The 57,671-nt window shown below is 71.2% G+C and carries 42 protein-coding genes (1 of these 42 running past the window's edge); 25 read left to right on the top strand and 17 right to left on the bottom strand.

What is annotated here, in order from left to right:
- Window positions 1–1,026, bottom strand: partial view of an AMP-dependent synthetase/ligase gene (locus OJ997_RS07655; protein ID WP_270024479.1) — the 5' portion only. The gene continues 777 nt to the left of window position 1, outside the view; only the first 1,026 of its 1,803 coding nucleotides appear in the window; it begins with the start codon at window positions 1,024–1,026; the stop codon falls past the left edge of the window.
- Between the two features lie 136 nt (window positions 1,027–1,162).
- On the opposite strand from OJ997_RS07655, the gene OJ997_RS07650 reads away from it, so the two are divergent.
- Window positions 1,163–4,081 carry a M14 family zinc carboxypeptidase gene (locus OJ997_RS07650; protein ID WP_270024478.1) on the top strand — a complete coding sequence of 973 codons (2,919 nt, stop codon included), beginning with the start codon at window positions 1,163–1,165 and terminating at the stop codon, window positions 4,079–4,081.
- Here the strand turns inward: OJ997_RS07650 and OJ997_RS07645 are convergent.
- Together OJ997_RS07645 and OJ997_RS07640 are read right to left on the bottom strand one after the other, a co-directional pair.
- Window positions 4,050–4,529 carry a GNAT family N-acetyltransferase gene (locus OJ997_RS07645; protein ID WP_270024477.1) on the bottom strand — a complete coding sequence of 160 codons (480 nt, stop codon included), beginning with the start codon at window positions 4,527–4,529 and terminating at the stop codon, window positions 4,050–4,052. The genes OJ997_RS07650 and OJ997_RS07645 overlap by 32 nt on opposite strands.
- The gene (locus OJ997_RS07640; RefSeq protein ID WP_270024476.1) at window positions 4,526–5,083 is read right to left on the bottom strand and encodes a TetR/AcrR family transcriptional regulator; all 558 of its coding nucleotides are present in this window, start codon (window positions 5,081–5,083) and stop codon (window positions 4,526–4,528) included. Before OJ997_RS07640 ends, OJ997_RS07645 begins: the two co-directional genes overlap by 4 nt.
- Before the next feature lie 30 nt (window positions 5,084–5,113).
- Between OJ997_RS07640 and OJ997_RS07635 the strand changes: the two genes are divergently transcribed.
- The 5 genes from OJ997_RS07635 to OJ997_RS37425 all read left to right on the top strand — a co-directional run bounded on the left by OJ997_RS07635 (window position 5,114) and on the right by OJ997_RS37425 (window position 12,227).
- Entirely contained in the window at window positions 5,114–6,247 is a 1,134-nt protein-coding gene (locus tag OJ997_RS07635; RefSeq protein ID WP_270024475.1) for an acyl-CoA dehydrogenase family protein, read from the top strand.
- Window positions 6,248–6,258: 11 nt separating this feature from the next.
- Window positions 6,259–8,010 carry an acetyl/propionyl/methylcrotonyl-CoA carboxylase subunit alpha gene (locus OJ997_RS07630; RefSeq protein ID WP_270024474.1) on the top strand — a complete coding sequence of 584 codons (1,752 nt, stop codon included), beginning with the start codon at window positions 6,259–6,261 and terminating at the stop codon, window positions 8,008–8,010.
- A 76-nt stretch (window positions 8,011–8,086) separates the two neighbouring features.
- Entirely contained in the window at window positions 8,087–9,598 is a 1,512-nt protein-coding gene (locus OJ997_RS07625; RefSeq protein WP_372517877.1) for a carboxyl transferase domain-containing protein, read from the top strand.
- A 5-nt stretch (window positions 9,599–9,603) separates the two neighbouring features.
- On the top strand, window positions 9,604–9,792 hold the full coding sequence (locus tag OJ997_RS07620) for a hypothetical protein (protein ID WP_270024472.1): 189 nt from the start codon (window positions 9,604–9,606) through the stop codon (window positions 9,790–9,792).
- A 53-nt stretch (window positions 9,793–9,845) separates the two neighbouring features.
- A complete protein-coding gene (locus OJ997_RS37425) occupies window positions 9,846–12,227 on the top strand; it encodes an ATP-binding cassette domain-containing protein (protein ID WP_270024471.1) in 2,382 nt (793 codons plus the stop codon).
- On the opposite strand, the gene OJ997_RS07610 is transcribed toward OJ997_RS37425, so the two are convergent.
- Entirely contained in the window at window positions 12,228–12,767 is a 540-nt protein-coding gene (locus tag OJ997_RS07610; protein ID WP_270024470.1) for a cysteine hydrolase family protein, read from the bottom strand. It abuts the gene before it with no gap.
- A gap of 27 nt (window positions 12,768–12,794) precedes the next feature.
- Between OJ997_RS07610 and OJ997_RS07605 the strand changes: the two genes are divergently transcribed.
- Complete coding sequence (locus tag OJ997_RS07605) at window positions 12,795–13,247, top strand: hypothetical protein (protein WP_270024469.1); 453 nt, start codon at window positions 12,795–12,797, stop codon at window positions 13,245–13,247.
- Here the strand turns inward: OJ997_RS07605 and OJ997_RS07600 are convergent.
- Genes OJ997_RS07600 through OJ997_RS07560 form a run of 9 tightly spaced genes read right to left on the bottom strand, consistent with a single transcriptional unit; the run spans window position 13,235 to window position 21,924 of the window.
- Window positions 13,235–14,107 (bottom strand): zinc-binding dehydrogenase, encoded by an 873-nt coding sequence (locus OJ997_RS07600; RefSeq protein ID WP_372517876.1) that lies wholly within the window; start codon window positions 14,105–14,107, stop codon window positions 13,235–13,237. The two genes, OJ997_RS07605 and OJ997_RS07600, sit on opposite strands and share 13 nt — an antisense overlap.
- On the bottom strand, window positions 14,104–14,427 hold the full coding sequence (locus OJ997_RS07595; protein ID WP_270024467.1) for a luciferase domain-containing protein: 324 nt from the start codon (window positions 14,425–14,427) through the stop codon (window positions 14,104–14,106). The genes OJ997_RS07600 and OJ997_RS07595 overlap by 4 nt, the downstream gene beginning before the upstream one ends.
- 49 nt (window positions 14,428–14,476) lie before the next feature.
- The gene (locus OJ997_RS07590; protein ID WP_270024466.1) at window positions 14,477–15,658 is read right to left on the bottom strand and encodes a Gfo/Idh/MocA family protein; all 1,182 of its coding nucleotides are present in this window, start codon (window positions 15,656–15,658) and stop codon (window positions 14,477–14,479) included.
- Window positions 15,659–16,660 carry a sugar phosphate isomerase/epimerase family protein gene (locus tag OJ997_RS07585; RefSeq protein ID WP_270024465.1) on the bottom strand — a complete coding sequence of 334 codons (1,002 nt, stop codon included), beginning with the start codon at window positions 16,658–16,660 and terminating at the stop codon, window positions 15,659–15,661.
- Window positions 16,661–16,683: 23 nt separating this feature from the next.
- Window positions 16,684–17,478, bottom strand: a complete 795-nt coding sequence (locus OJ997_RS07580) for a DeoR/GlpR family DNA-binding transcription regulator (protein WP_270024464.1) — start codon at window positions 17,476–17,478, stop codon at window positions 16,684–16,686.
- On the bottom strand, window positions 17,475–18,305 hold the full coding sequence (locus OJ997_RS07575) for a creatininase family protein (RefSeq protein WP_270024463.1): 831 nt from the start codon (window positions 18,303–18,305) through the stop codon (window positions 17,475–17,477). The genes OJ997_RS07580 and OJ997_RS07575 overlap by 4 nt, the downstream gene beginning before the upstream one ends.
- A gap of 25 nt (window positions 18,306–18,330) precedes the next feature.
- The gene (locus OJ997_RS07570; protein ID WP_270024462.1) at window positions 18,331–19,554 is read right to left on the bottom strand and encodes a Tm-1-like ATP-binding domain-containing protein; all 1,224 of its coding nucleotides are present in this window, start codon (window positions 19,552–19,554) and stop codon (window positions 18,331–18,333) included.
- A gap of 2 nt (window positions 19,555–19,556) precedes the next feature.
- Complete coding sequence (locus tag OJ997_RS07565; RefSeq protein WP_372517879.1) at window positions 19,557–20,459, bottom strand: sugar phosphate isomerase/epimerase family protein; 903 nt, start codon at window positions 20,457–20,459, stop codon at window positions 19,557–19,559.
- A 40-nt stretch (window positions 20,460–20,499) separates the two neighbouring features.
- Entirely contained in the window at window positions 20,500–21,924 is a 1,425-nt protein-coding gene (locus tag OJ997_RS07560; protein WP_270024460.1) for an FAD-binding oxidoreductase, read from the bottom strand.
- Between the two features lie 47 nt (window positions 21,925–21,971).
- Here OJ997_RS07560 and xylB point away from each other — a divergent pair, with 47 nt between their 5' ends.
- From xylB to OJ997_RS07525, 7 genes are all read left to right on the top strand, one after another.
- Window positions 21,972–23,405, top strand: a complete 1,434-nt coding sequence (xylB, locus tag OJ997_RS07555) for a xylulokinase (protein WP_270024459.1) — start codon at window positions 21,972–21,974, stop codon at window positions 23,403–23,405.
- Window positions 23,406–23,476: 71 nt separating this feature from the next.
- Window positions 23,477–26,980, top strand: coding sequence for a ThuA domain-containing protein (locus tag OJ997_RS07550; protein WP_270024458.1), 3,504 nt, complete (start codon window positions 23,477–23,479; stop codon window positions 26,978–26,980).
- A 100-nt stretch (window positions 26,981–27,080) separates the two neighbouring features.
- Window positions 27,081–28,322 carry an ROK family transcriptional regulator gene (locus tag OJ997_RS07545; RefSeq protein ID WP_270024457.1) on the top strand — a complete coding sequence of 414 codons (1,242 nt, stop codon included), beginning with the start codon at window positions 27,081–27,083 and terminating at the stop codon, window positions 28,320–28,322.
- A 212-nt stretch (window positions 28,323–28,534) separates the two neighbouring features.
- Window positions 28,535–30,334 carry a DUF1800 family protein gene (locus tag OJ997_RS07540; protein WP_270024456.1) on the top strand — a complete coding sequence of 600 codons (1,800 nt, stop codon included), beginning with the start codon at window positions 28,535–28,537 and terminating at the stop codon, window positions 30,332–30,334.
- Window position 30,335: 1 nt separating this feature from the next.
- Window positions 30,336–31,922, top strand: a complete 1,587-nt coding sequence (locus tag OJ997_RS07535; RefSeq protein WP_270024455.1) for a DUF1501 domain-containing protein — start codon at window positions 30,336–30,338, stop codon at window positions 31,920–31,922.
- Complete coding sequence (locus tag OJ997_RS07530; protein WP_270024454.1) at window positions 31,919–32,539, top strand: cupredoxin domain-containing protein; 621 nt, start codon at window positions 31,919–31,921, stop codon at window positions 32,537–32,539. The genes OJ997_RS07535 and OJ997_RS07530 overlap by 4 nt, the downstream gene beginning before the upstream one ends.
- Before the next feature lie 68 nt (window positions 32,540–32,607).
- Entirely contained in the window at window positions 32,608–33,828 is a 1,221-nt protein-coding gene (locus OJ997_RS07525; RefSeq protein ID WP_270024453.1) for an MFS transporter, read from the top strand.
- Here the strand turns inward: OJ997_RS07525 and OJ997_RS07520 are convergent.
- The 3 genes from OJ997_RS07520 to hrpA all read right to left on the bottom strand — a co-directional run bounded on the left by OJ997_RS07520 (window position 33,806) and on the right by hrpA (window position 43,277).
- Complete coding sequence (locus tag OJ997_RS07520) at window positions 33,806–36,508, bottom strand: AfsR/SARP family transcriptional regulator (protein WP_270024452.1); 2,703 nt, start codon at window positions 36,506–36,508, stop codon at window positions 33,806–33,808. The two genes, OJ997_RS07525 and OJ997_RS07520, sit on opposite strands and share 23 nt — an antisense overlap.
- A gap of 79 nt (window positions 36,509–36,587) precedes the next feature.
- Window positions 36,588–39,278, bottom strand: coding sequence for an ATP-binding protein (locus tag OJ997_RS07515; protein WP_270024451.1), 2,691 nt, complete (start codon window positions 39,276–39,278; stop codon window positions 36,588–36,590).
- Between the two features lie 180 nt (window positions 39,279–39,458).
- Complete coding sequence (gene hrpA, locus OJ997_RS07510) at window positions 39,459–43,277, bottom strand: ATP-dependent RNA helicase HrpA (protein WP_270024450.1); 3,819 nt, start codon at window positions 43,275–43,277, stop codon at window positions 39,459–39,461.
- A gap of 160 nt (window positions 43,278–43,437) precedes the next feature.
- Between hrpA and OJ997_RS07505 the strand changes: the two genes are divergently transcribed.
- From OJ997_RS07505 to OJ997_RS07490, 4 genes are all read left to right on the top strand, one after another.
- Window positions 43,438–45,681 (top strand): M28 family peptidase, encoded by a 2,244-nt coding sequence (locus OJ997_RS07505; RefSeq protein WP_270024449.1) that lies wholly within the window; start codon window positions 43,438–43,440, stop codon window positions 45,679–45,681.
- Window positions 45,682–45,755: 74 nt separating this feature from the next.
- Window positions 45,756–46,031, top strand: a complete 276-nt coding sequence (locus OJ997_RS07500; protein WP_270024448.1) for a YciI family protein — start codon at window positions 45,756–45,758, stop codon at window positions 46,029–46,031.
- Window positions 46,010–47,032 carry a hypothetical protein gene (locus OJ997_RS07495; RefSeq protein WP_270024447.1) on the top strand — a complete coding sequence of 341 codons (1,023 nt, stop codon included), beginning with the start codon at window positions 46,010–46,012 and terminating at the stop codon, window positions 47,030–47,032. The genes OJ997_RS07500 and OJ997_RS07495 overlap by 22 nt, the downstream gene beginning before the upstream one ends.
- Window positions 47,033–47,142: 110 nt before the next feature.
- Entirely contained in the window at window positions 47,143–47,937 is a 795-nt protein-coding gene (locus OJ997_RS07490; protein ID WP_270024446.1) for a hypothetical protein, read from the top strand.
- 63 nt (window positions 47,938–48,000) lie between these two features.
- Here the strand turns inward: OJ997_RS07490 and OJ997_RS07485 are convergent, their stop codons facing one another.
- A complete protein-coding gene (locus tag OJ997_RS07485) occupies window positions 48,001–49,590 on the bottom strand; it encodes an EAL domain-containing protein (protein ID WP_270024445.1) in 1,590 nt (529 codons plus the stop codon).
- A gap of 201 nt (window positions 49,591–49,791) precedes the next feature.
- Here OJ997_RS07485 and OJ997_RS07480 point away from each other — a divergent pair, with 201 nt between their 5' ends.
- The 7 genes from OJ997_RS07480 (at window position 49,792) to OJ997_RS07450 (ending at window position 57,542) form a co-directional block, all read left to right on the top strand.
- Window positions 49,792–50,940, top strand: coding sequence for an aromatic ring-hydroxylating oxygenase subunit alpha (locus OJ997_RS07480; protein ID WP_308213568.1), 1,149 nt, complete (start codon window positions 49,792–49,794; stop codon window positions 50,938–50,940).
- Window positions 50,937–52,535, top strand: coding sequence for a phytoene desaturase family protein (locus tag OJ997_RS07475; protein ID WP_270024444.1), 1,599 nt, complete (start codon window positions 50,937–50,939; stop codon window positions 52,533–52,535). The genes OJ997_RS07480 and OJ997_RS07475 overlap by 4 nt, the downstream gene beginning before the upstream one ends.
- A 67-nt stretch (window positions 52,536–52,602) precedes the next feature.
- A complete protein-coding gene (locus OJ997_RS07470; RefSeq protein WP_270024443.1) occupies window positions 52,603–53,847 on the top strand; it encodes a polyamine ABC transporter substrate-binding protein in 1,245 nt (414 codons plus the stop codon).
- Entirely contained in the window at window positions 53,847–54,746 is a 900-nt protein-coding gene (locus tag OJ997_RS07465; RefSeq protein ID WP_270024442.1) for an ABC transporter permease, read from the top strand. The genes OJ997_RS07470 and OJ997_RS07465 overlap by 1 nt, the downstream gene beginning before the upstream one ends.
- Entirely contained in the window at window positions 54,743–55,561 is an 819-nt protein-coding gene (locus OJ997_RS07460) for an ABC transporter permease (protein ID WP_270024441.1), read from the top strand. The genes OJ997_RS07465 and OJ997_RS07460 overlap by 4 nt, the downstream gene beginning before the upstream one ends.
- Complete coding sequence (locus tag OJ997_RS07455) at window positions 55,558–56,601, top strand: ABC transporter ATP-binding protein (RefSeq protein WP_270024440.1); 1,044 nt, start codon at window positions 55,558–55,560, stop codon at window positions 56,599–56,601. Before OJ997_RS07460 ends, OJ997_RS07455 begins: the two co-directional genes overlap by 4 nt.
- Window positions 56,598–57,542 (top strand): TetR family transcriptional regulator C-terminal domain-containing protein, encoded by a 945-nt coding sequence (locus OJ997_RS07450; RefSeq protein ID WP_270024439.1) that lies wholly within the window; start codon window positions 56,598–56,600, stop codon window positions 57,540–57,542. Before OJ997_RS07455 ends, OJ997_RS07450 begins: the two co-directional genes overlap by 4 nt.
- The last annotated feature ends 129 nt before the right edge of the window (window positions 57,543–57,671 follow it).

Below are 57,671 nucleotides of genomic sequence, written 5' to 3'. Positions count from 1 at the left end.
CCCCAGCGCGTTCTTGACCTTCGACAGGGCCAGCTTGTGGCCGAGCGCCGCCTGGACCTTGACCAGGGGGTTGACCGAACCGCCGTCGCGCTTGGCCTTGGCCACGGTCTCACCCGTGGACAGGGCGCGCTTGAAGATCGCTGCCTTGGCGCCGCCGGCGGACTCCGCGGTGCTGATCACGCGGGTCATGATCTTCTCGAGCAAGCGCGGGACGGTCGGGATGTGCGTCGGCTTGGCCTCGGCGATGTCGGCCGCGAGGTTCTTCGTGTCGCCGCCCCAGAACGCGAGCGTGCCGCCGACGTCCAGCGTGACGAACGAGACCATGCGCGCGAGCACGTGCGCGAGCGGCAGGTACTGGAAGATCACCGGCGGCTTGTCGCGCAGCTCGAGCCGGTCGATGTATGCGCCCGCCGTGTACAGGAGGTTCGCGTGGGAGAGCACGCAGCCCTTCGGCGGGCCGGTCGTGCCGCTCGTGTAGACGATCGTCGCCGTGTCCTCGGGGGCGACGGCCGCGGTGCGCTCGCGCGCGACCTGGTCGCCGGTCTCGGCGCCGCGCGACCGCAGGTCGGCGAGCGTGATCGCGTCCTCGGCGTCCCCGGTGAGCACGACGACGTGCTCCAGCTCGGGCAGCTGCTCGCGGACCGACGCGATCTTCGCGGCCTGGCTCGCGTCCTCCAGCAGCACGACCTTCGCGCCGCTGTGCTGGAGCACGTACTCGCATTCCTCGGGCGAGTTGGTGTGGTAGACGGGCACGACGACGGCGCCCGCGCAGAACGCGCCGAAGTCGGCGAGCGTCCACTCGGGGATCGTCCCGCACAGGATCGCGACGGGGTCGCCGGACTCGACGCCCAGGGAGGCGAGGCCGCCGGCGATCTCGCGGATCCCGAGGCCGAAGTCGGCGTAGCTGAGCGCGGGCCGGCCCGGAGCGCGCATCGCGTCCCCCGAATGACGGTCGGCGGCGGCGAGCGCGAGGCCGCCGAGCGAGCGCAGGTCGGCGGAGGATGAGCGTTGGGCAGTGTCGGCCATGTTGAGCCAACCCTACTTCGAACGCGTGAAAAGCGCACAGGGTCGATGCACCGCTTGACGGCGTGTTAGTCGGGTGACAGGGCGGGGTACTCGCCGGAGGCCATCGACTCGGGAGCCCGCTGTGTCTCGTCGCTTCATGATCGCCTTGACGGCGGTCGCGCTCGCCGTTCCGCAGACGGCTGACGCTTCGACCGTCCTCGACACACGGGTCACCGCCACCGGCAGCGCCGCGACGCCGTGCCAGCAGGCGCTGCGCCGCGGCGCGCCAGGCGTGGTCACGCGGCCGGTGCTCGTGCCGGGCGCGGGCCAGGTGACGGTGCGGCTCGACGGCGATCGCGGTGACTGGGACGTCGCGCTGTTCGGCGCCGACGGGCTCGTCGCCGCCGGTGCCTCGGCCGACGCGCGGGAGGTCACGACGGGCTGGGCGCTGGAGCGCGCGACCCTGACCGTCCAGGCGTGCCGGCGCAGCGGCGCGTCCGACGCGGCGCTGGACGTGGACTTCACGCCGCTCACCGGCGACGCCGCGACCGCACGGGCGAACGCGCCCTCACTGGTCTCCGTGCGCACGCCCACGCGCGCGGACAAGGCGCGGCTCCTCGCCCTCGGCCTGGACATGACCGAGCACGGCGGCCGCGAGTCGCTCGGCGTCGTCCTGCACGGCGCGGCCGACGAGGCCGCGCTGCGCAGCGCGGGCTTCGAGTGGCGCGTGCTGGTCGGCGACCTCGTGGCCAAGTCCGCGCGCGACGCCGCCGCGCCCGCCGTCGCCACGACGCTGCCCAGCGGCCGGACGAGCTACCGCACGCTCGCCGACTACGAGAGCGAGCTCAAGACGCTGGCGGCGCAGAACCCGAATCTCGTGCGGCTCTTCGCGCTGCCGAACAAGACGTGGGGCGGCAAGGAGGTGCTCGGGATCGATATCGCCGAGCACGTGGCGGTCAACGACGGGCGGCCTTCCTTCCTGAACATGGGCGTGCACCACGCGCGCGAGTGGCCGGCGGGCGAGCTGACCATGGAGTGGGCGTACGAGCTGATCAACGGCTACAAGGCGGGGGACGCGCGAGCGACGCGGATCGTCCAGCAGAGCCGCAACCTGGTCGTGCCGATCGTCAACCCGGACGGCTTCGAGGGCTCGCGGAGCGTCGGCATGGCCGACGGCCGCGACGAGGCCGTCGAGGACACGATCTACATCGTCAGCTCGCCCGGGGAGTACCGGCGCAAGAACTGCCGCGTGGGGGACACGCAGACCGCGTTCTGCCCGATCTCGCTCGGGCTGGCCGAGAACGGCGTGGACCCGAACCGCAACTACGCGCAGTTCTGGGGCGGCCCGGGCTCGGACAGCAACCCCCTGACCCAGACCTACCGCGGCCCGGCGCCGTTCTCAGAGCCCGAGTCGCGCAACATCCAGTGGCTCGTCACCCGCAACCAGGTGACGACGCTGATCACCAACCACACCACGGCGGGGCTCGTGCTGCGCGCGCCGGGCCTGGCGGCGGCCGGCGATCCGATCGACGAGCACCGCGGCTACAAGGCCCTCGGCGACGACATGGCGCGCGAGAACGGCTACTTCTCGCAGAAGTCCTACGAGCTCTACGACACGACGGGCACGACCGAGGACTGGAGCTACAACGCCACCGGCGGCTACGGGTTCACGTTCGAGCTCTACTGCGGCGCGCCGAACTACGACACCGGCGACTGCGACGACCCGGCCTTCCACCCGCGCTACGCGACGATGGCCAAGGAGTGGGACGGCACGAGCGCGCAGGCCGACCACGGCGGCTACGACGGCAAGGGCAATCGCGAGGCGTACTACCTCGCCGCCGAGAGCACGATCGACACGGCGCGACACTCGGTGCTGGAGGGCACGGCGCCGGCGGGCGCGACGCTGCGGCTGACCAAGTCCTTCAAGACCGACACCTTCCAGGGCGCCTCGCAGGTCGACGACCACCTGGAGACGACGCTGGACGTCGGCGCGAGCGGCACGTTCCGCTGGCACGTGAACCCGTCCACGCGGCCGATCGTGGCCAAGGCGACGGGCTCGCCGCAGACCGGGCCGCCGAGCGCCCCGCAGAACGCGGCCGGCGGGCCGACCAGCACCGCTGTGGGCGCGTACGCCGACCACGCGTTCACCGTCCCCGCGGGTGGGAACAACGCGAGCGCGGTCTTCCGCGTGCAGTGGGCGACGCCCGTCAGCGACTGGGACATCGAGGTCTTCGCCGACACGAACGCCAACGGCACGGTGGACTCGGGCGATCCGAGCGTCGGCAGCTCCGGCCAGGCGACGACGGACTTCGAGCAGGTCACGGTCGCGCAGCCGGCGGGCGCGTACGTGCTGCGGGTGGCGAACTACGCGGCGCTGGAGAGCTACACCGCGACGGTCACCTACACGGCGCCCGAGCCCTACCAGCCGGGGGCGGTCGAGCGTTACACGCTGACGTGCGAGGTGGGCGGCGCGGTGGTCAAGACGTCGGAGGTCGTGGTCGACCGTGGGCAGGTGCTGGCGGTCTCGCCGTGCCCGGCGCTGCAGTCGAAGGTGTTCGTCGAGGACAAGCCGCCGGTGCCGACCACGCCGTGCGCGAAGGCCTCGTCGGTCGCGGTCAAGCCGAGCGGGCGCGGGCTCACCGTGGGCGGGACCGCCTCGCTCTTCCGGATCGCGAGCGGCCGGACGGTATCGGGCGAGAAGCTGGTCGCGCGCTTCCCGAACCGCTGGAGCAAGGCCGCGAAGGACGGCTACTACGTGGTGCGCGGCGCGGGCACACCGATCGCCCTGCGGCGGTCCGGCGGCAAGTTCCGCGTGCTGAGCGCGTTCGAGCGCGGTGCGGCCTGCGACGGCGTGAAGGCCTTCAAGCTCTCGTCGCCCGTGTTCGGCGGCACCGCCAACCGCGCCTTGAAGGTCGCCTACACGGGTGGCCCGGCGAAGCTGACCGTGCTGCGCGGGAACACGGTGATCAAGCGCGCGACCGGTTCGTTCACGCTCCGCGCGAAGGCCCGTGGCGAGTATCGGGTGAAGCTCGTGGCCGAGGGCGTCACGACGACGCTGACGAGCCGCCGGCTGTGAGGTCCAGGCTCATCATCACATCGTCCACGTAGCGCCCCTCGATGAGGAAGAAGTCGCGCAGGACGCCCTCGATCTCGAAGCCGCACGCGGCGTAGAGCTCGCGGGCCGGCGCGTTGTGGCCGAGCACGCGCAGGATGAGCTTGCGCGCGCCTTCCTTGCGCGCGAGGATGATCGCGGTCTCGAGCAGCCCTGTGGCGATGCCGCGGCGGTGGAAGCGCGCGTCGACCGCGAGGCCCAAGATCTGGCGCACGTGGCGCACCGAGTCGATCGCCCACGGCTCGCCGACCTTCACGTAGCCCGCGATCTCGCCGTCGAGCTCGTAGACGAGGACGCCTTCGATGTCGAACGGGACGTCGCGCGGCTCGACCGGAGAGTGCAGCCACGACCAGACCTCACGGTCGAGCCGGCGTAGCGCCTTTGCGTCCTTGCGACGGGCGGAGCGGATCACGTGCGCAGGATCATGTCGCAGTAGCCGTCCGCGATCTGGTCCGCCGTCAGCCGGCCACTGGGCTTGAGCCAGGTGGCGGTGTGGTTCACCATGCCGAGCAGCGCGAAGTGCTGCAGTCGGTCGGTGATGCCGACGTCGGCGAGGCGGCGGGCGAGGATCGCCTCGAACGCGTCGCGGCTCGCGCGCACCTGCTCCCACTCGGGCGCGTGCTCGATCGAGTGACGCTCCTGCGCGAAGACGGCCATGTGGTCCAGGTGCCCCTCGATGTGCCGCACCCACACGCGCACCAGCTCGCGCAGCTGCTCCTCCGGCGTGCCCGTGTCGATGGCCGAGGCCTGCTCGAGCAGCGGGTCCATCAGCTCGCCGAAGATCTGGAAGAGCAGCGCCTGCTTGGAGCCGATGTAGTGGTACAGCCCGCCGGACCGCAGGCCGGTCGCGTCGCTGAGCTCGTCCATCGTCGTGGCCTGGAAGCCGCGGCGCGCGAACAGGGCGGCGGCGATGCTGACGACCTCGCGCTGGCGGCGGTCGTATTTCTCTCTGCGGGCGGTCGACATTTTGTAACGGGCGTTCGGTATAAGTTGTACATGAACTTCGATCTCCCCGACGACCACGAGCTGATCCGGCGCACCGTGCGCGACTTCGCGGAGCAGGAGGTCGCTCCGGTTGCGGAGGAGCTCGATCGCACGAAGGCGTTCCCGTACGCGATCGTCAAGCAGCTCGGGGAGCTCGGGCTGATGGGGATCCCGTTCCCGGAGGAGTACGGCGGAGCCGGGGCGGACTCGCTCGCCTACGCGCTGGCGGTCGAGGAGCTCACGCGCGTGGACTCGTCGGTGGCGATCACGCTTTGTGCCCACACGTCTTTGGGGACCCAGCCGATCTACCTGTTCGGGACCGAGGAGCAGAAGCAGGAGTGGCTGCCGAAGCTGACTTCCGGCGAGATCCTCGGCGCGTTCGGCCTGACCGAGCCGGAGGCGGGCTCGGACGCAGGCAACGTGCGCACGCGCGCCTCGCTGGGCGACGACGGCTGGACGATCAACGGCACCAAGCAGTTCATCACCAACGCGGGCACGGACATCTCCGGCGTGGTCTGCATCACGGCCAAGACCGGCGAGGACGAGATCTCCAACCTGATCGTCCCGAACGGCACGCCGGGCTACGAGCAGGGTGAGCCGTACCGCAAGATGGGCTGGAACGCCTCGGACACGCGGCCGCTGACGTTCGAGGACTGCGTCGTGCCGGAGGCGAACCTGCTCGGCCCGCGCGGCGGCGGCTTCAAGCAGTTCCTGCACGTGCTGGACATCGGGCGGATCGGCGTCGCGGCGATGGGCGTCGGCCTGGCGCAGGGCGCGCTCGACCAGGCGCTGGCCTACGCGAAGGAGCGGCGCGCGTTCGGCAAGCCGATCTCCAAGTTCCAGGCGATCCAGGGCAAGCTCGCCGACATGGCGACGGAGATCGAGGCCGCGCGGTTCCTCGTCTACAAGGCGGCGTGGCTCAAGGATCAGGGCAAGAACTTCACGCTGACCGCGGCCCAGGCCAAGCTCAAGACGGGGCGGCTGGCGGTGCGCTGCGCCGAGGAGGCCGTGCAGATCCACGGCGGCTACGGCTACATCGAGGAGTACCCGGTCTGCCGCATGTACCGGGACGCGAAGATCCTCACCATCGGCGAGGGCACCGACGAGGTGCAGCAGATGGTCATCGCCCGCGCGCTGGGCGCCTGATGTTCGACTCCGTGCTCGTCGCCAACCGCGGCGAGATCGCCCGCCGGGTGCTGCGCACGCTGCACGGGCTCGGCATCCGCTCGCTGGCGATCTACACCGAGGCCGACCGCGACGCGCCGCACGTCCGCGAGGCCGACGAGGCCGAGCTGGTGTCGTCCTACCTCGCGATCGACGAGATCATGGTCGCCGCCGCGCGCGTGGACGCCGTGCATCCGGGCTACGGGTTCCTGAGCGAGAACCCGGCGTTCGCGCGGGCGTGCGAAGAGATGGGCGTCGTGTTCATCGGGCCGTCGGCCGACGCGATCGAGCTGATGGGCGACAAGGTGCGGGCGAAGGAGGCGGCGGACCGCGCCGGCGTGCCCACGGTGCCCACCTACACGCCCGAGACGGCCGAGTACCCCGTGCTGGTCAAGGCGGCGGCGGGTGGCGGCGGGCGCGGTATGCGCGTCGTCGAGCGCCCGGAGGACCTCCCGGAAGCGATGGCCGCCGCCAGCCGCGAGGCCGCCGCGGGCTTCGGCGACGACCGCGTCTTCCTCGAGCGCTACCTCCCGCGCGCCCGGCACATCGAGGTCCAGGTCCTCGGCGACACGCACGGGAAGGTGATCTCGCTGGGGGAGCGCGAGTGCTCCCTGCAGCGCCGGCACCAGAAGGTGATCGAGGAGTCGCCGTCGCCGGTCGTGGACGCCGCGCTGCGCTCGCGTCTGGGCGAGGAGGCCGTGTCCTTGGCGCAGGCGGCGGGCTACGTGGGCGCGGGGACGGTCGAGTTCATCGCCGACGCCGACGATCCCTCCCAGCATTTCTTCCTCGAGATGAACGCGCGGCTCCAGGTCGAGCACCCGGTCACCGAGCTGGTCACCGGCCTGGACCTGGTCGAGCTGCAGCTCCGGGTCGCGGCGGGGGAGCCGCTGGACATCGAGGTGTCTCTGACCGGGCACGCGATCGAGGCGCGCGTGAACGCGGAGGACCTGCGGTTCTTCCCGTCGGCCGGTCCCGTCCTGCTGGCCGCCTTCCCGGACGGCGTCCGCGTGGACGCGGCGGTCGAGACGGGCAGCGTCGTCGGCACGGACTACGACTCCATGATCGCCAAGGTCATCGCCCACGGGCCGGACCGCGAGACCGCGATCGCCCGCCTGGACCGCGCGCTCTCGCAGACCGCGATCCTCGGTCTGGAGACCAATGTCGGCTTCCTGCGGTCCCTGCTCGCCCGCGACGACGTCCGCGCCGGCGAGCTGACCACGAGCCTCATCGGCACCCTCGACCCTCCGGAGCCGCCGCTCACCGACGAGGAGGTCGCCGTGGCCTGGGCCTCGGCGCAGCTGATCCAGCGCGGCGACGACCCTTGGCAGCGGGTGGACGGCTGGCGCCTGGGCGGCGTCCGCGCCCCGTCCTACTGGACCCTTTCGGTCAACGGCGGAGACCCGATCGCGATCGAACATAACCTTAAGGGGTCTGACCCCTTTATGTTGTGTTCGGGTGAGTGGATCGCGCACGACGGGTGGGCGTGGCACGTCACCGAGCCGAGCGCCGATGAGCTCCATCACGCGGTCGGTGACGGGGAGCTGCGGGCGCCGATGCCCGGGTCCGTGCTGCTCGTGCCGCGCAAAGTGGGCGACGAGGTCAAGGCGGGCGAGCCGGTGGTCGTGCTCGAGTCGATGAAGATGGAGCTCGCGCTCAACGCGCCCTCGGACGGCACGGTGACGAAGCTCGACGTCAAGGTCGGGGACAAGGTGGCGCGGGACGAGATCGTGGCGGTGGTCGAATGACTCGCGCTGCGCGCTCGCATTCTTCGGCAGGCTCTCGCCTGGCGGCTCGGTCCTGCGACGTGGCAGGGAAGGAGGCGTGGCGGTGACGCATCAAGAGCTGGTCGACGACCTCAACGCGCAGCTCGAGCGCGTGCGGCTGGGCGGGGGCGAGAAGGCCCGCGCGCGGCACACGTCGCGCGGGAAGCTGCTCCCGCGCGAGCGCGTGGACCGGTTGCTGGACCACGGCGCGCCGTTCCTGGAGCTCTCGCCGCTCGCCGCGCACGGGATGTACGACGGTGACGCGCCCGGCGCGGGGATGATCACCGGCGTCGGCCGGGTGAGCGGGCGCGAGTGCGTGATCGTCGCCAACGACGCGACCGTCAAGGGCGGCACCTACTACCCGATGACGGTCAAGAAGCACCTACGGGCGCAGGAGATCGCGCTCCAGAACGCGTTGCCGTGCATCTATCTCGTGGACTCCGGCGGCGCGTTCCTGCCGCTCCAGGACGAGGTGTTCCCGGACCGCGAGCACTTCGGCCGGATCTTCTTCAACCAGGCGACGATGTCCGAGCGCGGCATCCCGCAGATCGCCGCCGTGATGGGCTCGTGCACCGCCGGCGGCGCCTACGTGCCGGCGATGAGCGACGAGTGCGTGATCGTCCGCGAGCAGGGCACGATCTTCCTCGGCGGCCCGCCGCTCGTGAAGGCCGCGACCGGCGAGGAGGTCACCGCGGAGGAGCTGGGCGGGGGAGACCTGCACTCGCGCACGTCCGGCGTGACCGACCATCTCGCCGACGACGACGCCCACGCGCTCGCGATCGTCCGCGACATCGTGGCCACGCTCCCGGCCCCGTCGCCCGCGCCCTGGGAGCGGATCCCGGTGGAGGCGCCGCACTTCGACGCCGACTCGCTGTTCGACGTCGTGCCCGCCGACGTCCGCAAGCCCTACGACCCGCACGAGCTGATCGCGCGGATCGTCGACGGCTCGCGCTTCCACGAGTTCAAGGCGCTCTACGGCACGACGCTCGTCACCGGCTTCGCGCACATCCACGGCCACCCGGTCGGGATCCTCGCCAACAACGGGATCCTGTTCAGCGAGTCGGCCCTGAAGGGCGCGCACTTCATCGAGCTGTGCGACCGGCGCAAGATCCCGCTGCTCTTCCTCCAGAACATCAGCGGCTTCATGGTCGGCAAGGAGTACGAGGCGGGCGGCATCGCCAAGCACGGCGCGAAGATGGTCACGGCCGTCTCGTGCGCGCGGGTCCCGAAGCTCACCGTGATCGTCGGCGGCTCGTTCGGCGCCGGCAACTACGGCATGTGCGGCCGCGCCTACTCGCCCCGCTTCCTGTTCATGTGGCCGAACGCCCGCATCTCCGTGATGGGCGGCCAGCAGGCCGCGACCGTCATGGAGACCGTCGGCCAGCCCGAGGTCGGCGCCTCCCTGCGCGACCAGTACGAGGACCAGGGCCACCCGTACTACGCGACCGCGCGGCTGTGGGACGATGGGGTGATCGATCCCCGCGACACCCGCGACGTGCTCGGTCTCGCCCTCGGCGCCACCGCGGGCGCGCCGCTGCGCGACGTCGGCTACGGCGTCTTTAGGATGTAGGCGCGATGGCCCTCGCCCCCGAGAAGCACAAGACGGACGGCCCGACGCACGACGGCGAGAAGATCTGCCACATCGTCCCCGAGGACGACCCCGACACCGCCCTGTGCGGCAAGGACGTCACCGGCTGGCCGTGGAACCCGCCGTGGCCGTATTGCCTGGTCTGCCTGGACCTGGCGGGCTACGACGTCACGTGAGCCGATCATGAATCGAGAAGCGCGGGCCGTGCTCCGCGCCTAGAGTGCGGTCCGTGAGCAGCACCGAGACGACGACGGACACGCCGCGGGCGGCCGACAGCCACGACCTCATCCGCGTGCACGGGGCGCGCGTGAACAACCTCAAGGACGTCAGCGTCGAGATCCCGAAGCGCCGGCTGACGGTGTTCACCGGGGTCTCGGGTTCCGGGAAGAGCTCGCTGGTGTTCGGGACGATCGCCGCGGAGTCCCAGCGGCTGATCAACGAGACCTACAGCGCGTTCGTGCAGGGGTTCATGCCGACGCTCGCGCGGCCGGACGTGGACGTGCTGGACGGGATCACGACCGCGATCAGCGTCGACCAGGAGCGGATGGGCTCCAACCCGCGCTCGACCGTCGGCACGGTCACCGACACGGACGCGATGCTGCGGATCCTGTTCAGCCGGATCGCCGAGCCGCACATCGGCGGGCCGGGCGCGTACTCGTTCAATGTGGCGTCGGCCAGCGGCAGCGGCGGGATCACCGTCCAGCGCGGCGACAAGACGATCACCGAGAGCGCGAGCTTCAGCCGCGTCGGCGGGATGTGCCCGCGCTGTGAGGGCCGCGGGTCGATCAGCGACTTCGACCTGACCGCGCTCTTCGACGAGGAGAAGTCGATCAACGAGGGCGCGATCACCATCCCCGGCTACTCGATGGACGGCTGGATGGGCCGGATCTTCCGCGGCAGCGGCTTCTTCGACGCGGACAAGCCGATCAAGAAGTTCAACAAGCGCGAGCGCCACGACCTGCTCTACAAGGAAGCGACGAAGATCAAGGTCGAGGGCATCAACCTCACCTACACGGGCGTGATCCCGCAGATCCAGAAGTCGATGCTGTCCAAGGACGTGGAGGCGATGCAGCCACACATCCGCGCGTTCGTGGAGCGCGCGGTCGTGTTCACGACCTGCCCGGACTGCGACGGCACGCGGCTGAGCGAGGCGGCGCGCACCTCCAAGATCGACGGCGTGAGCATCGCCGACGTGTCCGCGATGCAGATCTCCGACACCGCGGAGTGGGTGGGCAAGCTGGACGAGCCGACCGTCGCGCCGCTGCTGACCGCGCTGCGCGAGACGCTCGAGTCGTTCGTGGACATCGGCCTCGGCTACCTGTCGCTCAACCGGCCGTCGGGCACGCTGTCCGGGGGCGAGTCGCAGCGGACGAAGATGATCCGCCACCTGGGCTCTTCGCTCACCGACGTCACCTACGTGTTCGACGAGCCGACGATCGGCCTGCACCCGCACGACATCCAGCGCATGAACGACCTGCTGCTGCAGCTGCGCGACAAGGGCAACACGGTGCTGGTGGTCGAGCACAAGCCGGAGACGATCGCGATCGCCGACCACGTGGTCGACATCGGGCCGAAGGCGGGCTCGGGCGGCGGCGAGATCATGTTCGAGGGCACGTTCGACGCGCTGCGCGAGAGCGACACGATCACCGGCCGCCACCTCGACGACCGCGCTTCGATCAAGGACGCGGTGCGGACCGCCTCCGACAAGCTCGAGATCCGCGGCGCGAGCACGAACAACCTGCAGGACGTGGACGTCGACATCCCGCTCGGCGTGCTCGTGGTGCTGACCGGCGTTGCCGGGTCGGGCAAGAGCTCGCTGATCCGCGGCTCGGTCGAGGGCCACGAGGGCGTCGTCACCGTCGACCAGGGCGCGATCCGCGGCTCCCGGCGCTCGAACCCCGCGACCTACACGGGCCTGCTCGAGCCGATCCGCAAGGCGTTCGCGAAGGCCAACGGCGTCAAGCCGGCGCTCTTCAGCGCGAACTCCGAGGGCGCGTGCCCGAACTGCAACGGCGCGGGCGTGATCTACATGGACCTCGGGATCATGGCCGGCACGCCGACGCCGTGCGAGGAGTGCGAGGGCAAGCGCTTCGACGCGTCGGTGCTCGACTACAAGTTCGGCGGAAAGGACATCAGCGAGGTGCTCGCGATGTCGGTCGCCGAGGCCGAGGCGTTCTTCGCCGACGGTGACGCGAAGCTCCCCGCGGCGCACAAGGTCCTCGACCGGCTCGCGGCGGTCGGGCTCGGCTACCTGACGATCGGCCAGCCGCTGACGACGCTGTCGGGCGGCGAGCGCCAGCGGCTCAAGCTCGCCACCCACATGGCGGACAAGGGCGGGATCTACGTGCTGGACGAGCCGACCACCGGCCTGCACCTCGCCGACGTCGAGCAGCTGCTCGCGCTGCTGGACCGGCTCGTGGAGTCCGGCAAGTCCGTGATCGTGATCGAGCACCACCAGGCCGTGATGGCGCACGCCGACTGGATCATCGACCTCGGCCCGGGCGCGGGCTACGAGGGCGGCAAGGTCGTGTTCGAGGGCACGCCGGCGGACCTCGTCGCCGGGCGCTCGACGCTGACCGGCGAGCACCTGGCGGAGTACGTGGGGGCGTAGCTAGGCGAAGACCTGCGCGGCCGGCCTCAGGTCGGCGTGCAGGTTGCGCTCCATCATCCGCAGCGCGGCTTCGGCGAGCCCGGGGTCGATGTGCGCGACCGCGTCGGTCGGGACGACGAGGTCGAAGCCGCGCAGGTACGCGTCCAGCGCCGAGTACAACACGCACTGCTCGGTGACCTGGCCGACGAGGACCACCCGCTTGACCTCCTCGATCCGCAGCAGATGGTCGATTGCGGTCTGGTAGAAGATCGAGTGCCGCCCCTTGGGGATGAACGGCAGCGGGTCGGTCGGCGCGATCGGCTCGATCAGCTCCGGGTGCTTGCCAGCCATTGCCTGCTCGACGAGGTCGTGGCGCCCGGCGTGCCAGCGGTCGTGGTTGTCGTTGCTGTAGATGAGCAGGACGTCCTCGTGCGCCTTGGCCTGGTCCCGCAGGTCCACGATCTGCGGCAGCTGCTCGCGCACCGACTCCGCGAGGGCTTCTCCGTCCTCATGGTCGTAGGTGTTGAGCATGTCGATCACGATCAGGGCAGTCTCAGGCACGGTTCGCCCTTACCCTGACCCTCGACGATGGATACATGGCTGCCTGAGGGCTTCGAGCACCCCCTGCGTGTGGACCTGCCGACCGGGCATCACCTGCGCCCGATCCGCGCCGACGACGTCGACATCGACCTGCCCGCCGTCATGGGCTCCCGCGACCGGCTGGCGAAGTACGGCGACGCGTGGGGCTGGCCGCCGGCGACGATGACCCACGAGCAGGACCGCGACGACCTCCAGCACCACGAGGACGAGATCGCGGCCCACATCACCTTCAACTACGCGGTGCTCCCGGCCGACGAGGCCGAGCTGCTCGGCTGCGTCTACATCGACCCGGCCGCCGGCGACGCGCCGCACGACGCGGTCGCGTCCTGGTGGGTCGTGGACAACGAGGTCGGGAGCGATCTGGAACGCGCGCTGGACGCCTTCGTCCCGCGCTGGCTCGCCGAGACCTGGCGGTTCGAGCGGGTCGACTACTCGCCCTGAACCACGAGCAGCGTCTTGCCGGTGGTCGCGCGCGCCTCGATTGCGGCGTGCGCGGCGGCGGCCTCCTCCAGCGCGAACCGCTGGCCGATCACGGGCCGAAGCCCTGACCGCAGCGCCCGCTCGGTGTGCTCGCGCGTCGGCCGACCGGCACGCACGAGCGTGACGTCCCGCGCCCCGGCCTCCTCGGCCGAGATGTCCGCCCACGCGCCGCTCGCGAGCCCGTACGAGAGCATCCGCCCGCCCGGTTCCAGCGCCTCGAACGCCCGCCGCGCCACCTCGCCGCCCACGCCGTCAAAGACCAAACTTGAACGTCCAGGACGTTTAAGTTCGTAGTTCGTCGCGGTGGCGCCCAACGAGGTCACGACGTCATGCTTGAAGTGGCTCGCCGCGCCGGTCACTTCGGCGCCGGCACGCAGGGCCAGTTGGGTGAGGAGCGTGCCGACCCCGCCCGCCGCCGCGAGGATGAGAACGCGCTCGCCCGGCTGGATCGCCGCCGCGTCCGTGAGCAGCGTCGCCGTGCGGCCGTCGGCCAAGAGCGCGACCGCGTCGTCCAGCGCCAGGCCGTCCGGAACCTCGAACACCTCGCCCCCGGCCGCTTGCTCCGCGTAGCCGCCGCTGCCATTGAGCGACGCGACAACGCGCCGGCCGTCCAACCACCCGCCGACGCCGTTGCCGGGGATCATCGGCAGGTTGACCGGGAACGGGCCGTTGCCCGCGCGGATCTGCGTCTCGACGAACGTGATGTTCGCGTACGCGACGTCGATCAAGCTTAAAGAGGGACTGTCCCTCTTTATGTTCGGGGCGTCGCCGAGGACGAGGTTCGAGGGCGGGCCGAACTGCCGCAGCCAGACCGCTCTCACGTCGGGACGGGAAGGCCGTAGCGCTCGATCACGCGGTCGTAGTTCAGGCGCAGGATCGCGATCGCGTCGCGCTTGTCGTCCTCGCTGCGGATCGCGCGGGCGCCGAAGCCCGGCTTGCCGGGGAAGACCGGGTGGTAGTCGATCCGGCCCGCGTCGTGGAGCTCGTGCCAGACGGGCTTCGGGAGCCCGATGTGCAGGACGCGCTCGCCGTGCAGGTGGCCGATCTCGCGCGCGCCGACCTTGAACGCGTACTCGCCGCGCTCGCCGTGGCCGGCGGTCACGCCCGGCCAGGCCTCGACTTCTTCAGCGATGGTGGACATACCGGGCATCGTCGCGCCGACGATGCCCGGTATCCAGACGCCTTTGGTCCTAGGACCGGTAGCTGAGCGACTCGCGCGCGCCGTTCTCCGCGGAGCGCAGCATCGCGTCGCAGATCTCCGCCGCGCGGTAGCCGTCCTCGAAGGTCGCGCCGTGCGGCCCGATCTCCGTGTCCTCGCGGATCGCCGTGAAGAAGTGGTGGATCTCGTGGACGAAGGTGTGCTCCCAGCCGATCATGTGCCCCTGCGGCCACCAGTGCTCCCAGAAGGGATGGTCGGCCTCGGAGACGAGCACGCGCCGGAAGCCCTGCGACAGGTTGCCGGGGGCGGAGTCGCGGTAGTGGACCTCGAGCTCGTTCAGCCGCTCGATGTCGAACGAGAGCGAGCCCTTGGAGCCGTTGATCTCGAACTGGAGCGCGTTCTTGCGACCGGACGCGAAGCGCGTCGCCTCGATCGTCCCGACCGCGCCGTTCTCGAAGTCCACGACCGACTCGACCGCGTCGTCGACGGTCACGGCCTGGCCCTCGCGGTCCTTCACGAACGTCCGGGTGGAAGCGCTCACCGCCGCGATCTCGCCGACCAGATACCGGGCGAGGTCGATCACGTGCGCGCCGAGGTCACCCAGCGCACCCGAGCCGGCCACGTCCTTGTCGAGCCGCCAGACCATCGGGAAGTCCGCGTCGATGATCCACTCCTGCAGGTAGCGCCCGCGGAAGTGGAAGATCTCGCCGAGCTCGCCCGACTCGATGATCATCCGCGCCAGACGCACCGCCGGCACGAACCGGTAGTTGAAGGCCACCATCGCCTTCACGCCGGTCGCGTCGACGCGCTTCCACGTCTCGTAGGACTCCTCCGCGGTCCGCCCCAAAGGCTTCTCGCAGATCACGTGCTTGCCCGCCTCGGCGGCAGCGATCGTCGGCTCGGAATGGAAGTTGTTCGGCCCCGAGTTGTCGAACACGCCGATCCGCTCGTCGGCCACCAGGGCCTTCCAGTCGGTCACGTAGCCGTCGAAGCCGTAGCGCCGCGCGGCGCCGGCGACGGCCTCCTCGTTGCGCCCCGCGATCGACACCAGCTGCGGCATCAGCGGCGGCGGCCAGGTCATGTAGGCGAGCGTCTTGTACGCGTTCGAGTGGGCCTTGCCCATGAACCCGTAGCCGAGCATGCCCACGCCGACGGTCGGGATGTCGTCCCCGCCCGCCGACTCGCCCATCGTGACGAATCCGACCTTGCTCATCTAGCCCTCCCGCGCGAACGCCGCGTCGAACGCGACGGTGGACGGGGCGAAGTCGGTCCGGCGCACGAACGCGAGCGCGTCCGGGGCCCCCCAGTCGCGGTCCATGCCGGAGTCCTCCCACTCGATCGACAGCGGACCCTGGTAGCCGATCCGGTTCAGCGCCCGGAACAGGTCCTCGAAGTCGACGTCGCCGTGGCCGGGGGAGACGAAGTCCCAGCCGCGCGCCTCCTCGCCGAAGTTGATGTGCGAGCCGAGGATCGACCGGCGGCCGTTGAGCCGCTTGATCGAGTCCTTGACGTGCACGTGGTAGATGCGGTCGGCGAACTCGCCCACGAACTGCGCGCTGTCCAGGAACTGGTGCGCGAAGTGCGACGGGTCGAAGTTGATCCCGAAGCCCTCGCGGTTGTCGAGCGCGTCGAGCGCCAGCCGCGTCGTGACGAAGTCGTACGCGATCTCGGTCGGGTGGACCTCGAGCGCGAACTTGACGCCCTCCGCGTCGAAGACGTCGATGATCGGCGACCAGCGCTCCGCGAAGTCCTCGTAGCCGCGCTCGATGTCCGCCCAGTCGTTGGGCGGGAACGAGTACAACAGGTGCCAGATCGACGAGCCGGAGAACCCGGTCACGACCTCGACGCCCAGCTGCGCCGCGGCGCGCGCCGTGTCCTTCATCCGCTCCGCCGCGCGCTGGCGCACGCCCTCGGCGTCCCCGTCGCCCCACACCTCCGGGTCCAGCACGCCTTGATGGCGCCCATCGATCACATCGCACACCGCCTGCCCCGTCAGGTGCGCGCCGATCGCCCAGATGTTCAGCCCGTGGCGTTCGAGCACCTCGCGCCGCCCCTTGATGTACGACGGGTCCGCCAGCGCCTTGGGCACCTCGAAGTGGTCACCCCAGGTCGCCAGCTCGAGGCCGTCGAACTCCCACTCCCCGACCTTCGCGGCCAGGTCCTCGAAGCTGAGGTCGGCCCATTGGCCGGTGAACAGCGTTACGGGTCGTGCCATCCCTATCTCTCCTCCTCGTTGCGCTATTTCGCGATTTCGAGCGCCACACCGGCCGCTCGGTACGTGTGTTCGGTCGCCTCGTCAAGGCCCTCATCCGTGACGATGGCGTCAAGGTCTTCCGCACGGGCGATCGTCAGCAGCGACGCGCGCCCGAACTTGTTCGAGTCGATCAGCCCCACCGTCCGGGCGGCGTTCGCGCTGGCGACGTTGATCACGTCCGCCAGCGCCCGCCGCGACGTCGTGAGCCCCGCGTCCAGCGTCACGCCCGCGCAGGACACGAACGCCAGCTCGAAGTTGAGCCCGGCCAGGAAGTCGGTCGTCCAGCGGCCGGCGAGCAGCCGCATGTGCTGATCCAGCTCGCCGGGCGTGACGATCACCAGCATCCGCTCGTCGGCGAGCTCGTAGGCGATCGCCGGCGAGTTGGTGACGAGCGTCAGGTTGCTCGCGGCCTCGCTCACCACGAGCTGGCGGGCGAGCGCCAGGCACGAGGACGAGGAGTCCAGGAAGATCGTCGAGCCCGACTGCACCTCGCGCGCGGCGTGCGCGGCGATCACGGCCTTCGCGCCACGGGCCACCGCCGCGCGCTGCTCCCAGCCCGTGGGCGGGATCGCGGTTGCGGGCCCCGCGGCCGGCAACGCCCGCGCACCACCGTGCACGCGCTCCACGAGCCCGTCGCGCGAGAGCTGCTCGAGGTCGCGATGGACGGTGATCGACGACACCGTGAGCTCCCGCGCGAGATCGGCAACGGACACGCCGCCGTCACGCTGGATGCGCTCGAGGATCTGGGCCCTCCGTAAGGCGGGAGGGATGGTGCTCACACGCGCTCCTCGAACGCGCGGCGGCGCACCTGCACGTCCAGGCCGCGGAACTCGTCGATCGCCCGCACGAGATGGCCGGAGAAGCGGGTCAGGGCCTCCTCGCCCTTCTCCGGAGTGGCCGTCATCGGGTTGCCGATCACGCCCGTGCGCGAGAACTCGCCGTGGTCCATCGGGAACGAGAAGTACTGGTAGCCCTCGAACTGCACGTCGGGCGCGCCGTCGGACTTCAGGAACGAGTCGGGCAGCCACTCGGGCGCCTGCGCGCGGTCCTCGGCGGCGCGGTCCATCCGCACCAGCGACGCGTTGTGCGCCATCACCTGCGAGGTCTCCAGCTCGCTCGCGTGCCAGCCCGGCGTCTCCTCGGGCGGGTTGTCGAGCAGCCCTTCCAGGATCCCGATGTAGCGCTCGGCGTACGGCTTGTAGAGCGCGACCAGCGCGCCGGTCTCGTACTTGATCCGCCGCAGCAGCGGGTCCAGCACCTTGACGTTGGAGCCGTGCCCGTTGACCAGGATGAGCTTGTTCCACCCGTGGTGGATGAGCGAGCGCAGGATGTCGTAGAGGACCGCGTTCAGCGTCTCCGCGCGCAGCGTGATCGTCCCCACGGCCGACTCGGTCTCGCGCATGTGCTGCGGCGAGTAGCCGGCCCAGAACGGCGCCGTGTAGGGCACGTCGGCCTGCTCGGCCGCGCGCCGCGCGACCTCCAGGGCGGTGATCGTGTCCGTGCCCAGCGGCAGGTGCGCGCCGTGCTGCTCGCAGGAGCCGATCGGCACGAGGATGATGTCCGACTTCTCCTGGAACCACGCGATGTCCGGCGGCGCGAGGTCCATGATGCAGTGGCTAACAGGGCGAGAATCAGGCATAAGCTCCGACAAGGGCGAGGTAACGGGAGGCGACCACGTCGGCGAACTCGTGGTCGTCGACGTGGGCGTCGACGGCTTCGTACGGGATCTCGGGGCGCAAGGCACTGGACAGCGCGTCCAAGAAGGCGGCGTCGGCCTCGGGGTCCCACAGGTCGCCGCCCTCGGCGTCGGCCAGCGAGAACCCGCGCGTGGGCGCGACGACGTGCACGGGCCCGGTGGCGCGGTTCAGCCGCTCGGCCACGATCCCGCCGAGCTCGGCGGACTCTTCGCGGTCGAGGCGCACCAGCGTCATCACCGGGTTGTGGAAGTAGGCCTTGCGGGAGCGGTAGGCGAGCGGCAGCGAGTCGCGCGGGCCCTGGTTGAAGAAGTCCACGCAGCCGGGCACGACGACCTGGGGGAGGCCGAGCCGGCCGGCGATCGTCAGCCGCTCGGGGCCGGTCGCGTGCATGCCGTCCTTGAGCGAGTTGGCGACTTCGGACAGCGTGTAGTCGACGACGCCCTGCAGCGCGCCCTCCTCGCACAGGTGCTCCATCGCGGGGCCGCCGACGCCGTTGGCGTGGAAGATCACGGGCTCGTGGCCGGCGCGCACGAGCTGATCGCGCAGGCGCATCACGCCCGGCGTGGTCTGGCCGAGCATCGTCACGCCGACGCAGTGCTCGCCGAGCGCGCCCAGCGGCGCACCCGCGTCCCGCACCATCCCGGCCATCGCGGCCGCGGCGTTGTCGAAGATCGGTCGCGAGATGCCGTTCAGGCCCAGGATGTCGACGACGGAGTGCATGACGCAGACGTCGCTCTCGCCGACGAAGGCCGCGAAGGTGCGGCGCCCACTCGCGCTGGGCGACACGAGCAGCTTCGGCACGCCCACGGGCAACGCCTGCATGGCCGCGGCTCCCAGCAGCGCGCCCTCGGCGCCGCCCAGGCACAGCACGCCCTGCACCCGGCCCTCGGCGAACAGGCGCACGACCAGCGCCCGGACCCCGTCCACCATCAGCGACACGGCCGCTCCGCGCGACCCCGCCGACTGCACGTCGGCCAACGCGTGGCCGCCCGCCGCGGCCACCTCCTCCCGGCCGATGTCCGCCACGCAGCCCGGCTCGCCGAGGATGCCGCTGTCGATCACGACGGCGTCCACGCGCAGCGCCTCCAGGCGCTTGCGCACGTACGCGATCTCGTCGCCCTTGGTATCGAGGGTCCCGATCAGGGCGACGGCGGGCATGCCTATACGGCGGTTGCGGTCGAGGCCAGGACAGAGCGCAGGTAGTCGACGCTCTCGAGCGCGTAGCGGTCGTAATAGACCTCGGGCACGGCGCCGGTCGAGTGGTCGCGCAGGAACTTCTCCATGCCCGCGCTGCCGCCGGCCTCGGACGCGTCGCCGATCTCCCGGTCGGAGATGACGCTGCGGTCCAGCGACGCGACGAACTCCGCGGTCATGTGGCCCTCGTAGCCGATCGTCTGCAGCGCGCGCACGATCGCCGTCCAGTCGAGCGCGCCGTGGCCGGGCGGCATCCGGTTGTTGTCGGCGACGTGGAAGTCCACCAGCCGGTCGCCGGCCTGGTGGATCGCGTCGATCAGGTCGGCTTCCTCGATGTTCATGTGGAACGTGTCCAGCGCCACGCCGATGTTCCCGCCGACCGCGTCGCACAGCGCCAGCGCCTGCTCGCAACGGTTCAGGAAGTACGTCTCGAAGCGGTTGAGCGGCTCCAGGCCGATCCGCACGCCGACGGTCTCCGCGTGCGCCTGGCACTCGCGCAGCGCCTCCACGCACCAGCGCCACTCGTCCGCGGGCGAGCCCATCGGCGTGATCTTGCCGACCGTCGACGGCACGACCGTGACGATCTGGCCACCGAGCTGGGACACGAACGTCAGGCAGTCCTTGACGTACTCGATCGACCCGAGCCGCATGTAGCGGTCCTCGTGGCAGAGGTCGCGCGCGCCCATCATCAGCGTCACCGCGCCCCAGCACTCGAGGTTGTGCTCCTCGAGCAGCCCGCGCACGTGACCGACGTCGTACAGGCCCGGCTCACCCGAGATCTCGATCCCGTCGTACCCCAACCGGCTGAGCCGCTCGATCGTCCGCTCGATCGGCTCTGGACGCATCCAGTTGTGCATCGACACCTTGATCGCCATCGTCTTCCTCTCCTCCTCCGGCACGGCCCACTCCTCAGAGGCCGAGCTTGCCGGGATTCATGATGCCGAGAGGATCTAACGCGGACTTGATCGAGCGCAAGGCCTCCAGCCCCGCGCCGTGTTGTGCGTGCATGAAGGGTGCGAGCTTGAGGCCGACGCCGTGGTGGTCGTTCATGACCCCGCCGGCGGCCAGGACGGCCGTCACGCCGTCGTTCCAGATCCGGTCGTGGAGGGCGAGCGCGTCGGGCCCGCCGTCCGGGATCAGGAAGCGGGCGTAGATCATCGTGCCCCAGCGGTACCAGTGCGAGAAGTGCATCCGCAGCTGGAGGCCCTGGGGCGCGTAGCGGTCGCGGACCGCCGTCTTCAGCGCCTGGTGGACCGCGTGGATGTCGCGATAGGAGGCGACGACGTCGATCGTGCCCCAGATCGCGGGCAGCTCGGGGTGGTGGGGCGGCTTGTAGAAGTCGTAGCGGCGGTTCCACCAGGTCTCGGCCAGAGCGGGATCGAGCTCGCGCGCGCCCTCCAGGCGCGCGAGCTCGATCGTGGCGGTCCGCTCAGCGGCGACCACCGCCGGCTCTCCCCCCTCGAAGACCACGATCGCGCACACCCCGTCGAGCGGCTCGCCGACGACGGGGGAGAGCGTCCGCACCGTCGCCTCCTCGTCGTACATCCGGATCACGGACGGGCGGTTGCCACGGGCGAGCGCGGTGCGGAAGGCGTCCACGCCCGCCGCGACCGACGGGAAGTGCAGCGCCGCGAAGCTGCGCTCGGGCAGCGGGACGACCTCGAGCTTCGCGCGGGTGACGATCCCGAGCGTGCCCTCCGCGCCGACGAACAGCTGCGTGAAGTCGGGGCCGACGGCGTGGCGCGGGACGCCGACGCTGTCGATCAGCTGCCCGTTCGGGAGCGCGACCCGCAGGCCGACGATGAGGTCCTCGATCTTGCCGTAGCGCGTGGAGAGCACGCCGGAGCCCCGCGCCGACACGTACCCGCCGACCGTCGCCCACTGCGAGCTGGCCGGGTAGTGCGGGAGCATGAGGCCGCGCTCGTTCAGCGCGCGTTCCAGGATGTCCCCGTTCACGCCGGCCTGCGCGGTGACCGTCATCGAGACGTCGTCGATCTCGATGATCGTGTCCAGCCCGCGCAGGTCGACGACGAGCCCGCCGCCGGTCGGCACCGCGCCGCCCTGCGTGCCCGAGCCGCCGCCCCACGCGACGACCGGCACCTCGTGCTCGGAAGCGAGCCGCAGCACCGCCGCCACGTCCTCCTCGCGCCGGGGCACCGCCACGACGTCCGGCCGGCCCAGCGGCACCCCCGCCGCGCGGGCATGGATGGCGGGCCAGTACGTGTCGGCCGTGTAGGCGTCAAGCTGTGCGTCCTCGGTGTGGACCGCGTCCTCCCCGAGGAGCGCCGCGAGGGCGGGTGCGAGCTCGGCCAGCTGCGTAACAGAAGACTTCATCTATTGACAGCGAACCTTGCATTACCCTTCAATCGCTGTCAAGCCAAATGTCATCAACACTTCAGAATCCGTCACGCACCGCGATCGGCATCGATGTCGGAACGTCCGCGGTCAAAGTCATCGCCGTCGCTGAAGACGGCGAGGTGCTCGAGCGCCGCGAGGTCCCGTACCCGCTCTCGACACCCAAGCCCGGCTGGTCCGAGCAGAACCCCGACGACTGGTGGGCCGCCACCCAGCAGGCCCTCGAGGGCCTGACCGACGGCGTCGCCGGGATCGGGCTCTCCGGCCAGATGCACGGCCTCGTCACGCTGGACGCGCAGGACCGCCCGATCCGCCCGGCGATCCTGTGGAACGACCAGCGCACGGGGGCGGAGTGCGCGGAGATCGAGGAGCGCGTCGGCTTCGACCGCCTCGTCGAGCTGACCGGCAACCGCGCGCTGACCGGCTTCACCGCGCCCAAGCTGCTGTGGCTGCGCAAGCACGAGCCGGACAACTACGCCCGGATCGCGCACATCATGCTGCCGAAGGACTACGTGCGCCTGAAGCTGACGGGGGAGCGGGCGATCGACGTCGCCGATGCCTCCGGCACGCTGCTGCTGGACGTGGCCAAGCGCCGCTGGAGCGACGAGGTGCTCGACATCCTCGAGATCGACAAGGCGTGGCTGCCGACCGTGCTCGAGTCGCCTGAGGTGAGTGGCCGGACGGCGGCGGGGATCGCGGTCGCCGCGGGCGCCGGCGACCAGGCGGCGGGCGGGCTCGGCGTCGGCGTCGACCGGCCCGGCCCGCTCTCGGTCGCGATGGGGACGAGCGGGGTCGTCTTCGCCGCGCTGCCCGAGTACCGGGCCGACCCCCAGGCCCGCGTGCACGCCTTCTGCCACGCCGTGCCCGGCGCCTGGCACCAGATGGGCGTGATGCTCTCCGCGGCCGGCTCGCTCGCGTGGCTGCGCGGCGTGGTCGGCGGCGAGTTCCCGGAGCTCACCGAGGAGGCGAAGGCGTGGGGCCCCGGGGCGGACGGGCTGACGTTCCTCCCGTACCTGACGGGCGAGCGCACCCCGCACGCCGACCCGAACGCCCGCGGCGCGTTCACCGGCCTGGAGATCCGCCACAACCGCGGCGCGCTCACCCGGGCCGTGCTCGAGGGCGTGGCCTGCGGGCTGCGTGACTCGTTCGACCTCGTGGGCGGCGGCGAGCGCGGCCGCGTCTCCGGCGGCGGCGCGCGCAGCGAGCTGTGGCTGCAGATCGTCGCCTCGGTGTTGGAGATCCCGCTCGAACGGCTGGCGGTCGAGGAGGGCGCGGCGTACGGCGCGGCCCTGCTCGGCGGCGTCGCCGGGGGTTTGTGGGATGACGTGCACGAAGCCGTCGCCGCCTGCGTCCACACGCACTCGGAGGTGGAGCCGGTGCAGGAGTGGATCGAGCCCTACCGGGAGCTGCGCGCCCGCTACCGCGCGCTGTACCCGGCCCTCAGCCAGCTAAAGAGGTAGTTGACACGCGATTGTCAGACAGTGTTTAGTTGGCACGCCGGACCAAATAGGGTTTTCGAGGGGAGAGGGTCGTGTCAAGGAGAGTCGCCACCGCGGCTGCGGTCGCCGCTGCGCTGTCCGCGCTGCCGTCCACAGCGCAGGCGCAGGACACCGCTGCACCAGTCGTTTCGCCGGCCACGTTCGCGTCGTCGCCGACGGGCAACAACAGCTGGCGCCTGACGGCGCCGCAGACGCTGAACCTGTCGGCGACCGACGACGTCGCCGTCAGCAAGTTCCAGTACTCGCTGGACGGCGGGGCGACGTACGTCGACGTGCCGGTCACGGCCGGTCCGTCGGCGACGGCGCCCGTCGCGCTGTCGCAGGAGGGCAACACACCGCTGCGCTACCGCGCGGTGGACAGCTCCGGGAACCTCTCCCGCGTAGCCGTCAACACGACCCTCAACCAGGCGGCGGCGGTCGGGGCGACCGCGGTCCGCCTGAACAGCACCAACGGGCTCGGCCCAGGCGACCAGCTGGTGCTCAACACGGGCGCGGGCCAGGAGACGGCGACGATCGCGACGGTCGTCCTGCCCAACCCGGGCGGCACCACGCCCAACGTCACCCTCACGGCGCCGCTGACGAAGGCGCACACCGCGAACACCGCGGTCGCCGCGACCGCGTACGCCCACACGATCACGCTGCAGATCGACACGAAGGGCCCGGTCGCGACCTGGGGCACCCAGGCCTCGACGCTGAGCGCCGCCTCCACGGCGGGCGCCACCGGCCTGCGCCTCGCGAGCGTCGCCGGCCGCACCGCCGGTGAGACCCTGCAGGTCGACACCGGCTCGGGCGCGGAGACCGTCAAGGTCGCCGCCGTCGACGCGGCCGCGGTCGCCCCGGCGCCGAACATCACCTTCACCACCGCGCTCCAGCGCGCGCACCTGTCGGGCTCCGCGGTCTACGTGCCGCAGGTCGTCGACGGCAAGATCCTGCAGTCGCAGACGCTCACCCCGCTGCGGGCCGACCCGCGCCTGCGCGACGCCGGCGACACCGTGGCCACCGGCGCGGGCGGCGCCGCCCCGCGGCGGATGACCGTCGACGGCACGTTCATGGTGCCCAAGACGCTGGACGTGAACCGGCTGACGGTCGGCAAGCACGTGCAGACCGTCTCGCTCCAGGACACGGCGGGCCAGACGTCCAAGTACGTGAACACGTTCGTCGTCACGACCTCGTTCGCGGACCTCGCGACGGTGATCGACCAGTACGCCAACAACGCGCTGCGCACCACGCTCAACGGCGCGCAGGCCGTCGGCGCCACCGGCCTGCGGCTCGCGAGCCCGGTCGGGTTCCGCGCCGGCCAGGAGATCGTCGTCGGTTCGGGCGACACCGCCGAGACGGTGACCGTCGCCAAGGCGCTGAGCACGGCGCCGACGCTGAGCACGACGCTCGGCGCCGCCGCCACCGCGGGCTCGACCAAGATCCGCCTTGCCAGCTACAACAGCGAGGCGCTCGCCGGCCCCAACCCGCCGAGCAACAACGGCCCGATCGCCGGGCAGCCGATCGTGCTCGACACCGGCGCCAACCAGGAGGTCGTGTACGTCAAGCGCAACCTCTCGCCGCTGCCGGCCGCGCCCGAGGCGAACGTCGAGCTGACCGCGCCGCTGGCCAAGGACCACGCGTCCGGCACCGCGACGAACCTCAACAACGTCATCCTCGCCAGCCCGCTGACGAAGGCGCAGGCGACGGGTGCGGCGGTCGCCGACCCGCAGCCGCTGATCAGCGCCGCGAAGGCCACGGAGCTGCGTGCGCTGCTCGCCGACGCCAAGACCAAGGCCGACGCGGGCCAGACCGCCGCGGCGGTCACGGCCCTGCAGGCGTTCAACGCCGCTGCCGCGAGCTCACGTCCGCTGCAGAGCGCCGGTGAGGCGCTGATCGCGCAGCTCAACGGCACGCCGGTCGACACGTCCGGCACCGGCATCACGGTCGAAGGGGCCGAGGAGGGCGTGCAGGCGATCCGCCAGTACTACAACCCGAGCCCGTTCAAGGCGAACCCGTTCGCCACCTACAAGATCCTCGTCAGCGGCCGGGCCGGTGGCTTCCGCCACCAGTCGATCGTCGACTTCGAGACGATGTTCCAGGAGCTCGGTACCACCAACGGCTTCGACGTCGAGATCTGGGACCCGAACATCGGCGCCAGCCCTGGCCGCCAGGCCCCCGCGGGCGTCTCGCTGCCCACGAGCCCGTTCCTGGATTGGGAGCAGCTCAAGCAGTACAAGACGGTCGTCCTGAACTCGACGGTCGGCATCAACGGCACGGCGACCATGAACGCGGTCGAGTTCGCCAACCTGCAGCGGTTCGTCCGGGCGGGCGGCGGCGTGATCGCCATCCACGGCGGCATCGACTCGATGCAGAACGTGCCGTGGTTCATGGACCTCGTCGGCGCGGGCTTCACCAACCACGGCTCCAACCAGGGCGGCATCCTGGTCGAGACGGAGTCCGGCGGTCACGTCGAGCTCCTCAACGCCGATCCGGCCCACTCGACGATGCAGTCCGTGCCGCCGCGCTTCTTCACCGTCGAGGAGCTCTACAACACCAACCGCAACCCGGCCGAGCTCGGCATCGTGCACCCGCTGATGTACGAGAACGAGGACTCGCTCGTCGGCCAGCTCGGCTACGGCGCGGGCGCGCTGCACAACAGCGACCGGCACTCGATGACCTGGTGCCGGAACTTCGACGGCGGGCGCTCGTTCACCACGACCCTCGGCCACAACTGGCAGTTCACGACCGAGAAGTGGTGGCGCGACATGATGCTCAACGCGGTCCAGTGGACCGCCGGGCAGGAGTACAGCAACTGCGTCACGTTCAACGAGGTCAAGGACCTGCTGGACGAGGCCGCCGCCGATGGCAACGTGACCGCGGCCGGCAAGACCGCGCTCAGCTCCGCGCTGGCGAGCGCCGACGCGGCCTACCGCGCCGACGACTTCGCGGCCGCCGCCGGGTTCGCCCGCACGTTCGTCGCGCAGGCCAAGCGCCTCGCCAACGCCGGTGCCGACAGCGGCACCGCGCTGCTCGAGCTCCAGTCCAAGGGCGCCGAGCTCGTCGGCTGGATGAGCGGCAACGAGGCGGCGCCGCCGACGCCGACGCTCCAGGGCGAGCCGGCCCAGGGCACGGTCGGCGGCAGCGTGCCGGCGACGCTCGGGCTCTCGCTCGGCACGCCGGCCACGTTCGGCGCGTTCACGCCGGGCCTGGCCAAGACGTACACGGCGACCTCCAAGGCCGACGTGATCTCCACCGCCGGTGACGCCCGCCTGAGCGTCTCCGATGCCTCCGCCACCGCGACGGGCCGTCTGGTCAACGGCGCCTTCTCCCTCGCGGCTCCGCTCCAGGCGAAGGCCACGAGCGCGGCCGGGACGGGCGGGGCGTTCGCCCCGGTCGGCGGCTCGGGTGCGCCGACCTCGTTGCTCACCTACGGCGGGCCGGTGTCCAACGACACCGTCACGCTGAGCTTCGAGCAGGCGATCGGGCAAAATGAGGCGCTCCGCACCGGCGCCTACAGCAAGGCGCTGACGTTCACGCTGTCGACCACGACTCCGTGACCGATGTCCGCCGCGGCGACTGCTCCGTGTCGCCGCGGCGGACCCCTTGCCGGCCCTAGGCGGGCCGACTGACGTGTCCGTCGGTACATTCCCTGACCTCATGTGGACCCCGAAGCCGGCGATCGAGCTGTCGAGCCAACGCGCCGTGCGCCGCCACAACCTGAGTGTCGTGCTGCGCCAGGTGGTCGAACGCGGCCCCCGGTCGCGCGCGACGATCGCCTCGGACACCGGCCTGAACAAGAGCACGGTCTCCAGCCTCGTGAGCGAGCTGATGGACTTCGGCCTGCTCGTCGAGCGCGGCGCCGAGCATCGCGGCACGGCCGGCCGGCCCGGCCTGGTGGTCGACGTCGCCCGCGACGGCGTGGTCGCGCTCGGCCTGGAGGTCAACGTCGACTACGTCGGCGTGCAGGCCACCGACCTGGCCGGCGGCTCGCGCTACAAGGGCATGGAGGCCGTCGACAACCGCGGCCGCGATGTCGAGGAAGTGCTCGACCGGCTGGGCGAGCTGGCGCGCGGCGCGCTGCAGGAGGTCCAGGCGCAGGGGCTGCGGCCGATCGGCGCGACCGTGGCCGTGCCCGGGCTCGTCGACATCGAGCACGGCGCCGTGCTGATCGCGCCCAACCTGCACTGGAAGGACGTGCCGATCTGCGACCTGCTGCGCGAGCGCATCGACGCGCCCGGGCTCGAGGTCGGCGTCGACAACGAGGCCAACCTCGCCGCGCTCGCCGAGCTGTGGGAGGGCGCGGCCACCGGCATCAGCGACTTCATGTACTGCTCGGGCGAGATCGGCGTCGGCGGCGGGCTCATCCTCGGCGGCGAGCTGTTCCGTGGCTACCGCGGCTTCGGCGGCGAGTTCGGGCACACGACGGTCGAGCACGACGGGTTGCAGTGCGCGTGCGGCTCGCGCGGCTGCCTGGAGACCCGGGCGGGCCTGGAGCCGGTGCTCGCCGCGGCGGGCATCGACGGTGAGGGCGAGGGCGGCGCGCGCGGGCTCGCGCGGCCGGTCGGGGAGCTCGTCCGGCGCGCCGAGGCGGGGGAGCCGGCACCGCTGGCGGCGCTCGAGGACTGCGGGCGCTGGCTCGGGATCGCGCTCGGCACCGTCGTCAACCTGCTGTCACCGCAGGCCGTCGTGCTCGGTGGGCACTTCGCGCCGATGACGAAATGGCTCGCACCCGTGATCGCTTCCGAGCTCTCGACGCGTGTACTGGGCGGGAACGGCGCGGTCCCGCCCGTGCTGTCGTCGAATCTGGGGGCGGAGGCCGCGATGCGCGGCGCAGCGGCGACGCAGCTCCGTCGGCTGCTCGCCGACCCCACGCTGGTGGCTGCCGAACTCCCCGCTTAGTCGGAGTTCAAACCTAAATTTTAGTTTAGGTTTGTGTTCGGACCGAGAACAATGAGAAAGTCGCACCCATGGATGGGGGGTCGGTCTTCGGACGCAAGTCCGCAGCCAAGAAGCGCCTGGCCGCGCCGCGATCGCTGAAGGTCGCAAGCGCCGGTTCAGGGGGAGTGACGCTGCGGTGGGCGGCGCCGAAGGGTGCCAAGCCTGCCTATTACGTGATCCTGCGCGACGGGAAGAGCCTCGGCAAGACGACGCGCAGCTCGTTCACGGACACCAAGGTGACGCCGGGCAAGACGTACCGGTACGCGGTCCGGGCCTACGACAAGGCCAAGCGCGCGGGAGCGCTGTCGACGAGCGTACGGGTGACGGTGCCCAAGCCGGCGGGCGCGAAGCCGGTCGGCCCGCCCGGCACGGCCAACCCGGGCGCGCCGATCGCGGAGGTCACGCCGACGCCGGTGCCGTATCTGCCGCCGCCGGTGGAGGAGGAACCGCCGCCGACGCCGTCGCCCTACGACACGATGACCGAGGCGATGGTCGACCGCCTGTTCTGGCGCGCGGGCTTCGGCCCCACGCAGGAGCAGCGCGACGCGTGGATCGGCAAGCGTCACGTGGACCTCGTCGACTGGTTCCTCAGCACGCCGGAGACGCTGGACGACCGGATGCCGCTCCCCAAGACGACGACCGGGGCGACCACGATCGACCCGTTCGCGTCCGAGGTCGAGATGGAGCTGGAGTGGCTGGACCGCATGCAGCGCGCGGTCAATCCGTTCCCGGAGCGGATGGCCTTCTACTGGCACCGCCACTGGGTCATCTCCACCAACGACGGCTCGGTCTCGGACAAGTGGTGCGTGGCCTACCGCAACCACCTGCTCGAGTACGCGGACTTCGGCAAGTACCCGAACGCCACCTTCCGCCAGCTCGCGTACGAGATGACGACGAAGAACGCCGCGATGTCGTCGTACCTGAACCTGAACGCGAACACCCGCACCAAGCCAAACGAGAACTACGCGCGCGAGATCATGGAGCTGTTCTGCCTGGGGCCGAAGGACCCGGCGGGCAACGACAACTACTCGCAGCTGGACATCGAAGGGCTGACCAAGGCGCTCACGGGCTGGCGGCTCGACGGCGCCGAGTTCCTCGCCGACAAGATCACGGAGAACCCGAACTACGGGAAGATCACGTTCGCGCCCAACCAGTTCGAGATGGCCCAGAAGACCATCCTCGGGCGCGTGATCGAAGCCGTCACCGGGTCCACGAACACGACCACGAACCCGGCCAGCCTGCAGTGGGGCCCGTCGTCGGTCAACCAGGCGATCGACATCGTGCTCCAGCACGCGCAGCACGCCCAGTTCCTGATCCGCAAGCTCTGGGGCGAGTTCATCGCCGGCCCGATCCCGCAGGCGAAGCTCGATGCGCTCAGCGCCGAGTACCGCGGCAACGGCTACCAGCTCAAGCCGCTGCTGCGCGGGATCCTGACGTCGACCGAGATCTTCGAGTCGCTCGAGGAGCCCAACCTCATCAAGCCGCCGATCGTCTACATGATCGGCGTGCTGCGCCAGCTCGGCGCGCCGATGAAGCACACGCAGCTGCAGGGGCCGATGAACAACATGCAGCAGCGGATCTACCGGCCGCCGAACGTCGCGGGCTGGGAGGGCGGCATGTCGTGGCTGAACACGAACACCGTGCAGGCGCGCTTCGACACGGTCCGGATCGCGCAGTACCTGAAGTACTCGAACTTCTACCGCAACACCGAGACGCCGGTCCCGGCGGGCAGCATCAACTACCCGGCGGACATCAAGGGTGAGTCACCGCAGGCGGTGCTCGACCGCGCGTACGCGTCGGTGAACCGGCCGTGGATCTCGGCGGCGACGAGCGCCCAGCTGCTCAAGTTCGCCCAGAACTTCACGGACGCGAACCGCGACGGCAGCGCCGCGGCCAACATCACGGCGCGGCGCACGCGCTTCTACGCATTGCAAGCGATGATCCTTGGCGGACCCGATGGGCAGGTGATGTGAGATGGAGCATCAGCGCTGCATCGAGTGTGAAGAGATCGAGCTCGCGCGCGTCCGCGACGAGCTGCCCCAGCAGACCATGCCGGTCCCATACGCCGCGCTCGACGGCTTCCCGGCCGGCAAGTCCTCGCACGAGCTGACGCGGCGCAAGCTGCTGCAGTGGGGGATCGCGGGCACGGCGTCGATCTACGGCGCCCAGCAGCTCGGTTGGGACCAGGTCTGGGAGTCCGTCGCGAACGCCAACGAGGCGGCCACGGACAAGTGCCTCGTGCTGATCTACCTGGCCGGCGGCAACGACGGCCTGAACTGGATCCTCCCGAACGAGGCCAAGGACTACGGCGCGTACGTCACGGCGCGCCCGATGATCCATCGCGCGCAAGGTCTCAGCACGGCCGAGCGGGTCGGCTCCAAGCCGCTGCCCGGCGCGGGTGGCGCGGCGCTGTCGTTCGCCAACACGATCGTGTCCAAGAACGGTGGCGGCGACAACAGCGACCCCCGCTTCCAGTTCGCGGCGGGCGGCGAGGGCTACGGCCTGGACACGCTGTTCGGCGACGGCTCGGGCGGCACGGGCTCGGACCTGGCGATCATGCCGGCGGTCGACGCCAAGCAGTACTCGCTGTCGCACTTCGACAACTCGGACATCTGGTTCGCCGCGAGCAACGACCAGAACACCAAGACGGGCTGGCTGGGCCGCTGGATCGACCGCAACGGCTCCAGCGACAACCCGCTGCAGGCGATCTCGATCGACACCGCGCTGTCGAAGGCGATCCGCACCGACTCCAAGCCGGTGTGCGCGATCCCGTCGCTGCCGATGTCGGGCTTCACGCACAGCCAGTCGAGCTTCGGCGGCACGAACACGAACCTGAACGCCCAGGTGCGCGACCTCGCCGCGCTCCAGGCGGGCGCGGGCAACGCCTACCTCGCCCGCTCGCGCGGGACCTACGGGCTCGCGTACACGACCTACGAGCGGATCCAGTCGCTGACCGCGGTGCCGAGCCCGACCCCGACGCCGACGGCCACGCCGGTCCCGATCGCCTACCCGAACAACAGCACGCTGTCGGCGCGGCTGAAGACGGCGGCGACGTTGCTGGCGGCCAACCTCGGCACGCGCATCATCACCATCCACTGGGGCGGGTTCGACACGCACACGGGTCAGCTCGTCGCGCAGGACCGGCAGATGGCCGAGTTCTCGCGTGCGCTGGCCGCGTTCCGGGCCGACCTGCAGGCGCGCGGCATCGAGCAGCGCGTCGCGACGCTGGCGTTCTCGGAGTTCGGTCGCCGGGTGCGCGAGAACGGCACGGGCACCGAGGCAGGCACCGACCACGGCGCGGGCGGCCTGATGTTCGCGATGGGCAGCGGCGTGCGCGGCGGCTTCGCGTCCGACTGGCCGGGCTGCGAGCTCAACGAGCTCGTGCCGACCAACAACCCCGGGCAGGGCAACCTGAAGGTCCCGACGGACTACCGCTCCGTGTACAAGGCGGTGCTGGACGAGTGGCTCGGCGAGGAGAACTCGCAGTCGCTGCTCGGCGGCCCGACGATCGAGTCGCTGGTCCGCGGGGACGGGCTGCAAGGCCGCCGGCTGTTCAAGTGACCTGGTTCGCGATCCTGCTGAGCCTCGCCGGCTTCGGCGGCCCGACGATGGAGGTCAAGCCGCGCAAGTGCGTGGCGACCACCAGCATCGGCGCCGCCGCCTACACGCCGGCGGCCAAGAAGACGTGCAAGCAGAAGCCCGTCAAGGCCAAGCCGAAGCCGAAGAAGCCCGGGAACCCGGGGGCGGAGACGCCGTCGACGAACCCGTCGCCGCGGCCGGACTCGCCGTCCTCGGGGGACAAGCCCGAGGCGACGCCGACCCCGAAGCCGGGCGCGACCGCGACGCCGACGCCGACCGCCACGCCCGTGGCGACGACGACGCCCGTGCCGCTCCCGTCACGCACGAACGTGGACCTCACGGACGTGCGCGAGTGGACGGTCCGGCCGTCCTACCGGATCCTGGCCGCGGGGAAGATCGACTTCAACGCCAACAACCGTGGCGAGGACGACCACAACCTGACCGTGCGTGACGCCACGCGCGACCTGGGCAAGATCGATCTCGCGCCGGGGGAGACCAAGACGCTGACGGTCACGTTGCCGGCCGGGTCCTACACGCTGTACTGCTCGCTGCCCCAGCACGAGGAGGCGGGAATGGCCGCCGCGATCAGCGTGCGCTAACGCGGCTTCCCCCGATCGGTGGATCGCTTTACCGGCTCTTTGCCGGACCTGCCGATAAAGCGGGTGCGATGAAGCCCATGATGGACATGTGGAGGAACGAGCGGCGCGCCCGCTGGTTCTTCGCGGCGCACGCGCAGGGCGCGCTGGGCGCCGGTGCGGGCTACATCGCGCTGCTCGTGCTCGCGTACGAGCGGATCGGATCGGCCTGGGGCGCGACCGCAGTGCTCCTGGCCGACCTGCTGCCGGCGATGCTGTTGGGGCCGCTGTTGGGCGCGGCGATCGACCGCACGTCGCGGCTCGGGGGCGCCATCCTCGCCGACGTGATCCGCGCGTCGGCGTTCGGCGCCCTCGTCTTCACCCACGGCACGGGCGCGATGATCGCGCTCGCGCTGCTGGCCGGGTTCGGCACCGCGCTGTTCCGCCCGTCGACGTGGGCGCTGCTGCCGGGGCTCGTCGCCCCGACGCGGTTGGCCCCGGCGACCGGGCTGTTCAACGCGGTGCGCGACACGGGCCAGCTGCTCGGGCCGGTCCTGGCCGCGGGCCTGCTCGTGGTCGCCTCACCGGCCGCCGTGCTGGGCATCAACGCGATCACCTTCGGGCTGTCCGCGCTGCTGCTCCTGCGTCTGCGCGGGCACATCCGCCGCCCGGCCGCGGCCGACGCGGACGAAGACGGCACCGCCGACTCGCTGCGCGGCGTCCTGCGCGATCGCGTCGTGCGGATCATGGTCGGCACGTCGGCGACCGTGACGCTGTGCGCGGCGACGATGAACGTCGGCGAGCTCGTGCTCGCCCAGCGCGACCTGAAGGCGGGAGCGACCGGCTTCGCGCTGCTGGTCAGCGTCTACGGGTTCGGGCTGATCGTCGGCGCGCTGTGCGCGGGCCGGGACGGCGGCGACGCGCGCCTGTGCTACTTCGCCGGGCTGGCCGGGATCGCCGTGGGGATGCTCAGCACCGCGTTCGCGCCGGGGCTCGGCTTCGCGCTGTTCACGTTCGGCTTCACCGGCGCGGCCAACGGCCTGTTCAGCACGAGCAACCGGATCCTGCTCACGCGGGCGATCCCCGAGCGGGTGCACGGCCGCGCGTTCGGGCTCGTCGACTCGCTGGACTCGTGGGGCTTCGGCCTCGCGGTGATCGCCGGCGGCGCGCTCGCGACCGCGTTCGGCGGCCGCGCGATCTTCGGCATCTCGGGCACGATCCTGCTCGTCGTCTGGGCGTGCGCGGCGTTCCTGCTGCGCGAGCGGACCTCGAGGGCGCCCGTCCCGACGCTCATACCCGCAACGCAAGGCTGACCGCGTCGTCGAGCGCCAGCGCGGCGCCCGCGTCGACGGCCTCCTGGTAGCCGGGAGCGCCGAGCGCCGCGCGCAACTCGGCCTCGACGCGCTCGCCGAAGCGCCGCTCGTCCGGCTGGCGGGTGGTGCCGCGGGCCTCGCGCAGCGCGTCCGCCGCGCCCCACAGCCGGGCGCCGGCACCCGGGTCGCCGCGGTGGGTCGCGGCCGCCGCCGCGGTCTCCAGACAGCCGACGATCCCGTACGAGTCGCCGATCTCGTGCGCGCGGTTCAGGGCGAGCCGCAGCAGCTCGATCGCGCGCTCCTCGTCGGTGTCGTAGAGCACGCGGGCGAGCGACTCCTCCGTCGAGGTGAGGTGGGCGGGCTCGCCGACGCGGCGGGCGATCGCGACGCTCTCCTCAAGCAGCGTGATTGCCGCCGCCGGGTTGCCGACCTCGTCGTGGACGATCCCGAGGTTCTGCGTGTAGAGGCTGACCGCGCGCTCGTCGCCGAGCTCGCGCGCGATCACCGTGGCCTCGTCGTAGAGGGCGATGGCGATCTCGAAGTCGCTGCGGTAGACGGCGAGGACGCCGAGGTTGGAGACGATCCGCGCCTCGCGCTCGCGGATGCCGAGCTCGCGGGCGCGCGCCAGGCCCTCCTCGAAGTGCACGCGGGCGGCCTCGAAGTCGCCCTGCTCGGCGGCCAGGATGCCGGCGCCGTTCGCGGTCCGCAGACGTGCCTCGGCGGTGCCGCCGGGCAGGGCGAGCGCCGCGCGGGCCAGCTCGCGCCCTTCGCTGACGCCGCCGCGCAGCAGCCAGTAGCGCCACAGCGGGCCGACCAGCGCGAGCGCCGTGTCGCCGTCGCCGGCGGCGATCGTGTGCCGGAGCGCCGCGCGGACGTTGTCGTGGTCGGCGTCCAGGCGCTCCAGCCAGTCGCGCTGCTGCGGGCTCACGAGCCCGTCCTCGGCCTCCGCGAGCAGCTGGACGTAGGCGCGCGCGTGGCGGTCGCGCACGTCCGGGGCCTCGCCGAGCTGCTCGAGCGCGTACTCGCGGACGGTCTCGAGCATCGCGAAGCGGCCGTCGTGGGCCGTGAGCAGGCTGTGGTCGGCGAGCGCGGCGATCCCGTCGAGCGCCTCCAGGCCGCAGACCGCCTCGGCCGCGGTGAGCGTGAAGCTGCCGCTGAAGACCCCGAGCTCGCGGAACAGCCGCTGGGAGCCGGCGTCGAGCAGGTCGTAGCTCCAGCCGATCGCGGCCCGGAGGGTCTGCTGGCGCTGGGGCGCGTCGCGCGGGCCGGCGCTCAGGAGGTCCAGCCGGCGCGAGAGCCGGTCGAGGATCTCCTTGGGCGAGAGGACCTTGATCCGGGCGGCGGCGAGCTCGATCGCGAGCGGGAGCCCGTCCAGGCGGCGGCAGATCTCCTCAACGACGCCGGTCTCGTCGTCGCGCAGGCGCGGGTTGACGGCGCGGGCGCGGCGCAGGAACAGCGCGACTGCAGGCTCGGCCGCGAGCGGGCCCAGCGCCAGCTCGTGCTCGGCCGCCAGGTGCAGCGGCGCGCGGCTGGTCACCACGAGCTTGCTGCGGGGCGAGGCGGCGAGGATGCCGTTCAACGTCGACGCGGCGTCCAGCAGCTGCTCGAAGTTGTCGACGACCACCAGCAGCTCGCGCCCGGCGGTCTCGCCGATCGCCGCCTCCAGCTGCGCGGCGACGAGCGCCGGATCCTCCAGCGCGCCGAGCGTCACGAACCGCGCGCCCTCCGCGAACCGCTCCCCGAGCCGGTGCGCGAGCTCGAGCGCGAACCGCGTCTTGCCGATCCCGCCCGGCCCGGTCAGCGTCAGCAGCCGCACATCCGCGTCCTCCAGCAGCCCCTCCGCGGTCAGCAGGTCGTCCTCGCGCCCGAGCAACGCCGTCGCGGGCACGGGCAACGGAGGCGTCGGCGGGGCCTCGGCGGAAGATAAAGCCCCAGGGCCTTTAGGTTTGCCGCGCAACGCCGGGTCGTGGGCGAGGATCTGCGCCTCCAGCCGTTGGAGGGCCGGGCTCGGGTCCAGACCGAGGTCCTCGACGAGCGCGTGGCGGGCGCGGCGGTAGGCGTCCAGGGCGTCGGCCTGGCGGTCGGCGCGGTAGAGCGAGAGCATCAGCTGCGCATGCAGTCGCTCGCGATACGGGTGCGCGGCCGTGAGCTGCTCGAGCTCGGCGACGAGCGCACCGCCGGCGCCCAGGTCCAGCTCCAGCTCGATCCGCCGCTCGAGCGCTTCCAGGCGGGCGCTCTCGAGGCGGTCCTGCTCACCGCGGGCGGGGCCGTAGAGCGGCGCGTCCGCGAGCGGCTCACCCCGGAACTCGGCGAGCGCCTCCCGCAGCAACGTCACCGCGGCCTCGGGCGGCGCGGTGCGGGCCTGGGCGGCGAGCGTCTCGAAGCGCTCGAGATCCAGGCCACCCGGGGCGAGGCGGACCGCGTAGCCCGACGGGCGGGTCTCGATCGCGTCCGGTCCGAGCAGCCGGCGCAGCTGGGACACGTGGACCTGCAGCGCCTTGGACGCCGTCGCCGGCGGGTCCTCGTCCCAGAGGACGTCGATCAGCCGCGCAGCGGAGACCGCGCCGTCGCGGTACGCCAGCAGCAGCGTCGCCAGCAGGGCGCGGTGCTTGGGCGCGCGGAGCTCGATCTCGCCCGCGGGCCCCACGACCCGCAGCGGACCGAGGATCGCGAAGTCCATCGCCGCCGGACTTTACCGCCCTATGGGGTGCCGACTACGACGCAGCGCCAGGAGGGGTGATCCGCATGGGTTGGCGCAATTAGCTACACACGGCGAGGGCGAGAGCGAGCGCGTCTGAGAGCGCGAGCTCCGCGCCCTCGCGTTCGGCGTCGGCGTAGGCCGCCTCGCCGAGCGCGCCGCGCAGGACGGCGACGGTCTCGTCGACCCACACCTGCTCGTCCGACGGGCGCATGCCGCCCGCCGCGGCCCGCAGTGCCTCCGCGGCGCCGAGCAGGAGCGCGCCGCTGCGCGGGTCGCCCTGCGTGCCCGCGACGCGCGCCAGCGTCTCGAACGACTCGGTGAGGCCCGGGCGCTCCAGCAGGTCGCGCTGGAGCTCCATCGCCTCGCGCATGATCGCCAACGCCGGCCGCGGATCGGCCTCGGCGTCCGCGAGCAGGATCCGGCCGTGGGTGCGCAGCGTCGAGGCGAGGAGCGTCGGATCGTCGACGCGGCGCGCCTGGGCGACGCTCTCCGTCAGCCGCTCGACCGCGCGCGTGTGGTGACCGGCGCCCGCGTGCGCGATCCCGAGGTTCTGCGCGTTCAGGCTCCGGCCCCACGGGTCGTCGACCGCGCGCATGTACACGTCCGCGCCCTCGTAGTGCGCGATCGCGGTCTGATAGTCGAACTCGAGCAGCGCGATACTGCCGAGGTTGCCCTCCGTGCGCGCCGCGCGCCGGTCCTCGCCGAGCGCCCGCGCGAGCGCCAGGCTCTCCTCGAACAGCGCCTTGGCCGCAACGAGATCACCCTGGTCGCCGGCCAGCGCCCCGGCGCCGTTGAGCGCCTGCAGTCGTAGGTGCGGCGGCCCGTCCGGCGCCCCGAGCGCGGCCGCGAGCACCTCGCGCCCTTCGGCGAGGTTGCCGCGCCGCTCCCAGTAGCGCCACACGTTCGCGCACAGCGTGAGCGCCGTCTCGGCGTCGCCGTCGGCCACCGCGAAGTGGATCGCGGCGCGGACGTTCTCGCGCTCGACGTCCAGCCGGTCCAGCCACCGGCGCGCGTCCCGACCCTGGATCTCCGCCTCGGCGGTCGCGAACGCGTCCGCGTAGTGGCGCGCGTGGGCGCGCCGGGCAGCCTCGGTCGCCCCGGACGCCTCGAGGCGATCCAGCGCGTACTCACGCACCGTCTCCAGCATCTCGAAGCGGCCGCCGGTGCCGCGCAGGAGGCTGTGGTCGACGAGCGCGGCGACGGTGTCGAGCGCGTCCAGGCCGCACACCGCCTCCGCGGCGTCGAAGGTGAAACCGCCGGCGAAGACGCCGAGCCGGTCGAACGTGGCCTGCGCGGCGGGCTCGAGCAGGTCGTAGCTCCAGCCGATCGCGGCGCGCAACGTCTGCTGGCGGACGGGCGCGTCACGCGGGCCGGCGCTCAGCAGGTCCAGTCGCTTCGAGAGCCGGTCGAGGATCGCGGCCAGTGCGAGCACCTTCGTACGGGCGGCGGCGAGCTCGATCGCCAGCGGCAGCCCGTCCAGGCGCTCGCAGATGCGCCCGATCAGCACGTCGTCCTCCGGCGCCAGCTCCAGCCGCGGGTTCAGCGCCCGCGCGCGGCGTTCGAACAGCTTCGCGGACGGCTCCGGAGCGAGCGGCGACACCGCCAGCTCGTACTCGCCGTGCACGCGTAGCGCCGCGCGGCTCGTGACGACGACCTTCGACCGCGGCGAGGACGCCAGGATCCGGCTCAGCTCGGGCGCGGCGTCCAGCAGCTGCTCGAAGTTGTCGACCACCAGCAGCAGCTCGGCGGTCGCGAGGTCCTCGCCGGCCGCCTGCTCGATCTCCGACGCCACAAGCCCCGGGTCCACCAGCGCGGCCAGCGCGACGAACCGCGCGCCGTCGCCGAACCGCGGCGCGAGCCGGTGCGCGAGCGCGAGCCCGAGCCGCGTCTTCCCGATCCCGCCCGGCCCGGTCAGCGTCAACAGCCGCACGTCCGGATCGGCGAGCAGCGCCTCCGCGGCCTCGAGATCGCCCTCACGCCCGAGCAACGGCGTCGCGGGCGTGGGAAGCGAAGATAAAGGACCTGGGGCTTTAGGTTCCTGGGAAGATAAACGTCCAGGACGTTTAAGTTCCAGCGCCGGGTCGTGGGCGAGGATCTGCGCCTCGAGGCGGGTGAGCGCGGGGCTCGGATCCAGGCCGAGGTCCTCGACCAGGGCGTGGCGGGCGCGGTGGAAGGCGTCGAGCGCGTCCGCCTGGCGACCGGAGCGGTAGAGCGCGAGCATCAGCTGCGCGTGGAAGCGCTCCCGGTAGGCGTGCTCGGCGGCGAGCGCCTCCAGCTCGGGGACGACCTCGGCGTGGCGGCCGAGCGTGAGGTCGTGCTCGATCCGCTGCTCGAGCGCGTCCAGGCGGGCGGCCTCGATCCGGTCGGCCTCGATCGCGGCCGGGCCGAGCAGCAGCGCGTCGGCCAGGGGCGCGCCGCGGAAGAGCGATAGCGCCTCGCGCAACGTCTCGGCCGCGCGCTCCGGCGGCTCACCGCGCGCCCGCTCCGTGAGCTGCTCGAAGCGTGCGAGGTCGAGCGCTTCAGGGTCGACCGCGAGCGCGTAGCCGTTCGGGCGCGTGACGATCACGTCCGGGCCGAGCAGGCGGCGCAGCTGGGAGATGTGGACCTGCGCGGCCTTGATCGCGGTCGCGGGTGGGTGCTCGCCCCACAGGCCGTCGATCAGGCGGTCGATCGTGACCGTGTCGTGGCGGTGCGAGAGCAGCAGGACGGCGAGCAGCGTGCGCTGCCGCGGCGCGTTGACGGCGATCACTCCGGACGGGCCCTCGACGCGCAACGGCCCTAACACGCCGAATTTCAGCGCGTGGCTTTGCCGAGCCTTTGCCACTCAGGTCGATCCTACTGATCAGCCCAATTTCTGCGCCGGGCATGGTCGCTGGGCGTAGGGGGGAGGGCGACTGGGCGGTCCGCTACCCGAGCGGGCCGCCCAGTGCTACGTCGCTTCCTCGAGAATCCGGCGGATCTTGCGCGCCGTGACCTGGCCCTTGGGCCCGAGCGCCTGCGCGAACTGGGTGATCCGCAGCTCCTCCAGCAGCCACGGCACCTCGGCCAGCTCGCCGTCCAGCCGCGCGCTCGGCGGCAGGTTGCGCAGCACGGACTCGTGCGCGTGCTCGAGCTCGTGGATCGCGAGCATCCGGTCGCGGTCGACGGCGGCGTTCTTGCTCAGGCGCTGCAGTCGCCACTCCGCGCCGCGCAGGTAGCGCTCGACGTCGGCGAGCCGCTGCGCGCCGGTCGGCGTGATGAACCCGGGGAAGACGAGCCGGCCGAGCTGCTGGGCGACGTCGCGACGGACGGGGTCGAACGCGGGGCCGCGCAGCTGGTCGAGCTGGGCGCGCACGTCACGCGCGGCCTGGAGGATCTTCACCACGGCCGCGACGATCCGCGCGACCTCGTCCGCGGCGTTCCCCGCCACGAACTGGCGCACCTGCTCGAAGCTCTCGGCGTCGTAGACGGGGCCGCCGGCGCGGTCGAGCAGCGAGGCGATCGCCGCGTTGGCCGCGTCCTCCAGCACCGCCGCGGGGGAGGCGTGCGGCGCCTCGATCAGCACGAGCTGCGCGGCGCTGCCGAGCTTGGAGCCGCGGTAGTGGCGCGTCGGGTCGGCGATCGTCAGCGAGAGCAGGCGGCGCGTGCCGGCGCGCATGTTGAGCGCCTGCGCGGCCGGGCTCTCCAGCGCGCGCAGCCCGACGGACTCGCCCTCGTCGACCAGCGACATGTACGCCTTCACGGTCTGGTTGGTCCCGGGCAGCGCAACCGCCTTGGGGATCTTCCCGAACGTCCAGCTCGTCTGCCCGGTCCGCTCGAGCTTCTTGGTCGCGGCCGCTAGGGCCTTGCGCAGCGTCGGGCGGGACTTCTCCCGCAGCGCGGTGAGGTCCTGGCTCGCGGCCACGACCTTGCCCTGCTCGTCCTCGACCGAGAACGTCATCCGCAGGTGGTTCGGCAGCCGGGACGGGTCCCACGCGTCGGGCGGGATGCGCACGCCGCGCTGGGCCTCGATCTCCGCCGCGAGCGACTCGAGCAGCGGGCGCTTGCGCGGCTCCAGGCGCTTGAGCACGCTGTCGGCCACCTCGGGCACCGGCACGAGCTGCTTGCGGATGTCCTTCGGCAGGGAGCGGATGAGCGCGATCACGAGCTCCTCGCGCATCGCCGGGACGAGCCACTCGAACCCCTGCGCGCGCAGCTGCGGCAGGATCTTCAGCGGCACGTGGACGGTCACGCCGTCGTGCGCGGAGCCGGGCTCGAAGCGGTAGGAGAGCTTGAGCTCCAGCTCGCCCTGGCGCCACACGTCCGGCCGCCCCGCCACGTCCTCGGCGGCCACCGGGTTGATCAGCAGCTCGCGCGTGAAGGTCAGCAGATCTGGCCGCACGCGCCGCTCGTCGCGCCACCAGCGGTCGAAGTGCCGGCCGCTGATCACGGTGTCCGGCACGCGCGCGGCGTAGAAGTCGTAGAGCGTCTGGTCGTCGACGAGGATGTCGCGGCGGCGGGCGCGCTCCTCCAGCGCCTGGATCTCCGCGACCAGCTTCTCGTTGTCGGCGACGAAGTGGTGGCGCGTGTCCCACTCGCCCTCGACGAGCGCGCGGCGGATGAACAGGTCGCGGCTCATCGCGGCGTCGATCTGCCCGTAGCCGACGACGCGGCCGGCCACGACCGGCAGCCCGTACAGCGTCACGCGCTCGGTCGCGACGACCTGCGCGCGCTTGCGGTCCCAGCGCGGGTTGTCGTACGTGCGCTTGATCAGGTGACCGGCGAGCGGCTCGATCCAGCGCGGCTCGATCTTGGCCGCGGTCCGGCCCCACAGCCGCGAGGTCTCGACCAGCTCGGAGACCATGATCCACGCGGGCTGGCCCTTCACGCCGCTCCCCGGCCACAGCGCGAACTTGGCGTTGCGCGCGCCCGTGTACTCGCGCCGGGCGCTGTCCTTGAGCCCGATGTGGCTCAGCAACCCGGACAGGATCGCCTGGTGGATGAGCTCCGGCTCGGCGGGCTCGTGGTTGATCTTGATCCCCATCGACTTCGTGGCCTGGCGGATCTGGGAGACGAGGTCCTGCCACTCGCGAATCCGCAGGTAGTGCAGGAACTCGCCCTTGGCCTGCTTGCGGAACTGGTTCACGGACAGCTCGGACCGCTGCTCGTGCAGGTAGCGCCAGAGGTTCCAGTAGGCGAGGAAGTCGGAGCTCTCGTCGGCGTGGCGCGCGTGCGCCTGGTCGGCCTGGGCCTGCTGGTCGGCGGGGCGCTCGCGCACGTCCTGGATCGACAGCGCGGCGGCGATCACGATCAGCTCGTCCACGCAGCCCAGGCCGGCGGCCTCGAGCACCATCCGGCCCATCCGCGGGTCGATCGGCAGCTGGGAGAGCCGGCGCCCGAGCTGCGTGAGCACGCGCCCGGTCTCGTCCAGCGCGCCCAGCTCCTGCAGCAGCGCGATGCCGTCGCGCACCTGGCGGCGGTCCGGCGGATCCAGGAACGGGAACGCCTCGATGTCGCCGAGGTCGATCGCCGCCATCTGCAGGATCACGGCGGCGAGGCTCGTGCGGAGGATCTCGGGGTCGGTGAAGCGCGGGCGCTCCTCGAAGTTCTCCTCGCTGAACAGCCGGATCGCGATGCCGTCGGCGACGCGGCCACAGCGGCCCTTGCGCTGGTCGGCGCTCGCCTGGCTGATCGGCTCGATCGGCAGGCGCTGGACCTTCAACCGCGCGCTGTAGCGCGAGATGCGCGCCGTGCCGGGGTCCACGACGTAGCGGATGCCCGGCACCGTCAGCGACGTCTCGGCGACGTTGGTGGCGAGCACGACGCGCCGGCCCTTGTGCGGCTTCCACACGCGCTGCTGCGCGGCCGTGGACTGGCGGGCGAACAGCGGCAGGATCTCGACCTGCTTGAAACGGCCCTCGAGCGCCTCGGCGGTGTCGCGGATCTCGCGCTCGCCGGACAGGAAGACGAGGATGTCGCCGGGCGGCTCGCGCAGGAGCTCGTCCACGGCGTCGCCGATCGCGTCCGTCTGGTCGGCGTCGTCCTCGGGCTCGCGGTAGCGGACCTCGACGGGGTACGTGCGGCCGGAGACCTCGATGATCGGCGCGCCCTCGAAGTGGTTGGCGAACCGCTCCGGGTCGATCGTCGCGCTCGTGATGATGACCTTCAGGTCCGGCCGCTGCGGGAGCAGCCGCTTGAGGTAGCCGAGCAGGAAGTCGATGTTCAGCGACCGCTCGTGCGCCTCGTCGACGATGATCGTGTCGTAGCGGCGCAGCAGCCGGTCGTTCTGGATCTCCGCCAGCAGCAGGCCGTCCGTGCACAGGCGCAGGAGCGTGTTCTCGCCGGACTTGTCGTTGAAGCGCACCGCATAGCCGACCGCAGTGCCGAGCGGGACCTTCAGCTCGTCGGCGATGCGCTCGGCGACGGTTCTCGCCGCCAGCCGCCGCGGCTGCGTGTGCGCGATCGCCCCGCGCACACCCCGCCCGAGCTCCAGGCAGATCTTCGGGAGCTGGGTCGTCTTGCCCGAGCCGGTCTCGCCCGCGACGATCACGACCTGGTGCTCGCGGATCGCGTTCAGGAGATCCTCACGTCGGGCCGAGACCGGCAGCTCTTCCGGGTAGGAGACGGCGGGGACGGCGGCGCGGCGCTGCTCGAACCGGAGGACGGCCTTCGCGATGTCGGCATCGAGCCGGGCGAGGCCCTTCTCGTCCCCGTCGACCAGCCGCTTGTAGCGCTGCTCGAGGCGGAACTCGTCCTGGATGGTCAGCTCGGGGAGACGCGCTTGGAGCACGCGCTCTTAGGTTATCCCGCACTGGCCAGTGGTTCAGGGTGTTGAGGAACTTCTACGCCCTGTAGTTGCAGCTCGCGAAAGGCTGGTTTACGGTCAGGGTCAGCGTTGGCGCGAACTGGGTCTGCTGTTGCGCCGCGGCACCAAACGGAGGGTTACGTCCATGAAGCACCTGTTCCGCGCTGCGACGGCGACAGCCGCCGTCGCTGCGTTCGGCATCCTCGCCGGTCCTGCGACCGCGCAGACGCCAAAGCCGAGCTACTACGACGAGCTCGTCAGCAACCTCGACGCGGCCAACTCGTACGAGACCGTCCGCCACCTCGCCAACGACATCGGCGGGCGCTTCTCCGGCACGCGCCAGGAGGACCAGGCTGCCGATTGGCTCAAGCAGCAGATGGACGGGTTCGGCTATCAGACCAAGATCAACCAGTACCACGGGTCGGCGACGACTTCGTCGGCCGTGGTTCGCTCGCCGGACACCACGCTGTATCCCGGTCCGACCTGGATCATGCGTGCCGCCGGCAACTCGAAGATGACCGGGTACGACACGCCGATCAGCGGCGAGGTCATCTGGATCAACAACAGCGGCGCCAGCGCGGCCGACTTCCCGGCTGCGACCACCGGCAAGATCGCGGCGATCAACAACGTCACGGGCACGGCGCTCAACACCGCGGTCGTCAACGCCGTGGCCGCGGGCGCGATCGGCGTGATCAACATGGGCACCGGGTCGTCGCCGCAGGGAGCGTTCACGCTCACCGCCGCCCAGCCGACCATCCCGGTGGTGGGCTCCGCCGATGTGCAGTCGGACACGATCAAGGAGCTGGTGTGCGCTCCGGGCCCTGACGGCTCGGTCTTCGCCCCGCACGCGGGCGGTACCGTCGGGCCGACGCAGAACGGCCCCTGGTGCGCCACGCAGAAGAAGCTGACCCTGACGATCGCCACCGAGACCGTCACCGCCAACGCGGCGGCCACCGTCGACGCTCCCGGCCTGTCCACGCGCGCGGTCATCACCGCCGAGAAGCAGGCCGTCAACGACGTCTTCGACACGGCGCCGATCGTCGGCATGGGTGGTCACATCGACTCGACGTTCGGCTCGCCGGGCGCGCACGACGACGCCACCGGCGAGGGCATCTGGCTCGAGGTCGCGCGCGTCATGCGGAACCTGTCGCTCGACAAGGAGATCCGCTTCGGCGGCTTCGGCGGTGAGGAGCAGGGCCTGACCGGTTCCCGCGCATGGGGCAACGATCACCTGTACGTCAGCTCTGACACCGACAACAACCCGCTGACGTCGAATGTGCCCGCCACTCCGTCGACGCCGAGCGCTGAGGCCAAGCGCTACATCGGCCAGTGGCAGATGGACATGACCGGCACCACCTTCGCTCCCGCCAAGCTGTGGGCGCTGACGGTCGACGGCAAGCCCAACCGCGTGACCGATGAGGCGTTCAAGGCCGCTCAGCGCAGCGGCATCACGACCGGTGACGGCCAGTACTTCGACCAGTGCAAGCTGTCGCAGTCCGACCACGTGCCGTTCCACAACGCCGGCATCCCGGCGGCGCTCTTCATCCACCTCAACTACATTAAGGCGCCCAGCAAGGACTGCACGACCGGTGGCAGCAGCTCGAATTGCACCGGGTGCAGCTACAACATCGAGCCCGTCTACCACACGTCGCGTGACGCGATGGACAACGTCTCGCAGTTCTACCTGCAGGAGCAGCTCGACGTCATCGGCGCCTCCTACATCTGGAACGCGCTGAACGGGGTCAACATCACCGCCACCAACGCCGCCGGCGCTCCGGTCGCGAACGCGAACGTCACCGGCAACTGCGGTGACGGCGTCCGCCAGTTCGGCAAGACCGACGCCGCCGGCAAGGTCGAGGTCCGCGTCCCGCACGTGACCTGCGACTTCACCGTCGGCAACGGCGTGGCCAAGAACGTCGTGGTCTCGGGCGACATGCAGCTGCCGCTCGTCGCCACCAGCGCCGACGGCACCGCGGGCGGCTCCGTCCCGGCCACGCTGTCGCTCACGCTCGGCACCCCGGGCACGTTCGGCGCCTTCACGCCGGGCCTCGCGAAGACCTACGAGGCCACGACGCGCGCCACCATCACCTCGACCGCCGGCGACGCGCTCCTGAGCGTCTCCGACCCGAGCACGACCGCGACGGGCTACCTCGTCAACGGCACGTTCGCCCTGCCCGAGCCCCTCCAGGCCCGCGCTCGCAACGCCGCCAACACCGGCACCGCCTACAACAACGTCGGCTCGCTGCTGAACCTGCTGACCTACTCCGCCCCCGTCTCCAACGACGCGGTCGACCTGCAGTTCAGCCAGCGCATCAAGGAGACCGACCCGCTCCGCACGGGCACGTACTCCAAGACGCTGACGTTCACGCTTTCCACCACGAACCCCTAGGTGGAATTCGCGGCCGGGACGGGGCCCTCACTCGTCCCGGCCGCACCCTTCCACGTCGCGCTAGTGTCCGCGACGTGCCCCAGACGCTGCAGCTCCTCCAGTACGAGTACGTGTCCGACATGGCCGAGAAGCGCGCGCCGCACCGTGCCGCGCATCTGAGCCTGATCGAGGAGTACCACGCCGAAGGCAAGCTCGTGATCGCGGGCGCGCTGGGCGATCCGCCACACTCGGGGCTGCTGGCGTTCGCGTCGGCGGAGGCCGCCGCGGCGTTCGCGGAGGAAGACCCATACGGAGCCGCGGGCCTGGTGGTGAGCAAGAAGATCGAGCCGTGGACCGTCGTGGTCAGCTGATGTTCGACCGGCTCGCCGGACTACCGCTCGACATCGAGTCGTACGACTACGTGCGGCTCACCGGCGGCGAGCGGTCGACCACGCTGCTGCGGCTGCACGGGCGCGGCCATCGCGGGCTCGGCGAGGACATCATGCCGGCGGTCGAGGACCACGACGCGCTGGAGGCGCAGACCGAGTTCCCTCTGGTCGGCTCGTGGACGCTCGTGGAGTTCCTGGACGCGCTCGGGTCGTTCGACCAGTGGGGCGGGGTGGAGCCCGAGTTCGCGGACTTCGCGCGGCCGTTCCGCAACTGGCTGTTCGAGTCGGCGGCGCTCGACCTGGCATTGCTGCAGGCGGGGTTGTCGTTGGGCGACGCGCTGGGCCGGACCGCGCGCCCGGTCACGTTCGTGAACTCGTTCGGGCTGGGGGAGACGCCTTCCGTCGACGGTGTGCGGGCGCGGCTGGAGCTGTACCCGAGCGTCGGCTTCAAGCTCGACGCGGCGCCGGCGTGGAGTCGCGGGCTGATCGAGGAGCTGGCCGGGACGGGCGCCGTGCGGACGGTGGACTTCAAGGGCCGCTACGGGCTCGAGGTCGAGGGCGACTTCGCACCGGTCTACGAGGCGGTGCTCGAGCTCCTGCCGGAGGCGCGGATCGAGGATCCGCACGAGGCGTTCGCGGCGGGGTTGCCGCTCGAGCGCGTGGCCTACGACGCGCCGATCAAGCGCGCGTCGGACATCGGCGCGACGCAGACGATCAACGTCAAGCCGTCGCGGATCGGCGATCTGCGGTCGTTGCTGGAGATCTACGCGCACTGCGAGGCGCACGGTGTCGTCATGTACGGCGGCGGGATGGGCGAGCTCGGCCCGGCGCGCGAGCAGGTGCAGCTGCTCGCGGCGCTCTTTCATCCCGACGGGCCGAACGACGTCGCGCCGCCGCCGTTCAACCTGCCAGAGCCGATCTCCGGCCTTCCGACGAGCCCGCTCGAGGTCACTGCTCCACCAATTGGGTTTCGCCTTAAGTAGTGAATCGAGGTCCGGGGTATGCGGACCTCATGATGAGAACGCTATTGGTGGCAGTCACCGCTGCCGGCGCGCTTGCAGTGAGTGCCTGTGGCGCGGAAGAGGCATCCGTAGTGAAGTCGGCGTTCGAGCAGGACATCAAGTCCGCGAACGTCACCGTCGACCTCTCGATCAAGGCGGAGGGGCAAGAGACGAAGCTCCAGCTCGCCGGCCCCTACCAGTCCAACGGTGAGAACAAGCTCCCGAGCGTCGACTGGAAGCTCAACCTGACGGGCGCCGGGATGCCGAAGCCGATCGCCGGCCAGATCATCTCGACCGGCGACGACGCGTTCGTCGTCTACGGCGGCGAGACCTACCAGGTGGGCAAGGAGAACATCGCCAAGCTCAAGCTCTCGGGCGCCGGCGGCGGCATGGAGTCGGCCGACGTCGGCAAGCTCCTGACCCAGATGCAGGACTGGTTCCCCGAGACCAGCGGCACCCAGGACGCGGAGCTCGACGGCGAGCCCGTCACCCGCATCTCCGGCAAGCTCGACCTCTCCGCCGCCCTCGAGGGCATGAAGGAGCTGGCCAAGCAGCCCGGCGCCTCCGGCTTCGAAGGCATCGAGGAGCTGAGCAACAAGGACCTCAAGGAGGTCGAGAAGGTCATTAGCGACCCGAACTTCACGATCGACGTCGGCAAGTCCGACGGCAAGCTCCGCCGCATCGCGGCCAACATGACCATCAACGCCGACGGCGAGAAGGGCGCGGTCGCCTTCTCCGTCAAGCTCGGAGACGTCGACAAGCCCGTCGACATCCAGGCCCCGTCCGGCGGTCGCCCGATCGAGGAGCTCATGCAGAAGTTCCAGGAGGACTTCGGCGGCGGCGGCGCCGACCCGGCCGCGATCCCCGAGGACGCGACGGTCTCCTAGCCGCGCCTCGCACGACGCTTTTCAAGGCCGCCCCGGGAAACCGGGGCGGCCTTTTTCGTGCGACTAGGCGGCGGCGACGAGCTCGGAGACCTCGGCGTCAACTGTGCCGAGGTTCGGGCGGGCGAGGTAGAAGCCCTGGCCGCAGCCGACGGAGAGGCCCTTGAGGCAGCAGAGCTCGGACTCGTTCTCGATGCCCTCGGAGACGACGGTGGCGCCGACGTCCTTGGCGAACGCGACGATCGCGCTGGCGAGGGACTGGCGGACCGGGTCGTCGTCGATGCCGCAGACGAGGGTGCGGTCGAGCTTGAGGATGTCCGGGTTCACACGGGTGACGTGGCGGAAGGAGGCGAAGCCGGAGCCGACGTCGTCGACGGCGACGCGGGCGCCGAGGTCACGCAGGCGGTCGAGCTGGGCGCTCAGCGCCACGTAGTCCTCGACGGGCTGGTGCTCGGTGATCTCGATTACGATCGGGCGGTGGGTGTTGTCGTGACGGGCGATCGCGAAGGCGAGCTCGTCCTGCTCGAGCACGGCGGGGGAGACGTTCAAGGCGAGGTAGCGGCCCTTGGGGAGTCGGTGCTCCTGGCAGCGCAGGGCGAGCCGGATCACGGCCAGCTCGAGCTCCACGCCCATGTCGACGGCGTGCGCGTCGAGGAAGCAGCGCTCGGTGGGGATCGCGTTGCCGTCGGCGTCCTTGAAGCGCGCCAGCGCCTCGGCGCCGACCACCTGGCCGGACGCCAGGTCGACGATCGGCTGGAACGCGACGTCGAGCCCGAAGCCGTCGATCATCCGCTGCATGCGGGCCTGGACGCGCTCGCGGCGCTCGGCGTCCAGCGAGACGCGCTCCTCGTGGGCGCGGGCCTTCTCGCGCTCGGCGACGAGGTTCGCGGCGAGCTCGTCCTCGAACTCGCGCAGCTTCTCGGCCACGGCGATGAAGCCGATCAGCAGGCCGACGCTGGGGATCGCGAACTGCCCGGCGCGCAGGGCGAGCGACGCCCACCAGGAACCCTCGAACAGGCCGGACGCCCACATGTAGGCGAACGCGTCCAGGGCGGAGAGCCCCATCAGGACGACGATGCACATGTCGCCCCAGTTCATCGCGCCGCCGGCGCGCCGCCACCAAGCGACGGCGACGCCGGCCTGCGCGAGCACGATGAGCCCGACGAGCGTGCGCATCGTGGGGGAGAACCCGTCACCGCTGGCGAGATCGCCCAACGGGGAACTAGCTACGGCGGCCCAGGCGAGGAGGAGGGCGCCCAGGCCGCCGAAGATCAGAAGGTTGCGAAGCGAAGCCTTCACGCGCAGCAGGGCGAGCACGCCCGCCGCGATCAGGCCGACGTGCCAGATGAGGTACCGCGCGGCGGCGGCATCCTCGCTGCCGTTGATCGGGCCGCCGTCGGGGAACAGGCTCGGCAGCGCGAACAGCGACGTGAGCAGGCCGAGCATGGCGATCGTGGTGCCGACGGACAGCCACGCCATGCAGCGGTTCTCGAGCGTCTTCGACGACGAGTAGAGCAAGTGGCTCATCAGCGCGGCGCAGATGATCGCCACGGTGAGGCACGCGGGCACGGCGGCACTGGATTCGCCGTCCCCACCCGCCAGCGGAACGAACGCGGCCACCACTGCGGTCACGGCGCACGCCGCCAGCAACCGCATGGTCACGGACACTGATGGGCGGGCTGTAAGAAGTGGGGACATGTGGCCTAACTGGGGTGCACGTTGGATGGAAAGCTCAAACGCCAAGCAGCGTCCAGACTTGCGGTCAAGTGGCCAATCGAACCAAACTGATCTTGTTGCCAGCCGCACAAAGTCCGTGATACGGTTCGCGCAGGTCAACCCCTTGGAGGACGCTCGGCCATGGCCGTCACGAATCCGTCTCTACCGCTCTACGCCGCCGATCTCGAGCGCACCATGCTGCCGCTCGAGCAAGCCACGCAGCTTCCGGGCCCGGCGTTCACGGACCCAGCGGTGCTCGATTGGGAGCGTGCCAACTTCTTCTCGCGCGGCTGGATCTGCGCCGGACACGTTGATCAGGTTTCCGGTCGTGGTGCATACATTCGGGTGGAAACCGGCGAGGAAAACGTCCTTGTCGTCGGCGACGACGACGGCCTACCGCGCGCGTTCCTGAACACCTGCCGGCACCGCGGCGCGCGCCTCGTCGAGGAACCCGAGGGCCAGCTGCGGCGCCTGCAGTGCCCGTATCACGCGTGGAGCTACGGCTTCGACGGATCGCTCAAGAATGCCCCCTTCACCGAGGGCCTGACGGACTTCGACCCGAAGTGCTTCGCGCTGCACGAGGTCCGGCTCGCGGTGATCGAGGGCCTCGTGCTGCTCGACCTGTCCGGCGAAGCACCGCCGCCGCAGGCGCACATCGGCGACCTCGCGACCCACATGGCCGCCTACCGCACGCCGGAGCTCAAGCGCGCGCGCAAGGTCGTCTACGAGGTCGGCGCGAACTGGAAGGCGATCGCCGAGAACTACAACGAGTGCCTGCACTGCCCGGGCGTGCACCCGGAGCTCAACCGCCTCAGCCACTACCTGACGGGCGAGACCTACGAGGGCTCGGGCCTGTGGTGCGGCGGCTCGATGACGCTCTCCGAGGGCGTCGAGACGATGTCGACGGACGGCGCGACCCACGCCCGCCGCGCGATCGCGGGCGTCGACGAGCGGGTGATCCTGTACTTCCTGATCTTCCCGAACACGCTGATCTCGCTGCACCCGGACTACGTGATGCTGCACACGCTGTGGCCGCGCGCCGTGGACCGCACCGAGGTCGTGTGCGAGTGGTTCTTCGAGCCGGAGACGATGGCCGAGCCCGGCTTCGACCCGAGCGACGCCGTCGACTTCTGGGACCAGGTCAACCGCGAGGACTGGCACGTGTGCCAGCTCACGCAGCAGGGCATGACCTCGAGCCGCTTCACGCCCGGCCGCTACACGACGCAGGAGGACGACGTGCACACCTTCGACAAGATGGTCGCCTCCCGGTACCTGGAGGCGCTGCGATGAGCTACGACGCGATCGTGGTCGGGGGAGGCCACAACGGGCTGACGGCAGCGGCGTATCTCGCGCGCGCGGGCCTACGCGTGTGTGTCCTGGAACGCCGGGATCTGCTCGGCGGCGCCTGCGTGACCGAGGAGATCAGCCCCGGGCGGCGGGTGTCGAGAGCGAGCTACGTGGTGAGCATGCTCCGGCCACAGGTCGTGCGCGACCTCGAGCTCAAGCGCTTCGGCTACGACCCGATCCCGCTGGACCCGCCGTTCGGCACGTTCGCCGCCGACGGCACGCCGATCCTTTTCCACAACGACGAGCAGGCCGCGTACGCGTCCCTCGCGCGCGTGTCCAAGCACGACGCGGACAAGATGGCCGACTTCGAGGCGATGATGGAGCGCGTCGCCAACGTCCTGCGCCCGATGATGCTCAAGCCGCCGCCCGCGCTCGGCTCCAAGCGGCCGGGCGACGTGATGGAGCTGCTGCGCGAGGCCGGCCGCGCCGCGGGGCTCTCCCGCCGCGGCCTCCACGAGCTCTACCGCGTGATGACGATGTCCGTCGGCGACCTGCTCGACGACTGGTTCGAGAACGACGCGCTCAAGGGCGCTTACGCGTCCACCGGCGTGGTCGGCGTCTGGGCCGGCCCGCGCACGCCGGGTACCGCCTACAACCTGCTCCACCACGAGCTCGGCGAGCTGGACGGCCAGAGCGGCGCGTGGGGCCACGTCAAGGGCGGGATGGGGGCGATCTCCGAGGCGCTGGCGAGCAGTGCGCGGGCGTTCGGCGCCGTCGTGCGCACGCACGCGCCCGTGGCGAGCATCGACGTCGAGAACGGTCGCACCACCGGCGTCACGCTGGAAGACGGCGAGGAGATCTCCGCGCCGATCGTCCTCTCCGGCGCGCATCCCAAGACCACGGTGCTGGACCTGGTCGGCGCCGAGCACTTCCCGGACGAGGTCGGCGAGGACATGCGCCGCTACCGCTCCCGCGGCGGCTCGGTGAAGGTCAACTGGATCCTGTCCGAGCCGCCGAACCTGCCGGACGAGCGGCTGCTGCACACCTCGCTGGCGATCTGCCCGAGCATCGACTACCTCGAGCGTGCCTGGCAGGACGCGACGCGCGGGGTGCCCGCCGAGGGTCCGTACATCGAGGTCGAGGTGCCGACGGCGATCGACCCGAGCCTCACCGACGACGGCACGACCGTGATGACGATGTTCACCCAGTACGGCCCGCACGACGAGGCCGGCTGGCCGGAGGGTGCGCGCGAGGCCTACGCGCAGCGCTGCCTGGACCTGATCGCCCAGTACGCGCCGAACGTCCGCGACGCCGTGATCACCTACGAGGTGCTCGCGCCGCCGGACCTCGAGCGCATCTTCGGCCTGGTGGGCGGCTCGATCTTCCAGGGCGAGCAGGGCCTGGACCAGATGGCGTTCATGCGGCCGACGCCGTTGCTGTCGAGGTACGCGACCCCCGTTCACGGCCTCTACCTGTGCGGGGCGGGCACGCACCCCGGGGGCGGTGTGATCGCGGCCGCGGGCCACAACGCGGCGCAGCGGGTCTTGAAGGACCGCAGGCGATCTGAACGCCGGTTCAAGGTTCTCAGCCGGGCTTGACACGTTAAGCACAAACGGCGAGGATCGGTCCGTCTTGAACGAGTCTTCAGGACTTTCCCGGAGGGGTTTGCTGGCGTCGGCCGGTGCGGTGATCGCCGGTGCGAGCCTGGCCGGGTGCGAGAACACGACGACCCCCGTCGCCACCGCCGAGGGGACCGGCGGCAAAGGCATCATGGGGGACGAGACGGCGGGCGGGCCGGTCGACGCCGCGGGCATCCCGCTCGCCCGCCGTGACTACCCGGTGACGCTGCCGCGGATCGGGGACGCCGTGAAGGCCGGCGCGCCCGAGAAGGGCGGCGAGCTGCAGGTCTACAACTACGCCGACTACCTGAACCCCGAGGTCATCCAGGCGTTCGGCAAGCAGGAGGGCGTGAGCGTCCGCGTCACGACGTTCCAGACGCTCGACGAGGCGTTCACGAAGCTCTCGACCGGCCGCTTCCAGTTCGACGTGATCTTCACCGCGCCCGACCACCTGCCGCGGCTGGTCGGCCGCCGGCTCATCCAGCCGCTGAACCTCGACCTGGTGCCGAACCTGGCGAAGGAGGTGTGGCCCGAGGTGCAGTCGCCGTTCTACGACGTCGGGCCGCGCTACACGGTGCCGTACACGCTCTACACGACCGGGATCGGCTGGCGCAACGACCAGATCGGCGATCTCGATCCGAACGAGCTGGGCTGGGAGTCGTTCTGGCAGGCGCAGGCGTTGCGGGGCCGCGTCGCGGTGCTCGACGACGCGCGCGAAGGGCTCGGCCTCGCCCTGATGCGCCGCGGGATCACCAACCTCAACACCGAGGACGAAGGGCTGCTCGAGCGAGCGTCCGAGGACCTGATCGAGCTCAACGACGTCGCACGCGTGAAGGTCGCGATCAACGGCTACGAGACGCTGCCCGCCGGGCGGATGACGATGAACCAGGTCTGGTCCGGCGACATGCTCAACGCCGTCATCTCCTACCTGCCCGAGGGCACGACCGGCGACGTGCTCAGCTACTGGTACCAGCGCGCGGGCGGGCCCGTGTTCAACGACTGCATGTGCGTGGGCGTCGACGCCGCCAAGCCCGTCATGGCGCACCGGTTCATGAACTACCTGCTGCAGCCGGACGTCGCGCTGAAGAACTTCGTCGAGTACGTCGGCTACCAGCCGCCGATCACGAAGATCGACGCGGACGCGCTGTTCGAGCAGCAGGTGCTGCCGGAGAACCTGCGCAACTGCGTGGTCACGCGAGAGGACTACGCCAACGGCAACGCGTTCCTGGCGCTGACCGCGGACGGTCGGCGGCGCTGGGACCAGGCCTGGGGTGCGTTCCGGAACGGCTGATGCGGCGCGCGTGGGCGATCCTGGCGGTTCCCGGGATGGCGTGGCTCGCCGCGTTCTTCCTCGTCGCGTTCTACGCGGTGGTGGCGGTCGGGCTCGGGAACATCACCGACGTCTACGACCCGGTGCCGCACTGGAATCCGCTCGACTGGAATATCGGATATCTGCTGCAGGCATTGGAGGACGTGCTGCCGGGCGGGCGCACGTGGCCGGTGTTCGTGCGCACGCTGGCCTACGTGGTCGTGGCGGTCGTGCTGTCGCTGGCGATCGGCTATCCGGTCGCCTACTACGTCTCGCGCTACGCGACCGGGCGCTCGAAGGCCGCGCTGCTGATCCTGCTGGTCGCGCCGTTCTGGATCTCGTACCTGATGCGGATGTTCGCCTGGACGAACCTGCTCGCGGAGGGCGGCTACGCGGCGGACGTGCTCAACACGCTGTCGCTCGATTCCCTGTTCTCGGCAGTCGGGCTGCTCGACGGCGAGGACTGGCTCGGCGGCCAGCACATCGCGGTGATCATGGGCCTCGTCTACGGCTACGTGCCGTACCTGATCCTGCCGCTGTACGCGTCGCTGGACCGGATCGACCAGCGGCTGATCGAGGCGGCTCGGGACCTGGGCGCATCCTCGGCCGGCGCGTTCCGGCGCGTGGTCCTGCCGCTCTCCCGGGCGGGGACGCTCGGCGGGATCGTCCTGATCGCGCTGCCGATGTTCGGCGACTACTACACGCCGGACCTGATGAGCGGCTCGCCGCGCACGGCGATGCTCGGCAACACGATCAACAACTACGTGCAGGGTGGGCCGGACAAGGCGCTCGGCGCCGCGATGACGCTGCTGCTGTCCGCGTTCCTGCTGGTCTTCATGCTCTATTACCTGCGCGAGCTGCGGCGGGAGAGCGCTGCGTGAGTCGCCCGCGCTGGCTTCCGGTCATCACCTGGGTCTATGTGGCCTGGTCGCTGCTGCCGGTGCTGATCGCGATCCGGTTCGCGTTCAACGACGGGCGTTCCCGCACGAGCGGCCAGGGCTTCTCGCTGCGCTGGTTCTGGACGGACCCGACGCTGTCGGTGCGCAACGACCCGACGCTCGCCGCCGCGCTGGAGCACTCGTTGGTGCTGGCCGGGCTCGCGATGCTGCTCGCGGTGCCGCTCGGGACCGCGCTGGCGATCGGCCTACAGCGCTGGCGCGGGCGGGGGAGCGGCGTCTCGAACGTGCTGATGCTGCTGCCTTTGGTGACGCCGGAGCTCGTGTTCGCGGTTGGGCTCTTCCTGCTGTTCACGAGCGCGTTCGGGTTCATCGGGCTCGGCACGACCGCGCAGGTGATCGGGCACGTGACGTTCTCGATCTCGTGGGTCGTGCTGATCGTGCGCGGGCGGCTGGTGATGATCGGCAACGATGTGGAAGAGGCGGCCGCGGACCTCGGCGCGCCGCCGTGGCAGGTCTTGAAGCGCGTGCTGCTGCCGCTGCTCGGCCCGGCGATCGCGGCGTCGCTGCTGACGGTGTTCGCGCTGAGCATCGACGACTTCGTGGTCGCGCAGTACATGGCCAGCGGCGCCGACACGACGACCGTGCCGATGCGGATCTACTCGTCCGCCCGCGCGGCGCCGACGCCGGCCTTGAACGCGCTGGCGACGATCATGCTGGTCCTGTCTTTGGCGGCGCTCGCGCTCGCGTGGCTCGTGTTCCGGCGCCGGCCGGAGAGCCTGTCGGGGCTGATGCGGTGAGCCTCGTCCTCGATCACTTGGTCAAGCGCTACGGCGACGTGCTGGCCGTCGACGACGTGTCGCTGGAGATCGCGCACGGCGAGTTCTTCACGCTGCTCGGGCCTTCAGGCTGCGGGAAGACGTCCACGCTGCGGCTCATCGCCGGCTTCGAGCGGCTGGACGGCGGCGCGATCACGCTCGACGGCGACGACATCGCGCGCCGGCCGCCGCACAAACGGCCCGTCAACACGGTCTTCCAGTCGTACGCGCTGTTCCCGCACATGAGCGTGGCGGAGAACGTCGCGTTCGGCTTGAAGTACAAGCGGGTGTCGAAGAGCGAAGTCGCGCGCCGGGTGGGCGAGGCGATGGAGCTCGTGCAACTCGGGCACCTCGCCGAGCGGCGGCCGGGGCAGTTGAGCGGCGGCCAGCAGCAGCGGGTCGCGCTGGCGCGGGCGCTCGTGCTCGAGCCGCCGGTGCTGTTGCTGGACGAGCCGCTCGGGGCATTGGATGCGCGCCTGCGGATCGACCTGCAGGTCGAGCTCAAGCGCATCCAGGAGACGCTGGAGATCACGTTCGTCTACGTCACCCACGACCAGGACGAGGCGCTAACGATGAGCGACCGGGTCGCGGTGATGAAGGGCGGCAAGGTCGAGCAGTGCGACGAGCCGCGCGTGCTCTACGAGGAGCCGTGCACGGCGTTCGTGGCCAACTTCCTCGGGTCCTCGAACCTCATCCCGGCGACGGTGTCGGAGGGAGCGTTGCGGGTCGGTGAGTTCACGCTGCGCGCGGACGTCGACGGGCGAACGGGGGACGCGCTGGCGATGATCCGGCCCGAGCGGGTGCGCCTGGAGCCGCACGGCACCGGCGGGGAGAACCGCGTGCCGGGGATGGTCGAGGCGGTCGTCTACCTCGGCTTCCATCAGGACGTGCGCGTGCGGCTGGCGAGCGGCGCGCTGGTCCGCTGCGACGTCCCCAACGACGGCGAGGCCGTGGAGCACTCGTCCGGCGACCCTGTCTGCGTGCACCTGCCCGCAAACTGCCTGCGGGTGCTGGAGCCGTGAGGCGGCGCGAAGAGCTGCTCGGCGCGGCCCGCCGCGTCATCGGTCGTGACGGCTTCGCGGCGGCGACGGTGGGAACGATCACGCGCGAGGCCGGCGCGTCTCTAGGGCTGCTCAACTACCACTTCGGGTCCAAGGACGAGGTCGTCGCGGAGGCGTTCGCGGCCGCGGCGCGCGAGGACCTGGACGCGCTGGAGGCGATCTCGCGGCGCTTCGAGAGCCCGGCGGACCGGCTCGCGGCCTACCTGGACCAGTCCGAGTGGGCCGACGCCGCCTCGTGGCGGCTGTGGGTCGACGCGTGGGGCTCCTCGGTGCACTCGCCGCTCGTGCGCGACACCCTCGGACGCTTCGACATCGGCTGGCGCGCGGTGCTCGCCGAAGTGCTGGCCGACGGCGTGCGCCAGGGCTGCTGGGAGTGCGACGACGTGCAGGACACCGCCGCGCGGCTCGTCGCCGTGATCGACGGGATCGGCCTGCACGCGACCGTCCACGGCGAGGACGTCCCGCCGGCCCGCGCGGCCGCCTGGGCGCGCCGGATGGCCGAGCTCGAGCTGGGCGTCGCGCTGCCCGCTCCGCCCGTGTTCGTCGCGCCCCGCGTCGTGGCGGAGCACCGCGTGGAGCTCTCGGTGCGGGCGCGGGATCTGGACGCGCGCGGTGTCGTCGACCCCGCCGTGCTGTTCACGTTTCTGGAGGAGGCGCGGACCGCCTGGCTCGGCGACCGCGTGCCCGAGGCCGTCGTCACCCATGTCGCCGTCCGCTACGTGCGCCCGCTGGGCCGCGACGACGTGACCGTGACCTGCGCGCTGGACAGCGTCGGCCGGGCGAGCTTTCGCACGCGCGAGACGATCACGACCGCGGACGGCATCGGCGTGGAGGGCGCGACCACGCTCGAGGTGCCGGGCCGCGCGCTCACGGCCGGCGAGCGCGAAGGGCTGACGCGATGACCCGCTCGGCCACGCCACGCCCGGCCACGCCACGCCCGGTCTCGCCCCGCGCGACGCCACGCCCGGCCACGCCGCATGATCGTGCCCCGCCGTGACGAGGTCGTACACGGGCGCGAGCACGTCGTAGGC

Origin of the sequence: Solirubrobacter phytolaccae, assembly GCF_027587195.1 — a bacterium.
GTDB classification, from domain to species: Bacteria; Actinomycetota; Thermoleophilia; order Solirubrobacterales; family Solirubrobacteraceae; genus Solirubrobacter; species Solirubrobacter phytolaccae.
The sequence above is the reverse complement of the archived record's forward strand: the minus strand, read 5'-3'. Positions and strand labels throughout refer to the sequence as shown.

Bases quoted from the DNA above. Each gene is read 5' to 3' on its own strand.
- OJ997_RS07650 (WP_270024478.1), top strand. From the start codon at position 1,163: ATGATCGCCTTGACGGCGGTCGCGCTCGCCGTTCCGCAGACGGCTGAC.
- OJ997_RS07640 (WP_270024476.1), bottom strand. From the start codon at position 5,083: ATGTCGACCGCCCGCAGAGAGAAATACGACCGCCGCCAGCGCGAGGTC.
- OJ997_RS07635 (WP_270024475.1), top strand. From the start codon at position 5,114: ATGAACTTCGATCTCCCCGACGACCACGAGCTGATCCGGCGCACCGTG.
- OJ997_RS07620 (WP_270024472.1), top strand. From the start codon at position 9,604: ATGGCCCTCGCCCCCGAGAAGCACAAGACGGACGGCCCGACGCACGAC.
- OJ997_RS07605 (WP_270024469.1), top strand. From the start codon at position 12,795: ATGGATACATGGCTGCCTGAGGGCTTCGAGCACCCCCTGCGTGTGGAC.
- OJ997_RS07595 (WP_270024467.1), bottom strand. From the start codon at position 14,427: ATGTCCACCATCGCTGAAGAAGTCGAGGCCTGGCCGGGCGTGACCGCC.
- OJ997_RS07590 (WP_270024466.1), bottom strand. From the start codon at position 15,658: ATGAGCAAGGTCGGATTCGTCACGATGGGCGAGTCGGCGGGCGGGGAC.
- OJ997_RS07585 (WP_270024465.1), bottom strand. From the start codon at position 16,660: ATGGCACGACCCGTAACGCTGTTCACCGGCCAATGGGCCGACCTCAGC.
- OJ997_RS07575 (WP_270024463.1), bottom strand. From the start codon at position 18,305: ATGGACCTCGCGCCGCCGGACATCGCGTGGTTCCAGGAGAAGTCGGAC.
- OJ997_RS07570 (WP_270024462.1), bottom strand. From the start codon at position 19,554: ATGCCCGCCGTCGCCCTGATCGGGACCCTCGATACCAAGGGCGACGAG.
- OJ997_RS07560 (WP_270024460.1), bottom strand. From the start codon at position 21,924: ATGAAGTCTTCTGTTACGCAGCTGGCCGAGCTCGCACCCGCCCTCGCG.
- xylB (WP_270024459.1), top strand. From the start codon at position 21,972: ATGTCATCAACACTTCAGAATCCGTCACGCACCGCGATCGGCATCGAT.
- OJ997_RS07545 (WP_270024457.1), top strand. From the start codon at position 27,081: ATGTGGACCCCGAAGCCGGCGATCGAGCTGTCGAGCCAACGCGCCGTG.
- OJ997_RS07535 (WP_270024455.1), top strand. From the start codon at position 30,336: ATGGAGCATCAGCGCTGCATCGAGTGTGAAGAGATCGAGCTCGCGCGC.
- OJ997_RS07525 (WP_270024453.1), top strand. From the start codon at position 32,608: ATGAAGCCCATGATGGACATGTGGAGGAACGAGCGGCGCGCCCGCTGG.
- OJ997_RS07520 (WP_270024452.1), bottom strand. From the start codon at position 36,508: ATGGACTTCGCGATCCTCGGTCCGCTGCGGGTCGTGGGGCCCGCGGGC.
- OJ997_RS07505 (WP_270024449.1), top strand. From the start codon at position 43,438: ATGAAGCACCTGTTCCGCGCTGCGACGGCGACAGCCGCCGTCGCTGCG.
- OJ997_RS07485 (WP_270024445.1), bottom strand. From the start codon at position 49,590: ATGCGGTTGCTGGCGGCGTGCGCCGTGACCGCAGTGGTGGCCGCGTTC.
- OJ997_RS07480 (WP_308213568.1), top strand. From the start codon at position 49,792: ATGGCCGTCACGAATCCGTCTCTACCGCTCTACGCCGCCGATCTCGAG.
- OJ997_RS07475 (WP_270024444.1), top strand. From the start codon at position 50,937: ATGAGCTACGACGCGATCGTGGTCGGGGGAGGCCACAACGGGCTGACG.
- OJ997_RS07465 (WP_270024442.1), top strand. From the start codon at position 53,847: ATGCGGCGCGCGTGGGCGATCCTGGCGGTTCCCGGGATGGCGTGGCTC.